The sequence below is a fragment of the Microbispora sp. NBRC 16548 genome (assembly GCF_030268985.1).
Classification (GTDB): domain Bacteria; phylum Actinomycetota; class Actinomycetes; order Streptosporangiales; family Streptosporangiaceae; genus Microbispora; species Microbispora catharanthi.
On the sequence record NZ_BSSF01000031.1, the window covers coordinates 1 to 50,032 of the forward strand.

At 70.0% G+C, this 50,032-nt stretch carries 49 protein-coding genes, 2 tRNA genes and 1 pseudogene; 28 read left to right on the plus strand and 24 right to left on the minus strand.

Translation table 11 applies throughout. From position 1 onward, the window contains the following. The coding region (locus tag QSK36_RS41440) for a non-reducing end alpha-L-arabinofuranosidase family hydrolase (RefSeq protein ID WP_285786221.1) at positions 1-227 on the plus strand (227 nt) is incomplete at its 5' end. A 272-nt stretch (positions 228-499) separates the two neighbouring features. Here QSK36_RS41440 and QSK36_RS41445 read toward each other — a convergent pair. Genes QSK36_RS41445 through QSK36_RS41475 form a run of 7 tightly spaced genes read right to left on the minus strand, consistent with a single transcriptional unit; the run spans position 500 to position 5,318 of the window. Next, positions 500-1,105 carry a response regulator transcription factor gene (locus QSK36_RS41445; protein ID WP_183542824.1) on the minus strand — a complete coding sequence of 202 codons (606 nt, stop codon included), beginning with the start codon at positions 1,103-1,105 and terminating at the stop codon, positions 500-502. After that, positions 1,102-2,205 carry a sensor histidine kinase gene (locus QSK36_RS41450; RefSeq protein WP_285786222.1) on the minus strand — a complete coding sequence of 368 codons (1,104 nt, stop codon included), beginning with the start codon at positions 2,203-2,205 and terminating at the stop codon, positions 1,102-1,104. Before QSK36_RS41450 ends, QSK36_RS41445 begins: the two co-directional genes overlap by 4 nt. Positions 2,206-2,215: 10 nt before the next feature. Then, positions 2,216-2,974, minus strand: coding sequence for an ABC transporter permease (locus QSK36_RS41455; RefSeq protein WP_285786223.1), 759 nt, complete (start codon positions 2,972-2,974; stop codon positions 2,216-2,218). After that, on the minus strand, positions 2,971-3,723 hold the full coding sequence (locus QSK36_RS41460) for an ABC transporter permease (protein WP_285786224.1): 753 nt from the start codon (positions 3,721-3,723) through the stop codon (positions 2,971-2,973). The genes QSK36_RS41455 and QSK36_RS41460 overlap by 4 nt, the downstream gene beginning before the upstream one ends. Then, on the minus strand, positions 3,716-4,666 hold the full coding sequence (locus QSK36_RS41465) for an ABC transporter ATP-binding protein (RefSeq protein WP_285786225.1): 951 nt from the start codon (positions 4,664-4,666) through the stop codon (positions 3,716-3,718). The genes QSK36_RS41460 and QSK36_RS41465 overlap by 8 nt, the downstream gene beginning before the upstream one ends. A 44-nt stretch (positions 4,667-4,710) precedes the next feature. After that, entirely contained in the window at positions 4,711-4,866 is a 156-nt protein-coding gene (locus QSK36_RS41470) for a hypothetical protein (RefSeq protein ID WP_285786226.1), read from the minus strand. A gap of 14 nt (positions 4,867-4,880) precedes the next feature. Continuing rightward, the gene (locus QSK36_RS41475) at positions 4,881-5,318 is read right to left on the minus strand and encodes a MarR family winged helix-turn-helix transcriptional regulator (RefSeq protein WP_183542815.1); all 438 of its coding nucleotides are present in this window, start codon (positions 5,316-5,318) and stop codon (positions 4,881-4,883) included. A 299-nt stretch (positions 5,319-5,617) separates the two neighbouring features. Here QSK36_RS41475 and QSK36_RS41480 point away from each other — a divergent pair, with 299 nt between their 5' ends. Further along, the gene (locus QSK36_RS41480; RefSeq protein ID WP_285786227.1) at positions 5,618-6,346 is read left to right on the plus strand and encodes a hypothetical protein; all 729 of its coding nucleotides are present in this window, start codon (positions 5,618-5,620) and stop codon (positions 6,344-6,346) included. Positions 6,347-6,680: 334 nt separating this feature from the next. Further along, positions 6,681-6,944 carry a CGNR zinc finger domain-containing protein gene (locus QSK36_RS41485; protein WP_183542811.1) on the plus strand — a complete coding sequence of 88 codons (264 nt, stop codon included), beginning with the start codon at positions 6,681-6,683 and terminating at the stop codon, positions 6,942-6,944. Between the two features lie 90 nt (positions 6,945-7,034). Here the strand turns inward: QSK36_RS41485 and QSK36_RS41490 are convergent, their stop codons facing one another. Further along, complete coding sequence (locus QSK36_RS41490) at positions 7,035-7,994, minus strand: cupin domain-containing protein (RefSeq protein WP_285786228.1); 960 nt, start codon at positions 7,992-7,994, stop codon at positions 7,035-7,037. Between the two features lie 120 nt (positions 7,995-8,114). On the opposite strand from QSK36_RS41490, the gene QSK36_RS41495 reads away from it, so the two are divergent. After that, positions 8,115-8,663 carry a TetR/AcrR family transcriptional regulator gene (locus QSK36_RS41495; RefSeq protein ID WP_183542807.1) on the plus strand — a complete coding sequence of 183 codons (549 nt, stop codon included), beginning with the start codon at positions 8,115-8,117 and terminating at the stop codon, positions 8,661-8,663. Positions 8,664-8,808: 145 nt separating this feature from the next. Here the strand turns inward: QSK36_RS41495 and QSK36_RS41500 are convergent, their stop codons facing one another. Beyond that, positions 8,809-9,717, minus strand: a complete 909-nt coding sequence (locus QSK36_RS41500; RefSeq protein ID WP_285786229.1) for a hypothetical protein — start codon at positions 9,715-9,717, stop codon at positions 8,809-8,811. A gap of 371 nt (positions 9,718-10,088) precedes the next feature. Between QSK36_RS41500 and QSK36_RS43650 the strand changes: the two genes are divergently transcribed. Continuing rightward, entirely contained in the window at positions 10,089-10,454 is a 366-nt protein-coding gene (locus tag QSK36_RS43650) for a GNAT family N-acetyltransferase (RefSeq protein ID WP_352241868.1), read from the plus strand. A 98-nt stretch (positions 10,455-10,552) separates the two neighbouring features. Here QSK36_RS43650 and QSK36_RS41505 read toward each other — a convergent pair whose 3' ends face one another. Continuing rightward, positions 10,553-11,005, minus strand: a complete 453-nt coding sequence (locus QSK36_RS41505) for a hypothetical protein (protein WP_221264378.1) — start codon at positions 11,003-11,005, stop codon at positions 10,553-10,555. 416 nt (positions 11,006-11,421) lie between these two features. Next, positions 11,422-11,494 (minus strand) — tRNA-Arg (locus QSK36_RS41510). 160 nt (positions 11,495-11,654) lie between these two features. On the opposite strand from QSK36_RS41510, the gene QSK36_RS41515 reads away from it, so the two are divergent. Together QSK36_RS41515 and QSK36_RS41520 are read left to right on the plus strand one after the other, a co-directional pair. Further along, on the plus strand, positions 11,655-12,242 hold the full coding sequence (locus QSK36_RS41515; protein ID WP_285786230.1) for a hypothetical protein: 588 nt from the start codon (positions 11,655-11,657) through the stop codon (positions 12,240-12,242). 129 nt (positions 12,243-12,371) lie between these two features. Next, positions 12,372-13,508 carry a D-alanyl-D-alanine carboxypeptidase family protein gene (locus tag QSK36_RS41520; protein WP_285786231.1) on the plus strand — a complete coding sequence of 379 codons (1,137 nt, stop codon included), beginning with the start codon at positions 12,372-12,374 and terminating at the stop codon, positions 13,506-13,508. A gap of 120 nt (positions 13,509-13,628) precedes the next feature. Here the strand turns inward: QSK36_RS41520 and QSK36_RS41525 are convergent, their stop codons facing one another. Continuing rightward, a complete protein-coding gene (locus tag QSK36_RS41525; RefSeq protein ID WP_183542800.1) occupies positions 13,629-14,354 on the minus strand; it encodes an SAF domain-containing protein in 726 nt (241 codons plus the stop codon). A 12-nt stretch (positions 14,355-14,366) separates the two neighbouring features. Then, positions 14,367-15,173 carry an S-methyl-5'-thioadenosine phosphorylase gene (locus tag QSK36_RS41530; RefSeq protein WP_183542798.1) on the minus strand — a complete coding sequence of 269 codons (807 nt, stop codon included), beginning with the start codon at positions 15,171-15,173 and terminating at the stop codon, positions 14,367-14,369. Between the two features lie 75 nt (positions 15,174-15,248). Between QSK36_RS41530 and QSK36_RS43800 the strand changes: the two genes are divergently transcribed. Next, positions 15,249-15,419, plus strand: coding sequence for a hypothetical protein (locus QSK36_RS43800; protein WP_502883462.1), 171 nt, complete (start codon positions 15,249-15,251; stop codon positions 15,417-15,419). A 62-nt stretch (positions 15,420-15,481) separates the two neighbouring features. Here QSK36_RS43800 and QSK36_RS43805 read toward each other — a convergent pair. The 3 genes and pseudogenes from QSK36_RS43805 to QSK36_RS41545 all read right to left on the minus strand — a co-directional run. Beyond that, a pseudogene (locus QSK36_RS43805) lies at positions 15,482-15,679 on the minus strand (FmdB family zinc ribbon protein); the annotation flags it as partial. A gap of 110 nt (positions 15,680-15,789) precedes the next feature. Next, entirely contained in the window at positions 15,790-17,295 is a 1,506-nt protein-coding gene (locus QSK36_RS41540; RefSeq protein WP_285786233.1) for a potassium/proton antiporter, read from the minus strand. Between the two features lie 33 nt (positions 17,296-17,328). Beyond that, positions 17,329-17,895, minus strand: coding sequence for a 5-formyltetrahydrofolate cyclo-ligase (locus QSK36_RS41545; RefSeq protein WP_183543139.1), 567 nt, complete (start codon positions 17,893-17,895; stop codon positions 17,329-17,331). Between the two features lie 33 nt (positions 17,896-17,928). On the opposite strand from QSK36_RS41545, the gene galU reads away from it, so the two are divergent. The 8 genes from galU (at position 17,929) to QSK36_RS41585 (ending at position 24,713) form a co-directional block, all read left to right on the plus strand. Further along, positions 17,929-18,834 (plus strand): UTP--glucose-1-phosphate uridylyltransferase GalU, encoded by a 906-nt coding sequence (gene galU / locus QSK36_RS41550; protein ID WP_183542792.1) that lies wholly within the window; start codon positions 17,929-17,931, stop codon positions 18,832-18,834. A 4-nt stretch (positions 18,835-18,838) separates the two neighbouring features. Further along, complete coding sequence (glp, locus tag QSK36_RS41555) at positions 18,839-20,041, plus strand: molybdotransferase-like divisome protein Glp (protein ID WP_183542790.1); 1,203 nt, start codon at positions 18,839-18,841, stop codon at positions 20,039-20,041. Continuing rightward, positions 20,038-20,529, plus strand: coding sequence for a cyclic pyranopterin monophosphate synthase MoaC (gene moaC / locus QSK36_RS41560; RefSeq protein ID WP_285786234.1), 492 nt, complete (start codon positions 20,038-20,040; stop codon positions 20,527-20,529). Before glp ends, moaC begins: the two co-directional genes overlap by 4 nt. Positions 20,530-20,533: 4 nt before the next feature. Then, the gene (locus QSK36_RS41565) at positions 20,534-21,010 is read left to right on the plus strand and encodes a MogA/MoaB family molybdenum cofactor biosynthesis protein (RefSeq protein ID WP_285786235.1); all 477 of its coding nucleotides are present in this window, start codon (positions 20,534-20,536) and stop codon (positions 21,008-21,010) included. A gap of 67 nt (positions 21,011-21,077) precedes the next feature. Then, positions 21,078-21,719, plus strand: a complete 642-nt coding sequence (locus QSK36_RS41570) for a GNAT family N-acetyltransferase (RefSeq protein ID WP_139577242.1) — start codon at positions 21,078-21,080, stop codon at positions 21,717-21,719. Between the two features lie 378 nt (positions 21,720-22,097). After that, positions 22,098-22,796, plus strand: a complete 699-nt coding sequence (sepX, locus tag QSK36_RS41575) for a divisome protein SepX/GlpR (RefSeq protein WP_285786236.1) — start codon at positions 22,098-22,100, stop codon at positions 22,794-22,796. Between the two features lie 50 nt (positions 22,797-22,846). Next, positions 22,847-22,923 (plus strand) — tRNA-Ala (locus QSK36_RS41580). Positions 22,924-23,270: 347 nt separating this feature from the next. Then, the gene (locus QSK36_RS41585) at positions 23,271-24,713 is read left to right on the plus strand and encodes a sensor histidine kinase (protein ID WP_285786237.1); all 1,443 of its coding nucleotides are present in this window, start codon (positions 23,271-23,273) and stop codon (positions 24,711-24,713) included. Between the two features lie 19 nt (positions 24,714-24,732). Here the strand turns inward: QSK36_RS41585 and QSK36_RS41590 are convergent, their stop codons facing one another. Both QSK36_RS41590 and QSK36_RS41595 read right to left on the minus strand, forming a co-directional pair. Next, positions 24,733-25,650, minus strand: a complete 918-nt coding sequence (locus tag QSK36_RS41590; RefSeq protein WP_285786238.1) for an amidohydrolase family protein — start codon at positions 25,648-25,650, stop codon at positions 24,733-24,735. 11 nt (positions 25,651-25,661) lie between these two features. Next, positions 25,662-26,618 carry a helix-turn-helix transcriptional regulator gene (locus QSK36_RS41595; protein WP_285786239.1) on the minus strand — a complete coding sequence of 319 codons (957 nt, stop codon included), beginning with the start codon at positions 26,616-26,618 and terminating at the stop codon, positions 25,662-25,664. A 91-nt stretch (positions 26,619-26,709) separates the two neighbouring features. Here QSK36_RS41595 and QSK36_RS41600 point away from each other — a divergent pair, with 91 nt between their 5' ends. Both QSK36_RS41600 and QSK36_RS41605 read left to right on the plus strand, forming a co-directional pair. After that, complete coding sequence (locus QSK36_RS41600) at positions 26,710-27,108, plus strand: VOC family protein (protein ID WP_502883460.1); 399 nt, start codon at positions 26,710-26,712, stop codon at positions 27,106-27,108. 127 nt (positions 27,109-27,235) lie between these two features. Beyond that, entirely contained in the window at positions 27,236-28,066 is an 831-nt protein-coding gene (locus QSK36_RS41605; protein WP_285786240.1) for a cellulose binding domain-containing protein, read from the plus strand. Positions 28,067-28,145: 79 nt separating this feature from the next. Here QSK36_RS41605 and QSK36_RS41610 read toward each other — a convergent pair whose 3' ends face one another. Together QSK36_RS41610 and QSK36_RS41615 are read right to left on the minus strand one after the other, a co-directional pair. Next, positions 28,146-29,519 (minus strand): hypothetical protein, encoded by a 1,374-nt coding sequence (locus QSK36_RS41610; protein ID WP_285786241.1) that lies wholly within the window; start codon positions 29,517-29,519, stop codon positions 28,146-28,148. Positions 29,520-29,635: 116 nt separating this feature from the next. Further along, positions 29,636-31,141, minus strand: coding sequence for a dolichyl-phosphate-mannose--protein mannosyltransferase (locus QSK36_RS41615; RefSeq protein ID WP_183543135.1), 1,506 nt, complete (start codon positions 31,139-31,141; stop codon positions 29,636-29,638). Between the two features lie 208 nt (positions 31,142-31,349). Here QSK36_RS41615 and rsmI point away from each other — a divergent pair, with 208 nt between their 5' ends. Beyond that, a complete protein-coding gene (rsmI, locus tag QSK36_RS41620) occupies positions 31,350-32,171 on the plus strand; it encodes a 16S rRNA (cytidine(1402)-2'-O)-methyltransferase (protein ID WP_139577252.1) in 822 nt (273 codons plus the stop codon). 80 nt (positions 32,172-32,251) lie between these two features. Here rsmI and QSK36_RS41625 read toward each other — a convergent pair whose 3' ends face one another. Then, the gene (locus QSK36_RS41625; RefSeq protein WP_285786242.1) at positions 32,252-33,751 is read right to left on the minus strand and encodes a hypothetical protein; all 1,500 of its coding nucleotides are present in this window, start codon (positions 33,749-33,751) and stop codon (positions 32,252-32,254) included. 395 nt (positions 33,752-34,146) lie between these two features. Here QSK36_RS41625 and QSK36_RS41630 point away from each other — a divergent pair, with 395 nt between their 5' ends. The 4 genes from QSK36_RS41630 to rsmA all read left to right on the plus strand — a co-directional run bounded on the left by QSK36_RS41630 (position 34,147) and on the right by rsmA (position 38,811). After that, positions 34,147-35,385 (plus strand): glycosyltransferase family 2 protein, encoded by a 1,239-nt coding sequence (locus tag QSK36_RS41630; protein WP_285786243.1) that lies wholly within the window; start codon positions 34,147-34,149, stop codon positions 35,383-35,385. Between the two features lie 72 nt (positions 35,386-35,457). Further along, positions 35,458-37,044, plus strand: coding sequence for a methionine--tRNA ligase (metG, locus tag QSK36_RS41635; protein WP_285786244.1), 1,587 nt, complete (start codon positions 35,458-35,460; stop codon positions 37,042-37,044). A 2-nt stretch (positions 37,045-37,046) separates the two neighbouring features. Next, the gene (locus QSK36_RS41640) at positions 37,047-37,904 is read left to right on the plus strand and encodes a TatD family hydrolase (protein ID WP_285786245.1); all 858 of its coding nucleotides are present in this window, start codon (positions 37,047-37,049) and stop codon (positions 37,902-37,904) included. A gap of 19 nt (positions 37,905-37,923) precedes the next feature. Continuing rightward, on the plus strand, positions 37,924-38,811 hold the full coding sequence (rsmA, locus tag QSK36_RS41645; RefSeq protein WP_183542765.1) for a 16S rRNA (adenine(1518)-N(6)/adenine(1519)-N(6))-dimethyltransferase RsmA: 888 nt from the start codon (positions 37,924-37,926) through the stop codon (positions 38,809-38,811). Here the strand turns inward: rsmA and QSK36_RS41650 are convergent. Next, positions 38,787-39,377 carry a TIGR03086 family metal-binding protein gene (locus tag QSK36_RS41650; RefSeq protein ID WP_285786246.1) on the minus strand — a complete coding sequence of 197 codons (591 nt, stop codon included), beginning with the start codon at positions 39,375-39,377 and terminating at the stop codon, positions 38,787-38,789. The two genes, rsmA and QSK36_RS41650, sit on opposite strands and share 25 nt — an antisense overlap. A gap of 96 nt (positions 39,378-39,473) precedes the next feature. On the opposite strand from QSK36_RS41650, the gene QSK36_RS41655 reads away from it, so the two are divergent. From QSK36_RS41655 to QSK36_RS41675, 5 genes are all read left to right on the plus strand, one after another. Further along, positions 39,474-40,142, plus strand: a complete 669-nt coding sequence (locus tag QSK36_RS41655; RefSeq protein ID WP_285786247.1) for a TetR/AcrR family transcriptional regulator — start codon at positions 39,474-39,476, stop codon at positions 40,140-40,142. A gap of 106 nt (positions 40,143-40,248) precedes the next feature. Further along, on the plus strand, positions 40,249-41,280 hold the full coding sequence (locus QSK36_RS41660) for a M4 family metallopeptidase (protein ID WP_285786248.1): 1,032 nt from the start codon (positions 40,249-40,251) through the stop codon (positions 41,278-41,280). Positions 41,281-41,670: 390 nt separating this feature from the next. Continuing rightward, the gene (locus tag QSK36_RS41665) at positions 41,671-43,176 is read left to right on the plus strand and encodes a trypsin-like serine peptidase (RefSeq protein ID WP_225898741.1); all 1,506 of its coding nucleotides are present in this window, start codon (positions 41,671-41,673) and stop codon (positions 43,174-43,176) included. Positions 43,177-43,419: 243 nt separating this feature from the next. Beyond that, positions 43,420-44,346: a 4-(cytidine 5'-diphospho)-2-C-methyl-D-erythritol kinase gene (locus QSK36_RS41670; RefSeq protein WP_285786249.1), complete on the plus strand. Its 927-nt coding sequence runs from the start codon at positions 43,420-43,422 to the stop codon at positions 44,344-44,346. A gap of 12 nt (positions 44,347-44,358) precedes the next feature. Beyond that, a complete protein-coding gene (locus QSK36_RS41675) occupies positions 44,359-46,167 on the plus strand; it encodes an ABC-F family ATP-binding cassette domain-containing protein (protein ID WP_285786250.1) in 1,809 nt (602 codons plus the stop codon). A 99-nt stretch (positions 46,168-46,266) separates the two neighbouring features. On the opposite strand, the gene QSK36_RS41680 is transcribed toward QSK36_RS41675, so the two are convergent. Together QSK36_RS41680 and QSK36_RS41685 are read right to left on the minus strand one after the other, a co-directional pair. Next, positions 46,267-47,721, minus strand: a complete 1,455-nt coding sequence (locus QSK36_RS41680; protein ID WP_225898740.1) for a trypsin-like serine peptidase — start codon at positions 47,719-47,721, stop codon at positions 46,267-46,269. Positions 47,722-48,156: 435 nt separating this feature from the next. Further along, positions 48,157-49,737, minus strand: coding sequence for a trypsin-like serine peptidase (locus QSK36_RS41685; RefSeq protein ID WP_225898739.1), 1,581 nt, complete (start codon positions 49,735-49,737; stop codon positions 48,157-48,159). Positions 49,738-50,032: the final 295 nt, after the last annotated feature.

Here is a 50,032-nt window from a genome sequence, read left to right on the forward strand (position 1 = left end):
CCCCGAACGCCGCGACCGAGAGCAACCCCTTCGCCGGCAAGGCCAACAGCGGCGCCACCTGGACCAACGACATCAGCCACGGCGACCTGGTCCGCAACAACCCCGACCAGACCAAGACCGTCGACCCCTGCAACCTGCAGCTGCTCTACCAGGGCCGCAGCCCCAGCTCCGGCGGCGACTACGGCCTCCTGCCCTACCGGCCGGGCCTGCTGACCCTGCAGCACTGACGGCACCACACGGGTCCACCCCGGGGTGTTCCTGACGCTCGCCAAGGCGCATGCCGAATCGGGTGAGCGCCATCACGACACACGATCAGGACCGGATGGACCTGGACCGGCGGGCTCGGCGCAAGGCCGAGCCCGCCACAGTCACGCGGACAGCCCAGATAATCCCGCTGTCCGAGTCGAACCGCCGACGGGCGACTGTGCCGCCTCGTCGCCCATCACTTCCGCGCGGCCAACGAGCTTGGCTGGGCTTTGTGTGGTGTCGTCACCGGGGGTCACAGCCAGCCCGCGTCCTCGGCGATGCGGACGGCGTCGATCTTGTTGCGGGCGCCGGTCTTGGTGATCGCGCCGGTGAGGTAGTTGCGTACGGTGCCCGCCGACAGGTGCAGCCGGGCGGCGATCTCCTCGGCGGAGGCCCCTCGGGCGGCTTCGCGCAGGACTGTGGTCTCGCGTGGGGTGAGAGGGCTCTCTCCGTGCTCCATCGCCGAGGCCACCAGCTCCGCGTCCAGCACCCGCAGCCCGGCCGCCGTGCGCCTGATCGCGTCGGCCAGGCGGTCGCCGGGCGCGTCCTTGACCAGGAAGGCCTCGATGCCCACCGACAATGCCCGCCGTACCTGACCCGGCCGGCCCATCGCGGTCAGCACCAGGATGCGGCAGGAGGGGAGCACCTCCCGCAGCTGCGCGGCGGCGGTGATGCCGTCCAGCACGGGCAGGTCGATGTCGACGATCGCCACGTCCGGCCGCACCCGCAGTGCGGCGGGGACGATCTCGTCCCCGCGCGTCACCTCGGCCACCACCTCCAGGTCGGACTCCAGGCGCAGCAGGGCGATGAGCGCGGCCCGGATCATGTGCATGTCCTCGGCCAGGAGGACGCGGATCACGTGGGCACCTCCATCGTCAACCGGAATCCGCCCTCGGACGTGCGCCCGGCCTCAACCGTGCCCCCCACCTGCGCAGCACGCTCCACCAGCCCAACCAGCCCGCCACCGAAAGGCCCGGCGGTTCGCGCGTCATCAGGGGAAAGGCCGTTGTTGACGATCTCCAGGTGGATGCGTCCCGCGCGGCTCGAGGTGGTGATCGAACAGGTGGTGGCGCGGCTGTGCCGCAGGATGTTCGTGACACCCTCGCGCACGGCCCAGGCGAGCGCCTCGTCCTGCTCGCGGGACGGGGTGATCTCGGAGAGGTTGACCTGGCAGCCGATTCCGGACGATTCCAGCAGCGCCGCGGCCCGGTGCACCTCACCGGCGAGCGACATCCGCCGGTAGCCGCGAGCCACCTGACGCACCTCCTGCGCGGCCTCCCTCGCCACCTGGACCAGCGTGCCGACCTCGGTCTTCGCGGCGGGCAGATCGCGGTCCATGAGCCGGGTGGCCAGGTCGCCCTTCAACACGATCGCGGTGAGGCTGTGGCCCAGCCCGTCGTGCAGGTCGCGGGAGATCCGCAACCGCTCCTTCAGCACCGCCGCCTCCGCCAGGTCGGCCCGCGCCTGCTCCAATTCGGTGGTGACCCGGACCAGCCGCACGATGACGTAGATCATGGCGCCGGTGATGACGATGGTGAGGGCGTAGAAGAACGAGCCGGTCACGTTGTGGAAGATGCCCTGAAGCCACCAGAACTCCATCGCCGCCATCATCATCACCAGGACGCCGCCCCAGCGCAGGGGGAGCAGCAGGAGCACCGGCCCGGCCAGGAGCGGCGCGGTCCCGGCCGACCAGCCGGTGAACCCGAGGGCCTCCGGCAGGTAGGCGGCGACCACCTGCACCGCCAGTGTCGCGGGGAACCACCGGGATCGGGTGCCCGTGAACGCCTGCCGTACATGAACGAAGTGCGGCCAGTAGAAAGCGGTCAGCACCACGAGCAGCCGGGCGTTGGGCGACGCGGAGGCGGTCGCGAGGGAGGCCACGAGGGGGATGATCGTGTAGCCGCCGGAGACCAGGACGATCAGCGCGATTCCGAGCCGCCGCGCGGAGGTGGAGTTCATGATCGGCCCATTATGACTTTCTGGACTCCCAGCGGAACCACCTCCTGATCGAGAGCAGCGCGACCCCCGCCCACACCGCCAGAACCAGAGCCGGTACGGCTGCCGCCGCCAGGTCGGAGCCGAGTGTTCCCGGCCCGTAGGAGGCGCGGACCGCGTCCACCACCGCGCTGGTGGGCAGGGCGGCGAAGAACGGGTGCAGCCAGGAGGGCAGCAGGTCCACGATCGAGCCCATCGCCCCGGACGCGAGGCCGGCCAGGAAGAAGAACGGCAGCGTCATGGGCGCCGCGAGCTCCCCGCGCGGGATCGCGGCCGTCCACGCCACCCCCAGCGTCGCCATCACCGCAGAACCCGCGACCGCGAACACCGCGAACAGCACCGGATTCCTCGGCAGCGGCACATCGGCCAGGAGGTGCACGGCCACGGCCGACACGATCATGAGGGCGACCGTCTGCGTGACGGTGTTCGCGACCTCGCCGAGGAGAATCTGCCGGTCGGTGAGCCGGGTGGTGCGCAGCCGTTTGAGCAGGAGCTGGTCGCGGCGCATGGTCAGGGCGACGGTGATGTTCAGGAACGCGGTCCCCGACAGGATGAGCGCGAGCGCCCCCACGAACATCTGCGCCGCGGCCGTGACGCCGTCGGCCTGAACGTTGCGCATCAGCGCCGGCATCCCGATCGCCAGCCCCAGCGGGGTGATCACGGAGGCGGGCAGCATGCCCTTGTCGCGCCAGAACAGCCGGGCGCTCAGCTTGTAGGTGGCCGTGAGGCTCATCGGCGTGGGTCCCATCGGAAGAGGAAGCGGACGGCGACCAGGCCGAGGAGGGCCCAGACGGTCAGGTTCAGGACGGGCACGGTCAGCGTCGCAGGCTCGCCGCCCCTGTAGGCGAGTCTGGCGATCTCGACCATCGCTCCGGTCGGCAGCAGGCCGAGTGTCCACTGGACCCAGCCGGGGAGGAGGCCGGTGACGAACGGCCCATATGCTCCGGCCCCGAGCGCGCTGGCCAGCATGAACGGGATCGTGGCGGGGGCGTTCAGGTCGGGGCGGCGGGTCACGGTCGAGAAGACGACGCCGACCAGCGCCAGCACCCCGGCCACCGCGACGACGCACGCCGCGAACAGCAGTGGCAGTTCGGGTGGCGGTAGGTAGGTGAGGGTGTAGAGGATCACCGAGACGAGGGCCGACAGGAGCGTGGCCTGCGTCACGATGTTGACCAGCTCGCCGCCGATGATGGCCCGCCCGCGCAGGCCCGAGGCGCGTAGCCGCTTGAGAACCAGCAACTCCCGCCTGGTCGACAGCGTCACGGCCGTCTGCGTGGTCGCGACGATGGTCAGGACCATGGCGAGCATGCCGAGATGCATGCCGAGCACCACCTCCACGTCGCGGCTCCTGAGCGAGGCGGCGATCAGCAACGGCAGGCCCGCGCCCAGGCAGACGCTGAGCACCGCGATGCCGCCGACGACCCGCCCGTCGCCCCAGAACAGCCGCCCGCCCAGCCGCGCCACGGCCAGCACCTCACGCACGTGCGTCACCACTGCGGGCAGGGCGGTCGCTTCGGGCGGGTGCGTCGTTTCGGGGTATCTCGGCGTTTTGGGCCAGTTCCAGGAACAGGTCTTCCAGTGAGGCCGTCCGGACCTCCAGGCCGCGCAGGCGCAGGCCGCGTTCGCTCGCCCAGCCCAGCAGCGTCTGGGCGGCCAGGTCGGGATCGGCGGCCTGGACCATGGCGAGCCTGCCCCGCACGGTCGCGGGCAGCGGCAGCTCCCCGGGTTGGATCACGGACGGCAGCTCGAACGAGACCCGCCCCACCCGCGCGGCCAGCGTCTCGGCCATGTCGCCGCCGACGGCGATCTCACCTCTGTCCATGATGGCCAGGTTCGTCGCCAGTTGCTGGGCCTCCTCCAGGTAGTGGGTGGTCAGCAGTACGGTCGTGCCCCGGGCGGCGAGGTCGCGGACGACCTCCCAGGTGTTGCGGCGGGCCTCGGGGTCCATGCCGGTTGTCGGCTCGTCCAGGAACAGCACGTCGGGCCGGCCCAGCAGGGCCAGCGCCAGGTCCAGGCGGCGTTTCTCGCCGCCGGACAGCTGCCGCACCTTCGTCTTCGCCTTCGCCGTCAGGCCCGCCAACTCCAGCGCCTCGCTCGCGGGGCGCGCGGCGGGGGTGAAGTCACGCCAGATCTCGACCGTCTGCCCGGCCGTCAGGTCGGGGAAGAATCCGGCCTCCTGCAGCATGATGCCGACGTTTCCACGCACCTGGGCGCGGTCCCTGATCGGGTCGAGGCCCAGCACCCTGACCGAACCGGTGTCCGGCTTCTGGAACCCGGTGAGCAGCTCGAACGTCGTGGTCTTGCCCGCACCGTTGCGGCCGAGCAAGGCGAAGACCGTTCCCGCCTCGACCTCGAACGAAATGTCGTTGACCGCCTGGAATCTGCCGTAGCTCTTGCTGACGTGGTTCACCTGGATCGCTGTCACGCCTTGATCCTTCGCCAGGGGCGGTGGCGGAAACAGTGAGCAATTCACAACTTCGCGAGCAGGCCGAGCAGGCGGTCGGCCACCGCCTGTGCGTTCTCGATCTGGTGAAGATGGTGCCCCCGGCGCGGTCGTCCCTCCGACAGTGGGATCACCGGGCGGGCGTTCATCGCCGACTTCGTGGCCTGCGTAGGCTTCGGCAACTCCGCGGCGATCGTCAGCGTTCTCGCAGTTTGTGGATCTCGTCGTCGAGGGCATCCTCCACTCGCCCGAGGAACTCGGCGATGACGCGGAGGTCGCGTTCGTCGTAGTCGGTCATCAGATCCCTCCAGCTGCGCAGCAACGGCAGGAACACTCCCGCGATACTGGGCCCGGCCTTTTCCGGCTGGAATTCGACGACGACCCGGCGGCGGTCGGCGGGATCGCGGGTGCGTGCGACGAATCCCGCCGCTTCCAGCCGATCGATCACTGTGGTCACCGAGGCAGTCGTCAGGCCGGTGCGCCGGGCCAGCTCTCCGGCGGTCAGCGGCTCATATTGGAGCATCTGGATGCAGGCCATGTCGGTGCTGTTGACACCGATCACGCGTGCGGCCGCGTTCGCCATCTCTGCGCCGCGCTGGTTGGTGCGCCTGATCCGATTGGTGATCTCCGTCATGAGCTCAGCCCGTGCGCTTGACATGGCTCCCCTCATCTCGATTTTCTAATATCTCGAAAATCTAGTAATCTGCCGTCGGCCTGCCGGTGTCGTGCCGAAGGCGCCGGCCATCACCAGAAGGAAATGACATGTTCCAGTCGACACGGCGACGCGCACTGCTGGCCTTACCAGTGCTTGCCGCCACAGCGATCGTAACCGTGCCCGGCCCGGCGCAGGCGCACGCGAAGCCGGCACAGCCGACCGGCGGGATCGCGAAGTACCTGGGTAAATGGAACTACGACCAGCCTGACCGTACGACGATGACGAACATCGCTGTGATAAGGCCGGGCACGATGGAGGCACCCCAGGTCGGCGACATCGTTTTCACCGCGCGTGACCACGACACCGTGGTGGGCCGCACCGACGTCGGGTGCACGTGGACGTTCAAGGCGGGGCCCGCCGGCCTTCACCTGGATCCGGCGACGCAGACCTGCCACAACCCGACCAGCAACGCGTGGTACACGATCAGCACGTGGACCGTCACGGTGAACGGCGACCACGAGAAGGAAACGATCAAGGCCGTGAGTCCCAATCCGGCCGGAAACTACGACTGGCAGCTGGACAGGGGCGCTCGTACGAAGGCCAAGGAATACGACCCGCGAAGCGCCGCGCGGTTCCCCGGCACGTGGCGATACGACGCAGCGGACCCGGCGACCAGGGCGAATATCCGCGTCACCCGATCCACCGGCTCAGACGGGAAACCGGTTGTGACGCAGACCCCCGAACAGGGACTCCTCGCGATCACTGGCGAGTATGACAACCGGATCACCGCTCGTACCGCCGATGGCTGCACCTGGACCCTGCTGACCCGGGGCAACACCGCACACCTCGATCCAGCCGTCCAGACCTGCATGACGTCGGCGAGCGCCGTCGTGACGCTCCGATACTGGTCCATCGCGAGTGACGGACGCCACCTGGCGACCATAATCGCCGGTACGGACGCCAACGACGGCGAGTTCTACCTCAACGCGGGTCTGTCGCCCGCATGATGATCACCACGTGGGCGGCACCGGCCGGCTTCCTCGGTTGAAGGCGTACCCGACAGGCGTCTTCCCGCTGCGTGCACCCGAAGCCGTCCTCCTTGGGGAAACCCTTCTCGTGCCACGCGCCCTACTCGAACGGGCCGCACGCCGGCACGGCGCTTCGGAGACCTTGTCCGGTACCCGTGCCGACGTCACGCGTTACGCGTCACGCGTCAGTACAAGGGGTGTATCGCGGGCTGATCCATATCTTCGGGCGGAGTGCCAGCACCGAGAGAGGCGCGTCTCAACGTTCAACTCGATCTCGGTCGGCACCGTTCGAAGGTTCGCCACGCCGGCCCGGATGTCCCTGACCCCTTCAGGCGTCGTACGTGTCGGCGACGCGGCGGCCATCGCCTCCGATGCGGCCCGCTCGGCGGTGCGGCCGCTCGGGGTCATCGACGAGCTGCGGATCCGTGAGTGCGGCCGCGAGGAGTGCACGCGCATCCTCGTCGGCCGCTCCCGCTCCGGCAATCGCCACTGGTGCGGACCAGAGGAGTGCGGCAACCGCGTCAAGGCGGCGTACTACCGCTTCCGCAAGAAGAGCAGGACGTCCTCGGCGGGGTGATCCGGCCTGGTCAGGAACCGGCCGAGGTGCTGCGGTCTGCGTGAGCACCCGCGCCCCCTCGGGCCCCTTGTGCAGGGACGGCGGCGCGGGTCACTCGTTCTCCTCGTAGACGACGTGGTATCGGCGGGTGTAGCGGTTGAGTGCCGCCGGGTTGAAGCGGCCGCCTTGGCTCACCTCGGCGCGATGCTCGATGAGGGCCTCCACCACGCACTCCCAGCCGCCCGGCGAGGAGATCTGGATGACCTTGGGCGGCGGGGTGGAACCTGGGCGGATCGCGTGCGGGACACCGTGCGGCAGCAGGACGAACTGCCCCTTGCCGGCCCGGTGCGTCACACCGTCGAAGTCGATCTCCAGGACACCGTCGACCACGTAGATGCACTCGTCGGCGACATGGTGAGTGTGGCGCGGGACGGGCTGGGCGACGGTCACCTCCAGCAGGGAGATCAGGCTATCGGTGTCCTCGCTGCGCGCCTTGATGCCGAACGCGGGCGGCACCGCGATGCGCCCTGGCCTCACCTGCCCCTGTCGCAGCAGGTAGAACCGGCTCTTGTCGCCCCATTCTGCGGGGTCGTCCTGCCCGAGGTGGTAGCGCATGCCGTACGGCTTGCCCAGCTCGTTGATCTTCTGCCAGTCGCGCCGTCCGTTGGGGAGCATCAGCGCGTCGGCCTCGCCCGCCTCGCACACGTCCTCGACGTAGCGCTCCCAGCCGCCCGGCGCGGACAACTGCAGGGCGTGCACGGCGGAGCCGTCCGGCCCGAGGTTTCGCATGGCGTGCGTGACGCCGCGCGGGACCAGCGCGAACATCCCGGCAGTGAGGTGGTGGCCGGCTCCGTCGAACTCGATGCCCAGGTCGCCGTCCAGCACATACACCAGTTCGTCGAAGGTGTCGTGGACGTGGGCGGGGATGTGGCCGTCACCGCGGTTCTCAATCAGGGAGAACCGCCCCTCGGTATCGGCGGCCCCGGCCTTCACGCTCATCGACGGCGGCAGGGGCACGCGGGTGGGACGGGAGGCGCCCGCGTCCAGCAGAAAGAAGCGGTCCTTGAACATGAGAGATCCTTTGGAATCTGATTCGGAGTCCGTTTCCGTTTTAAGCTAGGCGAGCGTCGGAAGCCCTGTCAACGCGGACTAGGGTGTGATCCGGAATCCGATTCCGCGAAAGGGGAGCACATGCCCAGGCCCCGCAGCGACGCCGAGCGCAACCGCGCCCGCCTCCTGGATGTCGCTGTCGACCTGTTCGCCGAGCACGGCGACCAGGTGCAGATGGGGGAGGTGGCAAGGGCCGCGCAGGTCGGCGTCGGCACCCTCTACCGGCACTTCCCGACCCGTCAGGCCCTGGTCGAGGCGGTCGCCGAGCAGCGCTTCAGTGAGATCCTCGCCTTCGCCGAGAGCGAGTGCCTGCCCAACCCCGACACCCGGGCGGCGCTGACCTGCTTCCTGACCCATGTGGCCGAGATGCATCAGACGGGCCGCGGCCTTTCCGGGGCGATCGAGGCGACGTTCGGCTCCACCGCCCCGCGCGGGCCTCTGGCGACCGAGTTGCTTGCCATCGGGGACACGCTGATCAGGCGCGGACACGCTGACGGCACCGTCCGCGCCGACATCACAGTGGACGATCTCTACATGCTGGTCGGCGCGCTGGCGATGATCAGCCGAGGCGATGTCGGCGACTGGCGGCGGTTCATCGACATCACCCTGGACGGCATCGCACCACGCTGAGGCGACTCAGCGCCGTCAGCTTCTCCGATCAGGTCGGCTGCCGGCGCTGGTCACGGTCACGCCGTCGGCGATGTGGTGGCGCAGCAGCGTACAGCTCGCGATCACCGAGTCGTCACGTCGTTTTCGAGGGCGGACGGGACGGGCGTCATCCGTTCCTGGCATGGCAGGTGTTCTGCGCACGTTGACAGAGGACGGGGAGCCTGCTCATTTCGTCCAGCACCACGCGATCGCCCAGCGGCTCGTTGAGCCTGATGACGTCCTGGCCGGACGCGCCGACGCCTGCGCAGATGCCGTAGCCCCGATAGGGCATCTCGAGTCCCAGGACCACCACATCTGGCCTCTCGCTGGCTCGTACGGTGACGTCGAACGGTTCCTCACCGACGCAGACGCCGTATTCGTAGTTCACCAGCAGTGTGCGTTCGTCGAGCACCTCGAAGTCCGAGACGTCGCCCGGCAGATGGTCGCCGACCGCGTCTTCGATGGTCCCGATCGCCTTCTGATCGACCGCGACGTAGTCAATGGGACCAGGGAGGTTGGAGAAGTGCAGCCGCCAGGCAGGTACGATCGCCATGCCGCGTGAGGTCTTCAACCGCATGGTGGTGAAGGTGGCGCCGGTCAGCTTGTACTGCTTGTTGTCGGGGAAGGTCATGTTCTCGGGCCAAGGGGACAGTGCCATCAGCGCCTCGCGCGGTGCGATCACGGGGACCCGCATCGCGGACCCATCGTCCCAGCGGACCTGCGCCTCGGCGGGTGGAGTGGGGAGCGCGCCGGCGACGACCCAGCCGTGCCACTCATAATCGATGTGCTCGCTCACCATCCGGGACATCTTCCTCAGGTCCTCGAGCGGAACGAACCCCTCGTGCCAGATCTCCGCGGCGCCGCTGGTCCGCCAGGTCGAGACGGCTTGTACGGCGTTTTCCTCGGACGTCGGTCCCAACAGGCCAGAGCTGTCGCTGAGGAGTAGCACCGCTGCCAGAAGTATCGCGGCTAATCGCACCATGTGATGATCTTGGCAGAGTGCCGTTTCCGACACCGGCGGCTTCGCGCCCAGCACCGGGAGTCGGATGCTGCTCGAAGGATGCGGCTCTGAAGAACCTTGCGAATCGCGGCAGGATGAACCGGTTGTCCCTTCGCGGCTGGGCAGGCATGATCGCGTGGGGTTCTGGACTGCAGGGAGCGCGACGGGACATGCGGCTGCTGAGGCACAGACGGAAGTCGCAGGATGTCTGCCATGGACGAATGCATATCATCCAGGCTGAAAGGATGCAGTTCCGGAGTCCTACCGAGAATGAGCTGTTAGTGGGACTCGCCTCGGCGAGCGACTATGAGGCGCAATACCGGCTCGGTTGGAACGCGACGGACATCGTCTACGAGCCACGGCGTTCGCAACTCCTGGCCACCGCGCCGCGCCGGGGAGGCGGCATCATGCAGTTCAAAGATGCCTGGTACCTATACGCGGTCGACAGTCACACCGGTCGGCATGCGGGAATGGTTTCTGTAGGGTGCCAGCCGCATGGTTACGAGATCGGCGGGTGGCTAGCCCCCGCATTTCGTCGCCTTCACTTGGGTAGCGAGCTGTTCGGGGCGGCGCTGACACTGGCTCACGAGCACCTTGGCATCGCTACGGTCGTAGCGGGAACGGAGAACACCAACATAGCCTGTAGGTGTGCTCTGGAGACGGCCGGATTCGTCGCCATACAGAGGGCCCCCGTTCATATTCTTCCGAACGGCCGAATAACCAACGCCTTGTGGTATGCACACACAGCGAGCACCCCAAGACAGTGCAGCTAGATCTAGTGCGTCAACCGTGAGCGACAGGACTCAACAAACGTCCAGATCTGCCGCTGCGTGCGATCACGCCGAACTGAGTGATGTCGGGTGAACGGGCATCAGGTGTCGTACTCGCCGCTGTCCCATGGTTCAGTGAAGGCCATGTAGTTGCCGGGCTCGAGAATGACCCACCATGTGTCGTCGTCTTCCTCCGGCTCTCTGGGGATCAGGCCGAAAGTTGTTCCGAACCGATCGATCGCGAAGGATTCGACCTCGATGCGGGTGAACGTGACCTCTCCAAGTTCCTTCAGCCGGGCCTCGTATGCAGCCCGTCGCGCCGCGCGGTCCATCTGGGCTCTGGGGCCGAAAGCATTGATCCTGGCCTCCAGGAACCGGCCGTCGGCGTCGAAGAGGTACAGGGCGACGAACTCCTGACCGTCGTCCTCCCCGCGGATGCCCGGTTCGAAGGGCGTGGTGAGGAAGAACTGCCTGCCATCGGCTGTGCGCCCCACATGCTCCGCGTGGTAATTATCATGATTGATGGCAAGACGGCTCGGCGGTCCGATCCTCATCAAACTCATCCCCTCCGCGCCCCGATGGTGCGAGCCGTCGTGATCGCTGCGCCAGCATTATGCCGTCCGGATGCGAGAGGGGTCTCGGTTCGTCGTATCCGACAGTCCGGCCCAGTAGAACTTCGCCGGGCGCTGGGATCGGGCGCCTCGATGGCTGCTCCCACCACATGCCCTGCTTTCGAGGCCGCATGATCGCCGTGCTGGGGGCGGCAGAGTTACAGGGTGCTGTGGCTTGGGGCGTCTATCCTCGCGCCCTTCGATGACTGGTCCGACTTGGCCAAACCGCCATCAGATCACTTCGCGCATATTCCGCGATCACCGACATGCGGCTGCCTATGGCTGCAAGCCGCTGCACATGATCGCCGGGCGGCTACAGAGAAACCCCAGGTGAGGGGCTGTTAGGCCTGATCAAAGAGTGCCCCCGGCAGGATTCGAACCTGCGGCACCCGCTTTAGGAGAGCGGTGCTCTATCCCCTGAGCTACGGAGGCGCACGATGTGCACCAGTAAGCCTAGCGAAAGGTTGGGCCCGCTCGCGCCTCCCCTGGGGGTGTCGTTTCGAGGTCGCCGGTCATCAGCGGGCTGACCTGCGGTAAAGGCATGGCAAGTGGTCGTACGCCGACCAGGGGAGGGTGGTTACCGTCGCTGGCCGTGACCGTAACGCGACGTGGATCCGCGCGCGGGCTGCGATCGGTGGTGCTCGTCGCGGCGCTGCTCGTGCCGGCGATCCTTGCCTCGGGCATGCTCATGGCCCACTTCGCCGGCTACGGGGAACGGGCGCGGAGCGACTTCTCACGCACTGCGGCCGTACGTGCGACACCGGCGGGGACGGCGGACGAGAAAGGCGCCGGAGCACCCGGCGGGACCACGAGAGACCGGGCTCCCGCCGGAACGCCCGGTACGCGCCCGACCGTGCTGCCGAATCTCGCGGATGGCCAGGAGGCCCGGAGGATCGACGTGGTTCCGATGGCGGGGACGGCGCGGAAGCCCCTGCTGAACCCGACCCCGGTGCCCGAGCCGTCCGGTCCCGCGCGTCTCTACGAGGGGCTCGTACGGATCCTGCCGATCGCCCAACCCGTCCATGAGGTCGTCCACGGGGACGCGCCGAAGGTGAGCCGGCCGGTGGACAAGCCGGAACCTCGCGAGAAGACGACCTTCACGTGCGCGCCGGAGTGGCGGGACACGTGGCTGTGGGAGCTCTGCCGCGAGCGTGAGGGCCAACCCGAAGGCGGGCGATGAGCTGGAAGCGCGCAAATGCGACGTGACCGGTCGATAGCACTTATGCGAACCGGGGCTCGGGCACAGAGGGCGCTGTAGTAACGTGCGTCCCTGACCCAGGTCACGAGTTCGCAAACGGGGGAGTCGATCGTGCCATCTCCTCGATCAGCCAAGCTGATCGCGGTCGTCACGGTGATGACTTCGCTGGCCGTCTCCGCGCCGTACGGCACGGCCGCGGCGGCCTTGGCCGGCACCACGACCGCGGAGGGCTCCGCGAGCACTCGCACGGAGGCCACCGGGGAAAGCGCCCGGGCCGGCGTGCTCGACAAGGAGCCCACCACGCTGACCGAGCTGCGGCGAGAGGCCCAGAAGGCGTACAAGTCCATCGAGGACGCGAACAGGGTGCTGGTGGCGCGCCAGAAGAAGTTCGGCGCCGTCGAGAAGGAGCTGGCGACCAAGCTGCAGGGTCTCCAGCAGGCCACGGCGGAGCTCAACAAACTGCGCAAGCCGCTGTCCGACCTCGCCTCGTCCATGTACCAGGACCCCTCGCTCGACGGACTCAGCCCGTTCTTCAGGGCGGGAAACGGCACGGAGACGCTCCGGAGGATCGCCGACCTCGATCACCTGGTCGCCGGGCGGAACAACGTGCTCGGCGACGCGGTGAAGCTGCTGGAACGGCAGCAGCAGCTCGCGCAGGAGGCGCAGGAGCTCCGTGCGGCCAGCCTCCTGCAGGAGGCGCAGCTGAGCGCGCAGGTCACCGCGCTGCGCAAACGCTCCACCACGCTGGTCCGGTCGCTGACCAAGGCGCTGATCAAGCTCGGCGTGAAGATCGGCGATGGAAGGGCGGGCGGCTGTGACCCGACCCGGATCGGTCAGGCGGAGCAGTACCCGAACGGCCTGCTGCCCAAGAACATCCTGTGCCCCCTGCCGCAGACCGGAGAGGAGCTGCGGGCGGACGCGGCGATCGCCTTCGCCGATCTCAACATCGCCTACAAGAAGCGCTTCGGCGCCTCGATGTGCATCTCCGACAGCTATCGCAACCTGGGTGAGCAGCAGTCGATCTACTATCGGCGGCCCGGTTTCGCGGCCACTCCAGGGAAGAGCAACCACGGTCTGGGGCTCGCCGTCGACCTGTGCGGCGGAGTGCAGAGCTTCCGTTCTGTGCAGTTCAACTGGCTGGAGGCCAACAGCAAGCGGTATGGCTGGATCCACCCCGACTGGTCGTATCACAGCCCCTTCGAGCCCTGGCACTGGGAGTACGACCCCAAGCTCGGCGCACAGCTCTGACGGGTGCGCTACGCAGGGTTCAAGGAGATGCTCCAGCAAGTGACGCGTGACCAGCGGGCCTGGCGGCAGGCCGGGGCGAGCACCGCCTGATCGGCGTCATCCGCCGCCGGACAAGGCCGATCAGTGCGGGTGAATGGTCATCGAAAGCCTGCCCTGTGCCTGGGCCTGGGCGAGCTGGGCCGCCTGCCCGGGGGTCGTGGCCAGCACGAGCAGCGCGCCGCCGTCCGTACGGCCCGGTGGCCGGGCGATCACCCGCACCTCCTGGGCGACGGTCCGGGCCTGGAACGGGCCGTCCTCGAAGGCCGCCAGGATGTCGATCACGTCTCCCGGCGACAGCAGACGGGCGGCGTCGGGGTCGGCGATCCTGACCGGCGTCGCGACCATCCCCGGCTCCGCGGATGAAGCCCCCGCTTGCGCGGTCGAAGTCCCTGGCGCCGCTGCCGGACCACCGCCAGCCGACCCGTCGGGCACCTGACCGTCGGAGCCCTCCCCACTCGGCTCATGCCAGCCGGACGCCTGCCCGGCCAGGGTCTGGCGGAACAGGCCCGGGCCAAGCAGCCGTGCGTCGGTGAGGAGTTCGCCTCGGCGCAACGGACCGGCGAGCACGCGGCCCGAGACCGGGGCGCCGGGCGCGTACGCCCCGGCGGGCACCGTGTCGGGCGGAAGCCGTACGACCACCACGTCGGAGGCGGCCAGCCGCCCCCCGGTGAGGTCGCGCGCGGCGGCGAGGACCTCCACCCCGTCAGGGGAACGGACGGCGAGCAGCACGCAGGCCACCGCCAGACCGGCGAGGACGGCGGCGATCGGACGGCGACGGCGCGCCGTCAGCCGTCTCAGATCACGCATGACCATCTCGCGTCAGGGGAGCTCGATCGGCAGCTTGATCCCGTCGAGGGCGTTGCCGCAGGGGCAGAGGCGCTCCTCCGGAAGGGCCTCGACGACCTGTGCGACCAGAGTGCGCATCCGCTCCACGTTGGCGGCGAAGAAGGCCAGCACCTCTTCGTGGGTGACCCCCTCACCGGCCTCCACGCCGGCGTCGTGGTCGGTCACGAGGGCGAGCGTCGTGTAGCAGAGGGCGAGTTCGCGGGCGAGCACGGCCTCGGGGTGCCCGGTCATGCCGATGATCGACCAGCCCGCGTCCGCGAACCACTTCGACTCGGCCCGGGTGGAGAAGCGGGGCCCTTCGACCACGACCAGAGTGCCGCCGTCGACCGTGTCCCAGCCCGTCTCGCGCGCCGTGGCCACGGAGGCCGCCCGGCCGGAGGGGCAGTAGGGGTCGGAGAACGACACGTGAACGGCCCCGCCCGTGTCGTAGTAGGTCTGCTCGCGGTTCTGTGTGCGGTCCACGAGCTGGTCGGGGATCACGAGGGCGCCCGGCCCGATCTCCGGGCGCAGGGACCCGACCGCACTGGGCGCGAGCACCTGGCGGACACCGAGGGACCGCAGGGCCCACATGTTCGCCCGATAGGGGATGCGGTGGGGAGGAAAGGTGTGGCCGCGGCCGTGCCGTGGGACGAACGCGACGGTCCGCTCGCCGATGCGGCCCACGGTGATCGAGTCACTCGGCGGGCCGTACGGCGTCGTCACGTCGATCTCTTCGGCGTCCTCCAGCAGCGAGTAGAACCCCGAGCCGCCGATGACCCCGATATCTGCGCGATTGACCATGGGCCGACACTAGCGAACGGCGCCGCACACCCGCCGTGTCCCGCCGGCCCCTGTGGATAACCTCAGGCGGCGGCGGTGGAGCCGGACGACGACGTGCTCGACGACGTGCTCGACGAGGAGGTGCTCGACGAGCTCGTGGAGGTCGCGGGCTCCTTCTTGCCCGAGTCGCCGGACGACTTCGAGGACGACGTCGTCGCGGTGGACGTGGTCGTCGACGAGCTCGACGAACGGCTGTCGGTCCGGTAGAAGCCGGAGCCCTTGAACACGATGCCAACGGCGGAGAAGACCTTGCGCAGCTTGCCCTGGCAGGCCGGGCACTCCGTGAGCGGGTCGTCAGAGAACTTCTGGACGGCCTCCAGCTGCTCACCGCAAGCGGTACAGGCGTACTGGTAGGTAGGCACTCGCTCCTCCTGAGACTGGCACTCGACCGGGTCGATTGCTAATGGTAAGCAGTCAACAAGCCCAAACGCCACTCCAGCCCGGTTTATTGCCCCGCGCCGTCCCATTCGCTCCCCCCGAGATCCGCCCGCGAACCGCCCATGATCCGCCCGCGAACCGCTCGCGAACCGCTCGTGATCCGCCCGCGAAACCTCCGGACAACCCCGGGCGACGGCGGTCAGCCGCCGCGTTCGCCGTACCAGCCGGCGAGCTTGCCGCGGCGGCTGACGGCGCGCAGGCGGCGTTCGACCGTCTCCCGCTGGGCGGCCGTGGTGACCACGAGAAGCTGGTCGCCCGCCAGCAGCCGGGTCGTCTGCGTGGGCACGAACGACTGCCCCTTCCGCACGACGAGCGTGACCATGGTGTTCGCGGGCAGCCGGAGCTCGAAGATCTCCACGCCGTGCATGAGCGAGCCGGGCGGAATGCGGACCTGCAGCAGGTCGGCGTTCAACTCTCCCAGCGGCGCGGCCTCCACGTCGAGGTCGCGGGCCTCGCCCTCGGCCGCCAGGCCGAGCAGCCGGGCGAGGTACGGCAAAGTGGGCCCCTGCAGGATCGTGAACACGATGACGATGATGAAGACGTCGTTGAACAGGCCCTTCGCCCCCGGCAGGCCGGCGGCCCAGGGGATCGCGGCCAGCACGATGGGCACCGCGCCGCGCAGCCCGGCCCACGACAGGAACACCTGCTCGCGCCACGACAGCGAGCCGAGCCGCAGGAGCCGCACCACCGCGCCGGACACCAGGACCGACGCCGGGCGGGCGAGCAGGACGAGCAGCAGGCCCGACACCAGGGCCGGGACGATCACACCGGGCAGTTCGCGCGGATCGGCCAGCATGCCGAGCATGACGAACAGCCCGATCTGGGCGAGCCAGGCGGCGCCCTCCGCGAAGCCGCGCGTGGCGGCGCGGTGGGGGAGCCGGGCGTTGCCCAGGATCAGCGTCGTCAGGTACACCGCGAGGAACCCGCTGCCGTGCAGCAGCGTCGCCCCGCTGTAGGTCACGAACGCCAGCGCCAGCACCGCGATCGGGTAGAGGCCGGAGGCGGGCAGCGCGACACGGCGCAGCGCGTACACCCCCGCCGGGCCCACGGCGAGGCCGACGGCCGCGCCGATGACCAGTTCGACGGCGGTGTCCAGCAGGACGTGCGGCAGCGAGAGGGTCAGCGACGAGCCCGCGCTCAGCATTATCACGAGGATGACGGTCGGGGCGTCGTTGAAGCCCGACTCCGCCTCCAGGATCCCGGCGAGCCGGGGCGGCAGCGGCAGCCGTCTCAGCACGGAGAACACGGCCGCCGCGTCGGTCGACGCCAGGAACGCGCCGAGCAGCAGCGCCATCCGCCACTCCATGCCGAGGAGGGCGGCGACGGTCACCGCGAGCACGACGACGCTGACCGCGATCCCGACCGTGGCGAGCACGAGCGCGGTCGGCACGGCGTCGCGTACGTGGTTCCAGTTGGTGGTGAGACCGCCCTCGGCGAGGATCACGGCGAGGGCGATCATGCCGAGCTGCTGGGCCGTCTGGGCGTTGTCGAAGTTGATGCCGACGATGCCGCCCTCACCGAGCAGCAGGCCGATGCCGAGGAAGATGAGCAGCGTGGGAAGGCCGGTGCGGTGCGCGATCCGTACGGACGCGATGGCCGCGATGACGACGGCGGCGGACAGCAGCAGCCAGATGTTCAGACCCACCCGCTCCCTTCGCCGTCCCTTAGGCCAATCTTGTCACATCTGTACCAATCGGGCGATTCCGCCCGGGAGGGCGGCGAAGCGTACACGCTGGTCGTGGGGCTCGGTGGGAACCCCTTCGATCAGCTCGCCCTCGTGCAGGAGCGCCACCGTCGGCACGTTCGGCCCCACGCGGGCGAGCGCCCGGTCGTAGAAGCCGCCGCCGCGGCCGAGCCGTACGCCGGTGACCCGGTCCACGGCCAGGGCCGGCACGATGACCAGCGCGGCGGTGCGGATCGCGTCGACGCCGCGCCGGACGTCCACCGGCTCCATGATCCCGTTCGGGCCGGGCGCCAGCGAGTCGGGACCGTCGTACACCGCCCAGTCGAGGTCGCCGTCCGCGCGCTGCACCGGCAGCATCACCGTGGCGCCGTGTTTCCACAGGGCCAGGATCAGCCCCTGGGTGGCCGGCTCGGTGCCGGTCGACCAGTAGCAGGCCACCAGCCCCGCCATCTGCACCCACGGCTGGTCGAGGAGTAACTCCCTGATGGCCGCCGACGACTCGCGCAGCGTCCCGGGATCGAGTTCCGACCGGCCGCGCAGGATACGCCGACGCAGGTTCATCTTGTCCAAAGACTGCTCCGTTAGTGTCTACTCATGGCTGACTTCGATCCCGTGACCAAAGCCGTCGTGCCCGCCGCGGGTCTCGGCACCCGCTTCCTTCCCGCGACGAAGGCGACTCCCAAGGAGATGCTGCCCATCGTCGACAAGCCGGCCATCCAGTACGTGGTGGAGGAGGCCGTCTCCGCCGGGCTGCTCGACGTCCTCATGGTGACCGGCCGCAACAAGCGCTCGATCGAGGACCACTTCGACGTAGCGTACGAGTTGGAGGACGCTCTTCGCGCCAAGGGCGACGAGGAGCGGCTCAACCAGGTGAAGGAGCCTGTCGACCTCGCCACCATGCACTACGTGCGGCAGGGTGAGCCCAAGGGCCTCGGCCACGCCGTCCTGTGCGCCAAGCAGCACGTCGGCCACGAGCCGTTCGCCTGCCTGCTCGGCGACGACATCATCGACCCCCGCGACCCGCTGCTCAAGCGCATGATCGAGGTGCGCGCGACCTACGGCGGCAGCGTCGTCGCGCTGATGGAGGTGCCGCGCGAGCATGTCTCCCTGTACGGCGCCGCCGCCATCCTGCCGACCGACGAGGACGACGTCGTCCGCGTCACCGACCTCGTGGAGAAGCCGCCGGCCGACGAGGCGCCCTCGAACTGGGCCATCATCGGGCGGTATGTGATCGATCCCGCCGTGTTCGACGTGCTGGAGCGCACCCCGCCAGGGCGCGGCGGCGAGATCCAGCTCACCGACGCCCTGCGCACCCTGGCCTCGATGGGCCCGGAGGAGGGCGGTCCGGTGCACGGCGTGCTGTTCCGCGGCCGTCGGTACGACACCGGCAACAAGCTGGAGTATCTGCAGACCGTGGTGCAGTTCGCCGCGAACCGGGACGACCTCGCCCCCGAGTTCCTGCCGTGGCTGCGGGAGTTCCTCGACAAGTCCGGACAGTGAGCCGATGAAGCCCGTCGACCGCCATCTCGCCGGCATCCTCGCGACGGTGCGCCCGCTCGCACCGCTCGAGGTCGAGATCGAGGCCGCCCTCGGCGCCGTGCTGGCCGAGGACGTCGCCTCGCCCGTCGCGCTGCCGCCGTTCGACAACTCGGCGATGGACGGCTACGCCGTACGGGCCGAGGACGTGGCCGCCACGCCCGTCACACTGCCCGTGATCGGGGACGTGGCGGCGGGGGACGGCGGGCTGAACGCCCTCGGCCCCGGCCTGGTCACCCGCATCATGACCGGGGCGCCGATGCCCGCCGGCGCCGACGCCGTCGTGCCGGTGGAGTGGACCGACGGGGGCACCGCCCGCGTACGGATCGACAGGCCGGCGCCGGTCGGCAACGCGATCCGGCGGGCGGGTGAGGACGTGCGGGCGGGCGACGTGGTGCTCCGTGAGGGCGCCAGGATCGGGCCCGCCCAGATCGGCATCCTCGCCGGGGTCGGCCGGCGCCGGGTGCTGGTGCGGCCCCGGCCGAGGGTGGTCGTGCTGTCCACGGGTGCCGAGCTCGCCGAGCCCGGCACCCCGCTGGGCGCAGGGCGCATCTGGGAGTCCAACAGCTTCATGCTCGCCGCGGCCGTACGCGAGGCCGGGGCGGAGGGGTTCCGGGCCGGTTCGGTGACCGACGACCCCAAGGAGTTCATGGACACGCTGGACGCCCAGCTCCTGCGGGCCGACGCCGTGATCACCAGCGGCGGCGTCTCGATGGGGGCGTACGAACCGGTCAAGGAGGCCCTGTCCCCGCTGGGCACGGTGACCTTCGAGAAGGTCGCCATGCAGCCGGGCATGCCGCAGGGCTTCGGCGTCGTGGGGCCCGACCGCGTGCCGATCTTCACGCTGCCGGGCAATCCGGTCTCGTCGTTCGTGTCGTTCGTGCTCTTCGTCAAGCCCGCTCTGCGGGCGATGCAGGGTCTCCCGGCAGGGCCGCCCCCGACCGTACGGGCAACGGTGACCGCGCCGCTGCGGTCTCCCGAGGGGAAGCGGTCATACCTGCGGGCCGTGCTGAGCAGAGACCCCGGGGAGACGGGGGAGACCGTGGCGCCGGTGACCCGGCAGGGCTCGCACCAGCTCGCAGCGCTGGCCGGGGCGAACGCGCTGATCGTGGTGCCGGAGGACGTGACCTCGCTGCCCGAGGGCGCCGAGGTGGAGGTGATACCCCTATGAATGACGGCACAGCGAAGCTGACTCACGTGGACGAGTCGGGCGCCGCCCGGATGGTGGACGTCTCCGAGAAGGACGTCAGCGCGCGTACCTCCGTCGCGACGGGCCGGGTGCTGCTGTCGCCGGAGGCGGTGGCCGTGCTCCGCGCGGGAGACGTGCCCAAGGGCGACGCGCTCGGCGTCGCGCGCATCGCCGGGATCATGGGCGCCAAGCGCACCCCCGACCTCGTGCCGCTGTGCCACCCGATCGCCCTGACCGGCGTGAAGGTCGACCTGGCCGTCGTGGACGAGGGGGTGGAGATCACCGCCCGGGTCCGTACGGCCGACAGGACCGGCGTCGAGATGGAGGCGCTCACGGCCGTCACCGTCGCGGCGCTCGCGCTGGTGGACATGGTCAAGGCGGTGGACCCGGCGGCGGTGATCAGCGATGTCCGGGTCGAGGAGAAGACGGGCGGCAAGACGGGCCACTGGACCCGGTCCGGACAGGAGTGAGGGCGTGCGCGCGTTGGTGGTGACGGTGTCCAACAGGGCGTCCGCGGGCGTCTACGAGGACCGCTCCGGGCCGCTGCTGGCCTCCCTCCTCAAGGAGGCGGGCTGCGACCGGGTGGACGGGCCCCGCGTGGTCCCCGACGGGGACGCCGTCGAGGCCGCGCTGCGCGAGGGCGTCGCCGAGGGCTACGACGTGATCGTCACCACGGGCGGCACCGGGGTGACGCCGCTCGACCTCACCCCGGAGATGACCCGCCGGGTGCTGGACCGGGAGATCCCCGGCATCGCCGAGGCCATACGCCAGGTCAACCGGGAGAAGGTGCCGACGTCGATCCTGTCCCGCGGTCTCGCCGGGCAGGCCGGCAGGACGCTGGTGGTCAACCTGCCCGGGTCCTCCGGCGGCGTACGGGACGGCATGGCCGTGCTGACCCCGATCCTGGGTCACGTGGTCGACCAGATCCACGGCGGCGACCATGCCCGCTGAGGAGCCCGCCGAGACCGGGGCGCGTCCCGCGTGGCGCGTTGACCGTGTTCCGGTGGATGATTGACGAATGGATCGACTTCGCGGCTGGCCGGCATCCATGGCCGAGGGGCCCGTCGGGCTGCGGCCGCTGCGCCTGCGTGACGTGCGGGACTGGCGCGACACCCGGTTGCGCAACGCCGAATGGCTCCGGCCCTGGGAGCCGAGCAACCCGGAGACCCCGCTGTTCCGCACCGGTCTCGGGCCGTACGTCTCGATGGTCGGCACGCTGCGCCGCGAGGCCCGCCAGGGGCTCGCCATGCCCTGGGTCGTCACGTACGAGGGACGCTTCGCGGGGCAGCTCACCGTGGGGGCGATCGTGTGGGGGTCGGCCCGCTCCGCGCAGGTGGGCTACTGGGTCGACGGCGCGCTCGCCGGGCGGGGCATCATCCCGACCGCGCTCGCCATGGCGGTGGACCACTGCTTCTTCACGACCGGTTTACACCGGCTTGAGGCCAACATCCGGCCGGAGAACCACGCCAGCCGCAGAGTCGTGGAGAAGCTCGGGTTCCGCGAGGAGGGCATCCGCCGGCGTCAACTGCACATCGACGGCGCCTGGCGCGACCACATCTGCTACGCGCTGACCGTCGAGGACGTGCCGCGCGGACTGCTCGTCCAGTGGCGCCGCACCATGAACTCGGCCGCCCGCCGCAGCGAGTCCAGCCCCGGTTAGGAGACGGCGCCCGGCCGGCTGCAATCGAAGGGCAAACCGATCACTAGCGGGCGCTGTGATGCTCCGTGGCGGTAACCGAAACCGCGTCACGGGAGGCACCCACATGAGGAAGCGGACTCCGTCCATCGCACCCCCGCCACCGCTGGCCCACCGGTAGCAGGTCTTCATCGCGAGCGACGGGCGTGGCCTGTGGGAACCACGCTCTCGCACGGGATCGAATTACATGAAGAGCTTTGACGATCTCGCGACACACCGGACTGAATGCTCGTCATTCAGTGACACACAGTCCTACGGTGCGTGACGTGAACACCTCTCCGCCGACACAGGGCCACGGACGTGTTCACCATGCCCATCGCCCGAGGGCGTGGGGGTGGCCGCATGGGTAGCGCCCTGCTCTACCTCGCCATCGTCGTCATGTGGCTCAGCGTCCTGCTGCCCATGTGGCTGCGCCGGGACCGGCACACCGACGAGGAGCTGTTCGAGGAGCAGGCGGAGGCGTTCACGCTGTCCGAGCCGCCCGCCGTGGACGACTCCGCTGAGGCCGCCAGTTCCAACGACGCTTCCGACGACTCCTCCGGCGACTCCGACGGCACCGGTGACGCGGACGGCGGCGACGCCGACACGGTCGTCACCCCGCCGGCCGTGTCCGCGGGCTCCGCCGAGGCCGTCACCCCGGACCAGATCGCGGCGGAGCGGCACGCACGGGCCCGCCGTGTCGCCGCCCACCGCCGCGCCCGGATCCTCGCCCGGCGCCGGCGGCGGCTTCTGTGGAGCATCCTGCTCGTGCTGGCCTCCGTGGTCACCGCGGCGGTCCGCGTGATGCCCTGGTGGGCCGTCGCGCCCTCGGGCGTGCTCCTCGTCGGCTATTTCGCCGTGCTGCGCGTGGCCGTACGCGCGGACAGGGAGCAGCGGGAGAAGGCCGCCCGGGCGCGGGCCGAGCACCTGCGCCGCCGGCGGGAACGCCGCCGTGCCCTGGCGGCGGCGGCCCGCGAGGCGGAGATCATCAAGTTCGAGGCGCGCAAGCGCGTCCAGGTCTTCGACCAGTACGCCGACGGGCGCCGCGCGGCCGGAGACTGAGTCGGTGGCGCGAACACCCCGCAGAGTTTGCTAATCTAGTCGAGGTCGTTGGGGCTATAGCGCAGTCCGGTAGCGCACTTCGTTCGCATCGAAGGGGTCTGGGGTTCAAATCCCCATAGCTCCACCACGACGAAGGCCCGTCAGGTGATCCACCTGGCGGGCCTTTTCGCTGCTCGGAGCCGGATGCACCTTCGGGGGCCGCCACGTCAAGGCCCCCGAAGGTGAGTGGGAAGCCTTGGTTTCTCGCGCCTTGGTCGGCCGGCGCCGGCCGTTACAGGTCCTTTTGCGACCTGATGGAGGCCGAGGAGGGCAGGGGCCCGTGGTCAGCGGCTGTCTCCCGTGGAGGAGACGTGGAAGAACCCCTGGCGTTCCACAGGAGATGCGGGCAGGGTCTTGACGCTCCGTGGGGATTGAGGGATCGCCTCTTTCCCGGCCCTTTCCGCCCCGTGTGGTCCACTGGCCGGAGGGGACAGGATGAACCTGCAGGGCCGTTTCTCCATCACCAGCCGCATCACCCTGTTCACCGGGGTGGTGGCCACCCTGCTGTGCGCGCTGCTGGCCCTGCTCCTCATGACGGCCGTGCACCACTACGCCAGCGACACCGTCACCAGGGAGGTCGCGGCGGCGGGCGGCCGCGTGGCCGTCCAGATGGAGCGGGGACAGCTGGCCTATCCCCTTGCCGGGCGCGAGTTCCGCCACCTTCAGGTGGTCGACCCATCCGGCCGCGTGGTCGCTTCGACCCCCGATGTGCGGGGCATGCCGAGGATGGCGCGCTTCATCCCGCGGGACAGCAGGAACAGCGCGACCTGCGTCGTGTGCGGCGGCGTCTTCCCGGCTGCCGACTGCAACATCGTCGTGGCGCAGTGGGCGCACCGCGCGGGCCAGAGGTGGATGGTCTACAGCGCCTCCCCGGAGGTGCCCCCGTGGGTCGACCCCCGCTTGGCCGGGCTGGTGGGAGTGGGCGCGGCGGCGCTGGCCGCGGCCATCACCTACCTCGGCTACCGGAACGTACGGGCATCGCTCAGGCCGGTGAACGCCATCCGGGCGGAGCTCGACGAGATCAACGGGGACTGCCCCGGTCGCCGTGTGCCGGTGCCGGCCACGGACGACGAGATCCAGGGGATGGCCGAGAGCGTGAACCACACGCTCGGCCGGCTGGACACCGCGCTGCGGCAGGTGCAGAGCGCGCTGCGGCAACAGCGTGAGTTCGTCTCCAACGCCTCCCACGACCTGCGCACTCCGATAGCGGCCATGCGCGCGGAGGTGGAGGACGGGCTTCTCGCGCCGCAGGAGACCAGCGTGCCCGAGCTGGGTTCGGTCCTCCTGCCCAGCCTCGACCGGCTACAGGCGATCGTGCACGACCTGCTCACCCTCGAACGACTCGACCACGGCATGCGCGGCGAGCAGCACCGGCTCGATCTGGCCGAGGTCGTGGCCGCTGAGCTGCGCAACCGCCGTCACCCGGCCAAGCGGATCGATTCCGCCCTCCAGCCCGGGGCGCTCGTGCTCGGCGACAGGGTGGGTCTGGCCCGCCTGCTGACCAACCTCCTCGACAACGCCGAACGGCACGCCTCCTCGACGATCACCGTGTCCGTACGGCACGAGCCCGGCGGCGACTGCGGCGATCGCCGCTTTACGCAGGGTGCGGCGGTGCTGGAAGTCGTCGACGACGGGCCGGGCATCGAACGGGACAAGCGCGAGATGGTGTTCGACCGGTTCACCCGGTTGGACGCGGCTCGAAGCAGGGACGCCGGGGGCGCGGGGCTGGGGCTGCCGATCGCCAGGCAGATCGCGCAGACCCACGGCGGCAGCCTGACGATCGAGGACAGCCCCGTCGGCGCCCGCTTCGTCCTGTGCCTCCCGTCCGCTCCCGCCGAGGTGACGACGGCACCGGCCGACGACAGCCTGTCTTCCTGAACCCCCCGCTCCGCGAGGATCACCTTCGGCCGTTCGCCTCGTACAGACCGAAGATCCTGGCGGCGTTGTCGTGACAGACGGCGCGCAGCCACCCGTCCCCCAGGCCCAGACCGGCCAGGGCCGACAGCGCCTCCGCGTACGGGTAGGGGATGTTGGGGAAGTCGGTGCCGAGCAGGACGCGGTCCTGAAGCTCCAGCAGCAGCGGGACGGCATCCCGGGGGAAGGGCGCGGTCTCCTCGGTGAAGCCGGTGAAGGCCATCGTCGTGTCCAGGCAGACCGCCGGATGACGCAGGGCCAGGGCGAGGAACTCGGCGTACTCGGGAGTGCCCATGTGGGCGATCACGAGCGGCAGCCGGGGATGCCGGGCGAGCAGGGCCGCGATCGGCTCCGGCCCGGTGTGCGGGCCGGGGGCCGGGCCTGATCCGCAGTGGGTCACCACCGGGATGCCGTGGTCCTCCAGCAGCCCCCAGACCTCGTCGAGCAGCGGGTCGTTGGGGTCGTACCCGCCGACCTGGAGGTGTGCCTTGAACACGCGGGCGCCCGCCTCGACCGCCCGCGCGACGTATCGCGCGGCGCCGGATTCGGGGAAGAACGTCGCCGTGTGCAGGCAGCCGGGCACGCGGGCGGCGAAGCCGGCGGCCCAGTCGTTCAGCCACTCCGCCATGCCGGGCTTGTGGGGGTAGAGCATGGAGGTGAACGCCCGCACGCCGAACGCCCTGAGCCGTTCGACGCGGTCGTCCTCGGGCAGCCGGTAGGTGATCGGCCAGGTCCGGCCGACGAGCGGCCCGGCGGAGTCGAAGTACGCCCACACCTTGGTCAGGACGCGTTCCGGCATGAAATGGGTGTGGACGTCGATCAGACCGGGCAGGCCCAGCCTCCGCCAGAACGCGTTCACGTGTCGGATGTCGTCGTCCGCGGCATGTGTCTCGTCCGGCATGACCTCACACGCTACCCGCCCCCCGCCGCCCGGTAGCGCTCGGCGAGCGCACGCAGGTGGGCGCGCAGCTCGGGCGGGTCGAGCACGGTGAAGGGCACGTCGAGTGCGGTGAGGAAGGCCGTCAGATTGTGGAGTGAGTCGCCGCCTGTCTCCAGCACGCAGGCGTCCGCGCCGTCGGCGCGCAGCAGGCCGGCCGCGGCGGTGAGCCTCGCGCCCATGACCTCGACGGGCGCGTGCAGCCTCACGACGGCCGGGTGTCTCCAGGCGGCCGAGCCCGCCCCGCGTACGACGTGGGCGGCGGCGTCGCCCTCGGGTGGTTCGCGCGGGGTGAAGCGGGGGCCGTTGGGGGTGCGGAGCCGCACGCGGTCGGCGCGGAAGGTCCGCCAGTCGCGCCGGTCGACGTCCCAGGCCAGCAGATACCAGCGCCGCCCGGTGAACACGAGCCGGTGCGGCTCGGCCGTGCGGCGCCCCTCGTCGCCCCGGTGGTCGAGGTAGTCGAAGCGCAGGGTCTCGCGGTCGCGGACGGCCGCGGCGATCGATGTCAGCGTCTCGGGATCCACGGTGGGGCCGCGGCCCGGCACCGCGACCGTGGCGGCGCGTACGGCCTCGATCCGGTGCCGCAGCCGCGACGGCAGCATGCGCTGGAGCTTGGTGAGCGCGCGCAGCGAGGTCTCCTCGATGCCGGTCACGGTGCTGCCCGCGGCGGCCTGCAGGCTGACGACCACCGCGACGACCTCCTCGTCGTCCAGCAGCAGCGGGGGCAGGGCGGACCCCGCGCCCAGCCGGTAACCGCCGGCCGTGCCGGTCGTCGAGTGGATCTCGTAGCCCATGATCCGCAGCCGCTCGACGTCGTTGCGCACGGTCCTGGTGGTCACCGCGAGGCGGTCCGCCAGCTCGGCGCCGGACCAGCCGGGCCGCGCCTGGAGCAGCGCCAGCAACCGCAACAGCCGTACGGAGGTTTCCAGCATGGGCACAGTCTCCCGCGCATTGCGGAACCATACGTTCCTCAAGGCCTCCTAGCGTTCATCTCCAACGAAGGGAGCACGAATGTTGCGCGGAATGACGACCGTGAGTTTCTGGGCGGACGACGTCGAGCAGGCGAAGAGGTGGTACGCGGAGCTGCTTGGCGTGGAGGCGTACTTCGAGCGCCGGGGACCGGACGGGCGGCTCGCCTACGCCGAGTTCCGCCTCGGTGATTACCAGCACGAACTGGGACTGATCGACCGCCGCTACGCGCCGCACGACGCGGGCGGGCCGGGCGGGGCCATCGTCTACTGGCACGTCGACGACGTGACGGCGAGCCTGGCCAGGCTGCTGTCGATGGGCGCCGCCCAGCACGAGGCGCCGACGGAGCGCGGCCCCGGGTTCGTCACCGCCTCGGTCGTCGACCCGTTCGGCAACCTCCTGGGGATCATGTACAACGCCCACTACCTGGAGGTTCTCGACGGCCGCGCCTGAAAGTTGCAGCACCGTGCGCCGCCCACCAGGCGCGTACGGCCGTGCGAGCCGCCGCCCGTTGACCGGCCGTCGCCCGGCGCTCACGATCGCCGTCACCGAGCCGTTGACCACACGAGGAGTGCGGACGATGAGATCGAAGACGGGGATGGGCGCCTGGGTGACGGCGGTGCTGCTGGCGGTCGCCGCGCTCGTCGTGCCGGCGGCGGCCAGGACCGAGGCGGGGGCCGCGGTCGTCGCCCTGACGACGGCGCCGCCGCCGCCCACGCCCATCCCCTGCGAGCCGGGCACGCCGTCGGCGGGCACGCCGCCGACCGCTCCGGGGACGCCGGAGATCGTCCATGTGCTCCTGAACGCGGTCAGCCTGCGCTGGGCGCCCGCCACCGACGAGGACGGCATCGCCTGTTACCGGGTGCAGGAGACGCGCGACGGCGTCACGTCCGTCAAGGCGACCTTCGGGCCCAACGCCACCGGTGGCGACCTCACCCTGCGCTGGCCGCCCAGCGGTGTCGCTTTCGAGGACCACGAGCTGCACGTCGTGGCCGTGGACACAGAGGGAGCCGTCTCGCCCGCGTCGGGGTCCGTGACCGTGAGGATCTACAACGACGTCATCACCACGCCGTCGCCGTCCCCACGGCCGATCACCTGCCGGGTGACCTACCGATCGTTCGGCTTCAACGGCACCATGAGCTCGAACATCTCGATCACCAACACCGGCGCCGCACCCGTACACGACTGGCGGCTCACGTTCCTCTTCACCGACTCGGGGCAGATGGTGTTGTCGGGGTGGTCGGCCACCTGGTCCCAGACCGGCTCCGAGGTGACGGCGGCGGCCCCGTCCTGGGGCAGCGACATCGCTCCCGGTCAGACGGTGTACATCGGCTTCAACGGGTACTACTCCGGGGTCAACTCCAACCCCGTGCAGTGGCGTCTCAACGGCGCGCCCTGCACCCCCGCCTGAGGTCGCCCTCACCCGCTTCGCGGGCACCCCGTGGAGCCCGCGGGGTGCACGCGGGGAGCGCGGGGGGTGCCCGCCGGGTTCAGCCGAGGCCGGCGTACTGGCGGGGGCGCAGGGCCTGGGCGCGCAGCGCGGCGAGCGCGGCGCGCCGCCCGGCGTCCGTGAGCCGCCACGGCACGGCGTCCGCCGCACGCCTCGCGCTCTCGGACGCTCGGCCCGCCGCCGTCTCCGGCGCTGGGCCCGTCGCCTCCGGCGTCTGGGCCGCGGCATCCAGCCCGAGGGCGTCGAGGCGGTGCCGGAGCCGGGCGAGCGGGCCGGTGAGGTCGGCGCCGCCGACCCGGCCGCCGTCCGTGGCGCGCCAGCCCTCGCCGTTGACCACCTCGGCGACCCGGTCGCGCAGCTCGCCGTCCCGCACCACGTCGCGGTCCACCAGGATCATCAGCGCCGACTCGCGGATGGAGACCTCGAAGTCGTGCTCCCCGGGGGCGGGGACGAGCAGCGTGGGCGCGGCCGCCTCCCACATCGCGGCGCGGTCGTCCAGCAGGTTCCTGCCCGTGGTGGTGAGCACCAGCCTCCGGCCGCTGCGCCGCAGCGCCCCGAGGTCGTGTACGGCGATCTGCCGCAGCTCGGTGAGAGCGGGCACGTCGGCCTCGCCGCGCACCACCCCGGACCTGGTCCGATTGCCCCAGCCGAACCGGTCGGCCGCCTCGGCGGCCACGGCACGCCCGACGTTGAGCCGCTCGGTCAGGCGTACCCCGGTGCGGGCCAGGCCGAGCAGCCAGCGCAGCGGTTCCAGGTGCGGCTCGTCCGGAGCCGCGATGGGGGCGTGCAGCCGCACCTCGAAGGGCTGGGCGAGCTCGCGGCGGGCGGTGCCGCGTCCGAGCACCCAGCGGTTCAGCCGCTCGCCGTGGACCCGGTGCAGCCAGCAGTCGCCGCCCAGCTCGGCGCGGGGCGCGGTGAGCCAGCGGCGGGTCAGCTCCTCACGGTCCACCGGGTCGCCGGTGACGATGGCCAGCTCCAGGGCGGCCGCGCACGCGACGTGCGCCCCGAGCTCCTCCGGCCCCATGATCGAGCTCCACGACAGCTCGGCGATGTCGGGGGGCAGCACCCCGGTGGCCTCGAGCTCACGGTGGTAGGCGGCGGCCCCGGCCTCCTCGCCCTCCCTGGCGTACGTCAGCAGGATCCGGGCGGTGGCCGGGGAGTCGCACAGGGCGGCGTAACGCTCCATGCCCGCGAGCCTGAGCAGCCGGCCGAGGGCCCTGGCGATGGTCGCCTGGTCGCCCGGCACCTTGATCGGCAGCGTGTACCAGAGGAACTCGCACACGTCGAACTGGCTGATGGTCTCCAGCGCCTCGCCGCCGGCGAGCCACTCGACCGCGACGCGGGCGGGCTCGGCGACGTCCGGCTCGGAGCGCTCCAGTTGGGCGAGGAGCGCGGCGACGTCAGGTGCGGGCATGACCCGCAGTCTGCCGTATCGACCCCATCGTTGACGACGACCGGGCATCACTCGCGACCACCCCCCCTCTGGGTGCACCTTAGGGCGCGACGTACGCGCCCAACCATACGGGGGTGTCAGATCCACGAGTCGAACAGCATCCTCGCGTGCCAGGAGTCGTACGGGATGGACTCGGCGGCGATCACGGGATAGAGCCACCCGAAGTTCACCAGAGCCAGGAGCACGAACGCGCCGACCACGGCCGTGCCGGTCACACGCCGGTTGGGCCGGGCCGGATTCTCGCTGCCGATGATCAGCCCGCAGGCCAGCACGAGTGCCAGGATCATGAACGGCACCATCGGCATCGCGTAGAACATGAACATCGTCCGGTTGTCCGCGATGGCGAAGTAGAACCACGGCAGCCATCCGGCGGCGTAGCCGAGCAGCACCGCGCCCGCCCGCCAGTCGCGGGTCGCGACGTACCAGGCGATCATGCCGATCAGCGCGAGCACACCGGCGAACCAGATGACCGGCGTTCCGGTGCCGAGGACCGCCCAGGAGCAGGAGGCGGCGCCGCAGTTCTTCGGCGACTCGTAGAAGAACGCCACCGGGCGCAGCAGCAGCGGCCACTGCCACGGCTCGGACTGGTACGGGTGGCTCGTTTCCAGACCGGTGTGGAAGGTGAGCACCTGCTTCTGGTAGTCGAACCACGAGCGGAGCGAGTCGATGACGAAGTAGACCGGGCCGCTCGATGTGGCCTGGTCCCAGTTGCGGCCGTATCCCTTGTCGGTGACGAACCACCCCGTGAACGACAGGACGTAGGTGACGATCGGGACGACCGCCATCCACGCCGCGGCGAGCGGCAGGTCGCGACGGACGACCACGCCGTACGGCCGGGGCGTTCCGACGGCCCGCCGGGCGCCGGCGTCCCACAGCAGCGACATGATCGCGAAGGCGGCGATGTAGAAGCCGCCGGTCCACTTGGTGGCCATGGCCAGGCCGAGGCACACCCCGGCGGCCAGGCGCCAGGGCCGCAGGCCCAGCCGCGGACCGTCCGCGGGCGACCCCGCCTCGTGCCAGTCCGCGAGCCGGCCGCGGGACCAGTCCCGGTCGGCCACGAGGCAGGCGAAGCCGGCGAGCACCCAGAACATCAGGAAGATGTCCAGCAGCGCCGTACGGGACAGCACGAAGTGGAGGGCGTCGAGGGACAGCAGCAGGCCTGCCGCGCAGCCGAGCAGCGTCGAGCGGGTCATCCTGCGGGCCGTGCGGGCGAGGATCAGGATGGACAGCGTGCCGAGCAGCGCGGCGGTGAAGCGCCAGCCGAACGGGTTCGCTCCGAAGATCATCTCGCCGAAGCCGATCAGCCACTTGCCGACCGGCGGGTGCACCACGTAGGAGGCGCACTCGCCCACCGAGCCGCACTGCTTGAAGATGTGCTCGTTGCCGGCGAGCAGGAGCTTGTCCGCGCCGTCCACGAACTGCCGTTCGACGCCGTACTTGACGGTGGCGAAGGCGTCCTTGGCGTAGTACGTCTCGTCGAAGACGACCGAATGCGGTGTGCCCAGCCGGTAGAACCGGAGGAACCCGCCGAAGAGGGCGACCAGGATGGGGCCGAGCCAGCCCCACATGGCGCTGCCGGGCATGGGCGGCACGAGCCGGTCGCGCAGGGAAACCGCGGGAGCGTTGTCCTGTGGTCCCTCTTCCGGCTGCTCGAACGCCTTGTGAGAATAGTCGGTCACGGCCACGCCGACAGATTACTGGTGAGTCCCCGCCAAGGACACGGGTCGCGCGTGGATTGGGCCAACCGGCCGCTCGTCGATGAATGTTTCACGCCCGCCATAGGGTGGACGCGTGCTCGTTCTCGCCGCAGCCCCGATCGGCCAGCCCAAAGACGCGTCCCCACGGCTGCGCGAGGTGCTCGCCGCGGCCGACGTGATCGCCGCGGAGGACACCCGCCGGCTGCGGCGGCTCGCGGCCGACCTGGAGATCGCCATCGGGGGCCGCGTGGTGTCCTACTACGACGCCAACGAGAGTGCCAGGGCCGCCGAGTTGCTGGAGGCGCTGCGCGAGGGGCGCACCGTCGTCGTGATCACCGACGCGGGGATGCCGGGCGTCTCCGACCCCGGCTATCGGCTCACTCGCCTCGCGGTCGAGGCCGGTCTGCCCGTGACGGCGCTGCCCGGCCCGTCGGCTGTGACGACCGCCCTCGCCGTCTCCGGCCTGCCGAGCGACCGGTTCTGTTTCGAGGGGTTCCCTCCGCGAAAGCCGGGGGAGCGGGCCAGGCGGCTGGCGGCGCTGGCGGCCGAGGAGCGCACGATGGTGTTCTTCGAGGCGCCGCACCGCCTGCACGCGACCTTGGAGGCGATGGCGGAGGCCTTCGGCGCGCAGCGGCCCGCCGCCGTCTGCAGGGAGCTCACCAAGACCTACGAGGAGGTGCGGCGCGGCGGCCTCGGCGAGCTGGCCGAATGGGCCGCGGGCGAGGTCAGGGGCGAGATCACGCTGGTGGTGGCGGGACGGACCGCCGAGGAGGCCGCGCCGGGCATCGAGGAACTGGTCGAGGAGGTGGCCAGGCGCGAGGGCGCGGGCGTGCCGCGCAAGCAGGCCATCGTCGAGGTGGCCAAGTCGGCCGGCGTCCCCAAGCGCGACCTCTACAACGCCGTCCACGGCGTCTGACCCCGGGAGAACGCCCGACCCCGGGAAACGCGATCCGCGGCGCCTGACCCCCGGGCGGGGACCGGGCGCCGCGTGCCGGGTCAGCGGAGCGAGGGGCGGCGCCGCGACCGCAGCGACGGGCGCAGCGGCGACAGGCGCAGGGAGGACAACCGCGGCGAGGGACGGCCCAGCAGACCGGCGGCGGTGATGCCGGCGGCGAGACAGGCGAGCGGCACCGCGGGCAGCAGGTAGCGGTAGTCGAACTCGGCAGTCGCCGCCGGGGCCAGGATCAGTCCCACCGCCCCCAGCCAGGGCAGCAGCTCGGGCCCGCCGAGGTCGCGCCAGCGTCGCGCCACGCCGTACAGGCCGAACAGCAGCAGCAGGCCCAGCACGATGCCCGGCAGCCGTACGACCTTCTGGTAGCCGATCATGATGTCCGACCACGGCGAGACCACGTTCGTCGCGGCCGGGCCGTTCTCGTACGCCTCGGCGTCCTTGTCCGTGGTGCTGTGGTAGGAGCTCCACTTGGGCAGCTTGCGGGTGTACTCGTTGTCGAACTCGTACTGCAGGAAGGTCTTGGCGTCGGGGAACCGCGGGCGGCCCCACTGGAAGGCGCGGAAGAAGTCCTTGGACACCGCGGCCAGGTAGTCGCCCGGCTGGGACAGGATCGCCTTCTTCGCGAACGCGCTGGCGTTCGCGTTGATCTCCGGGGTGAACTTCATGCCCGAGCCGAAGACGTGGAGCTGGTTCTGGTCGTCCCACCACAGGTACGCCTGCGCGGACAGGCCGCGGTCCTTGGGCGCGACGTTGATGCACAGCAGCGCCAGCTCGAGCTCGCGGCGCTCGTCGATGTTCATCTTGTGGCAGTCGGCGAACAGCGACGTCCTCATGTAGAGGATCACCCCGTCGCTGTTGGTCATCGCGAACTGGCCGTTCACCGCCTTGAACCAGCCCATGTAGGCGAGCACGGGCAGCGCGCACGCGGCGATCATGGCGGCGATCGGCTTCCAGCCCGCCCGCTTGATCACCAGATAGGCCACGACCAGGGCGAGGATGGGCAGGCCGATGCTCCGGGTCAGCGCCGTCAGCGCGAGCAGCAGGCCGACCACGGTCCCGCCCTGCCAGGTCATCCGCTCCCGCCACAGCACGAGCGTCACCACGCCCACGACGAGCAGGATGAACATGGTGTCCGACATGATCAGCTGTTCGAGCTGGATCTGGTAGGCGTCGAACATCACGGGGGCGGCGGCCAGCGTCGCCCCCCAGCCTGGCATCCCAAATCTTCTGGTCAGCAGCGCATAGATAAGGAACGCCGCCGCCAGGCCCATGAGGTGCTGGGTCAGCACCACGAGCGAGAAACTGTGGAACGGCTTGAGCAGCAGCAGCCAGAAGCTGTACCCGTCCGGGCGGATCGGGTGCGGACGCGGGCGCAGCGCCACGGACACGTAGTCGTAGGAGTCGTTGAACCACATGGCCGGGCCGAAGCCCAGCATCGTGACGATCCGCAGCACGAAGGCGACGCCGAGCGTGACCGCGAAGACCCGGTGGCGGCGCAGCAGGGCGAGCGGACGGCCCCAGCCGCCGACCGGGGAGGCGTTCACCGACGGAGGATCCGCGATCGCGACCATCAAAGTCGCGCGGAGCCGACCGCCTGCTTCAGCCGGCGGGTGCGTCCGCGCTTCCTCCCCTCGAATTTCGCCGGTTCCTTCGAATGGACACCCGCGGGCATGTGGCGGAAAACCGCGCCACCCGGCCGGAGTTCCGGCACTTCACCTGCGGGCATACCGCGCACGCCGACGTGGCCGGCGCGCTGAGAATTCTCCGGGCCGGGCTCGTCCTCTGCGACGCCGCTTGGCCGGCGACGCGGGGAGCCCGCCGCTCCAGCGGTGGGTGGAGTCACGGTTACAGAATGCCAGCCGTTTCGCGGACTTGACTCGGACGCTACTGGGAAGCGGGCATCATTGGTGTCCTGCCGTCATATGCGAGGAGTTGCGACGTGGAACTTACCGTTGTCATGCCATGCCTCAATGAGGCCGAGACCGTTGAGATCTGTGTTCGCAAGGCTCTCACCAGCATGCGCGAGAACGGAATCGACGGCGAGGTGGTCATCGCCGACAACGGCAGCACCGACGGCTCGCAACAGCTGGCCCGTGACGCGGGCGCTCGGGTTGTCCATATTGACGAGAAGGGCTACGGCAACGCCCTGATCGGCGGCATCCGCGCCGCCCGAGGCAAGTACGTCATCATGGGCGACGCCGACGACTCCTACGACTTCACCAGCCTGATGCCCTTCGTCGAGCAGCTCCGGGACGGCGCCGAGCTGGTCATGGGCAACCGGTTCCGCGGCGGCATCGCCCCGGGCGCCATGCCCCCGCTCCACCGCTACCTGGGCAACCCGGTCCTGTCGTTCATCGGCCGGCTGTTCTTCCCCAGCGCGATCGGCGACTTCCACTGCGGACTGCGCGGCTTCCGCCGCGACTCGATCCTGCGGCTGGGACTCCAGACCGGTGGCATGGAGTTCGCCTCCGAGATGGTCGTGAAGGCGACCCTGCAGGGGCTCGACGTCCGCGAGGTGCCCACCACGCTGTCGCCCGACGGCCGCTCCCGCCCGCCGCACCTGCGCTCCTGGCGGGACGGCTGGCGCCACCTGCGCTTCCTGCTGCTCTACAGCCCGCGCTGGCTGTTCTTCATCCCGGGCCTGGTGCTCATGAGCCTCGGTCTCGTCGCCGGGGCCGCGCTGACGTTCGGCCCGGTCTACATCGGCAAGCTCGCCTTCGACGTCGACACGCTGGTCGGCGCGTCCGCGATGGTGGTCAGCGGTTTCCAGGCCGTGCTGTTCGCGTTGTTCACGAAGGTGTACGCGGCCGAGGAGGGCTTCCTCCCCGAGGACCGGCGCATCCGCAGGCTGGTGGACGTCGTCACGCTGGAGAAGGGCCTGCTCGCGGGTGGCGCCCTGGCCGTGGCCGGTCTCGTCGGCCTGGTGGCCTCGCTCGCCCACTGGGGCGGCCGCGGCTTCGGCGAACTGATCCCGGCCGAGTCGCTGCGCCTCGTCGTGCCCTCGGCGACCGCGTTCGTCATGAGCTTCCAGACGATCTTCGCGTCGCTGTTCATCAGCATCCTCGGCATCCGCCGTACGCGGGAGAACCCGGTCGACATCGCGGCGTCCGCCGCCGAGGAGGCCGCCGAGGCCGTCAGCCGCGAGTCCGAGACCGCCGGTCGCGGGCCCGTTGCCTAGGTCGCGTCCCTGACGACGCCACCGGCGTTTTAACCCGGGGAGTCATCTCCCCGGGGCCGATAGGATTCGCACATGGCGGCTACAGGAACGACTGCATCCGGGGAGTCGGCGTTCTACGTGACGACGCCGATCTACTACGTCAACGACGCCCCGCACCTGGGCCACGCCTACACGACCGTCGCGGGCGACGTGCTCACCCGCTGGCACCGCCAGCGCGGCGAGAAGGTGTGGTACCTCACGGGCACGGACGAGCACGGTCAGAAGATCATGCGCACGGCCGAGGCGAACGGCGTGTCGCCCCAGGAGTGGTGCGACAAGCTCGTCGAGGACGCCTGGAAGCCGCTCTGGGAGCACCTCCAGATCGCCAACGACGACTTCATCCGCACCACCGAGCCGCGTCACACCGACCGCGTCCAGGAGTTCGTGCAGGACCTGTACGACAAGGGCGAGATCTACAAGGGCGGCTACGAGGGGCCCTACTGCGTCGGCTGCGAGGAGTACAAGTCCCCCGGCGACCTGCTGGAGGGCGACCTGTGCCCGATCCACAAGCGCCCGGTGGAGTGGCTGAAGGAGGAGAACTACTTCTTCAGGCTCTCGGCGTACGGCCCGCGCCTGCTGGAGTTCTACGAGCAGAACCCCGACTTCGTCCAGCCCGCCTCGGCGCGCAACGAGGTCGTGCAGTTCGTGAAGCAGGGCCTGCAGGACCTGTCGATCTCGCGGTCGACCTTCGACTGGGGCGTCCCGATCCCCTGGGACCCCAAGCACGTCATCTACGTGTGGATCGACGCGCTGCTCAACTACGCCACGGCCGTCGGATACGGCTCCGACCAGGCGAAGTTCGACGCCACCTGGCCGGCGAACGTGCACCTGGTCGGCAAGGACATCCTCCGGTTCCACGCGATCATCTGGCCCGCCATGCTCATGGCGAACGGCCTGCCGCTGCCGGGGCGCGTGTTCGCCAACGGCTGGCTCATGGTCGGCGGCGAGAAGATGAGCAAGTCCAACCTCACCGGCATCTCGCCCCGCGATCTGACGAGCCACTTCGGTGTGGACGCCTACCGTTACTACTTCCTGCGGGCGATCCCGTTCGGCCAGGACGGCTCGTTCTCCTGGGAGGACTTCTCCGCCCGCTACACCTCCGAACTCGCCAACGACTTCGGCAACCTGGCGTCCCGGGTCGCGGCGATGATCGGCAAGTACTTCGACGGAACACTTCCCGAGGCGGCGGACGCCGGCCCCGCCGAGAAGGCGATCGCGGACGGCCTGGCCGCGGCGGCGGCCCAGGCGGACACCATGATCGGTGACAACCTGGACTTCGCCGGCGGCATCGGCGCCGTCTTCGACTTCGTCAAGCAGGTCAACGGTTACCTGAGCGACCAGGCGCCGTGGAAGGTGGCAAAGGACGACTCGCCCGAGGGGCAGGCGCGGCTCGCCACGATCCTCTACACGGCGGCCGAGTCGCTGCGCGCGATCGCAGTTCTGCTCCACCCGATCATGCCGTCCACGAGCGCCAAGCTGTGGGCGTCCCTCGGGGCGGAGCCGCACCTGGGCGCGCTCGCCGACCAGCGGATCGCCGACGTCGCCACCTGGGGCAGGCTGCCCGCCGGGGCGCAGGTCGTCAAGGGCGAGATCCTCTTCCCGCGGCTGGAGAACGCCTGACCATGTCGCGTGAGCGTCCCGCGCCGCCCGAGGCGCTGCCGGCGGAGGTGTTCGACAGCCACTGCCACCTGGACATCATGGTCGGCAACCGGCAGGCGTCCTCCGGTGATCCCGTCGCGCTGGCGGCCCAGGCGGCCGGGGCGAGCGTCGCGTCGATCCTCGCCGAGGCGAAGTCGGTCGGCGTGACGCGCCTGGTGACGGTGGGATACGACCTGCCCTCCTCGCGGTGGAACGCCGCGGTGGCCGGCGAGCACCGGGACGTCTACGCGGCCGTGGCCATCCACCCGAACGAGGCGCACGCCTCCACGCCCGAGGTCCTCGCCGAGATCGAGGACCTCGCGCGGCGGCCGCACGTGCGGGCGGTGGGGGAGACCGGACTCGACTACTTCCGCGACTGGGCGTCGAAGGACGACCAGCACGCCAGCTTCCGCGCGCACATCGAGATCGCCAAGCGGACCGGCAGGGCCCTGGTCATCCACGACCGCGACGCGCACGACGACGTGCTCGCCGTGCTCGCCGACCAGGGCGCCCCCGACGTGGTGGTCTTCCACAGCTTCTCCGGCGACGCCGAGATGGCCAAGCGGTGTGTGGACGCCGGTTACTTCATGTCGTTCTCCGGCCCGGTGACGTACAAGAACGCCGGATATCTGCGCGAGGCGGCGGCGGTGGCCCCGCCCGAGCTGATGCTGGTCGAGACCGACGCGCCCTACCTGCCGCCGACGCCGCACCGGGGCAAGCCGAACGCGCCCTACCTGATCCCGCTCACGCTCCGCTGTCTCGCGGAGGTCAAGGGCATGGACGTCGCCGACCTCGCCGCCCGGATCACGGCCAACGGCGAGACCGTCTTCGGCGCCTGGTAGCGCGGGGGACACTGGAGGCATGAGTCTGCTCGGGCCGGTCGAAGTGCGTGCACTCGCGGAGAAGCTGAACATCCGGCCGACGAAGAAGCTGGGGCAGAACTTCGTGATCGACGGCGGCACCGTCCGCCGGATCGTCCGGCTCGCCGAGGTGACGCCGCACGACGTGGCGATCGAGGTCGGGCCGGGGCTCGGCTCGCTCACCCTCGCCCTGCTCCCGGAGGTCGCCGAGGTCGTCGCCGTGGAGATCGACCCGGTGCTGGCGGAGCAGCTGCCGCTGACGGTCGCCGAGCGGGCCCCCGAGGTGGCCGGCCGGCTGACCGTGGTGCACGCCGACGCGCTCAAGGTCGGGCCCGCCGAGCTCGGGACCGAGCCGACCGCGCTGGTCGCCAACCTGCCGTACAACGTGTCCGTGCCGGTCGTGCTGCACCTGCTGGAGGTGCTGCCGTCGCTGCGGCGCGGGCTGGTGATGGTGCAGTCGGAGGTCGCCGACCGGCTCGCCGCGGCTCCGGGGTCGCGCATCTACGGCGTTCCCTCGGTGAAGGCCGCCTGGTATGCCGACGTGCGCCGGGTCGGTCCGGTCGGGCGCAACGTCTTCTGGCCCGCGCCGAACGTCGACTCCGGCCTGGTCTCGCTCGTACGGCGGGAGCCGCCGGCGACGACGGCGACCCGCGAGGAGGTGTTCGCCGCCGTCGACGCGGCGTTCGCCCAGCGCCGCAAGACGCTGCGCGCCGCGCTCGCTTCCTGGGCCGGAACGGCGGCCGCCGCGGAGAAGGCCCTGCTCGGGGCCGGGATCGACCCCTCGGCGCGCGGAGAGCAGCTGAGGGTCGAGGACTTCGCCCGCATCGCCGAACAGCGGGTCGCGGCGGCGGCGCACCAGCCGGATCAGATCGGCCGGCGGCCGAGGTAGGCCAGCAGCACGGCCACTTCGCCGGCGTCGTCGCCGGCTTCCAACGCGGGAGCGTACGCGCCGTAGGCCCGCAGCGGTTCGACGATCCGGGTGGCGACCTCCATCAGCGGCAGGGCCGTCTCCGGGGTGAGCGGCGAGGGCTGCCCCGTGGCCACGGCGATGTCCCAGGCGTGCACCGCCGCGTCGAGCGCGCACGCGCCGGCCGCGAGCCATGCGGGCATGGGGCCCTGGGGGAGCGGCACCGGCACCTGCTCGGCGTCGTCGTCCACCGTCGCCCAGGCGCGGGCCGAAGCGTCCAGCCCCGCGGCCAGGTGCGCTCGGGGGTCGCTCTCGATGCGGCCGGAGGGCGAGAACGGGTCCTCGGAGGGCCACGCCCCACCGGTGATCGCTGCGGCGAAGGCGATCTGGTCCCCGGTCGCGTGCTGCAGCACCTGGGTGACCGACCACTTCTCGCACGGAGTGGCGGAGTCCCACGCCTCGTCGCCGACGCCCGCGACGGCGTCGCGCAACGCGTCGTGCGCCTGGGTCAGCAGGGTCCGCCAGCTCGCCGTCGTGGTCTCGTTCATCGGTGTTCCCTCTCCTCGTTCAGACCGGAATGTTCCGTTCCGCTACTGAGAACTATAGCAGAACGGAATGTTCTGTTCCACTGCTACTGTGAGCGCATGCCGAAGCAGACGGACGACCACGGTTCCAGCGGCCTCGCCGGACGGCGGGGCCAGGCGGCGCGCAACGACGCCGCCATCCTCGACGCCGCCAGGGAGGTCTTCCTCGCCGACCCGAAGGCGCCCGTCGCGGCCGTCGCGGAGCGGGCCGGGGTCGGAATGAGTGCGCTCTACCGGAGATATCCCGGCAAGGAGGACCTGCTGCGCAGGTTGTGCCACGACGGCCTGCGCCGCTGGATCGAGGAGGCGGAGGCCGTCGAGACCGAGCCGGATGCCTGGAAGGCCCTCGTCGTCTTCCTCGAACGGATCGTCGACGCCGACGTGCACTCGCTCACGGTCCACCTCGCCGGCACCTTCACGCCGACCGAGGAGATGGGACGCGACGCGCGGCGGGCCGGGGAGATGATGGGCCGGCTGGTGGAGCGGGCCCACGCGACCGGACGGTTGCGCCGTGACGTCGTCGCCGATGACTTCGGTCTCGTGCTGGAGGGGTGCGCCGCCGTCCGCCTGCCCGACCCGGAGCGTACGCGGGAGCTGCGGCGGCGCTTCCTGTCGATGGTGCTCGACGGTGTCACCGGAGCCGATGCGGCCGGGGACGACGCGGCGGCTCTCCCCGGCCCGGCTCCGCAGCCGGGCGAGCTGAACTGGCGATGGCGGCGGTCGGGTTAGTCAGATCTGACCGAAATTGATCATTGCGGACGTGTATCGGCTCTTGCGGCCGATCTGGGGTGAGACGACGATCTCCGGTACTTGTGCACTTTTCTCCGGAGGACTCATGCTCCCCAAACGTTCCGCCGCCCTGGCCGCCGCCCTCGCCACCGCCGTCGTGAGCGCGGCCGTCACGCCCGCCGCCGCGCGGAGCGGTGCGTACACGGCGACCGCGACGGCGACCGTTTTCGCCCCCAACCCCGTGCAGCAGCTCGGCCTGCAGGACCTCGCCGACGCCAAGGACGCCGACCTGCCCGCGCTGGGGCCGGCGTACACGAAGGTCACGCTGACCGACCTCGACGGCTCCGGCACGCTCACCGGCCGGTACGTCGTCGTGAAGAGCTCGACCGGCGGCGCCGCCAAGGCCGCCGGCGGCGCCTTCCCGGCGTACCACCGTGACGTGGACCAGTTCGAGCAGGTCATGGGCTACCACTGGGTGACCACCGCGCAGCACTACATCCAGTCGCTCGGCTTCGGCAGCACGCTGCGGCCGGTGAACCAGCGGCAGATCGAGTTGCGCATCAACCAGTACGGCGGCGACAACTCCTTCTTCCGCGAGGACAAGGCCAACATCACCCTCGGCAAGGGCGGCATCGACGACGGCGAGGACGCCGAGGTGATCGTCCACGAGTACGGCCACAGCGTCCAGGACGGCCAGGTGCCCGGTTTCGGCACCACGCTGGAGTCCGGCGCGATCGGCGAGGCCTTCGGCGACTATCTGGCCGTGGCCGTGAGCAGCTGGGCGACCGGTGTTCCGGCCAGGACGGACGAGGCCTGCGTGGCCGATTGGGACTCGGTGAGCTACTCGAGTGCCCCGCACTGCCTGCGCCGCCTGGACGGGACCAAGCACTACCCCGAAGACGTCAGGGGCGAGGTCCACGCCGACGGCGAGATCTGGTCCCGCGCCCTGTGGGACATCCGCCGGGCGCTCGGCGACCGCAAGGCGAGCACCCTGATCATCGAGGCGCAGTTCGACTTCGCCCCCGGCACCACGTTCAAGGCGGCCGCCGAGGCGACCGTCGCCGCTGCTCGGCGTCTGTACGGCGCGAGCGCGGCGAGCGCCGTCACCGGTGCGTTCGCCGACCGCGGCATCCTCTGAGCGCCGTGCCCCGCCCGGTCGGGTATTTCGGGCGGGGCACGCCCCGGGGCCCTTCCGACGGGGGTGCGGGCGCTCCGACGGAGCGAGTTTGACGTGATCAACTAGCCTTCCCGTTCCGTCGGATCAGTGTGATTTACATCACACTGGAACCCTGGCTGGATCAGTGACGATCAGTGACGGGTCTGCGACGGCGGCATCTGTGATCAGCGAAAACGTGACAGTGCTGTGAGGGATTCGGGCGGCGACGGAAGTCGCGATCTTGACCGGCCGACCAGACTGAAACGACTTAAGGCGGTCACAAGCCACAAATCCTCAGATAGCTTCTTACTCGTCCTTTACTGACGGATGGGGCGCAAGTGGCGCCCGACGATCAGACCAGGGAGTAGTAAGTTGAAGCGCACCCTCACCCTCGGCGGCATCGCGGTCGGCATGCTGGCCGCCGCCGCTGTCGCCACCCCCGCTGCACAGGCCGACACCGACGTCGCCCCCCCCATCAACCTGGCCAACACGAACTACGCCGCCAAGCAGGTGGCGGCGTTCTGGTACGGCCAGAACAAGGCCAACCTCGTCAACGCCACCCCGTACAACGTCGAGACGACGCTGCCCACCAAGCACGTCTCGACCGGTGGCGCCTCCGCGGACAGCAAGGCCGGCGTCGTCGGCTCCAGCGGTGACAAGAAGGCCACCAGCGGCACGTCGAAGAACGTCAACCTGCCGAAGACCACCGGCAAGGTGTTCTTCATCGGCGCCGACCACAAGCCGCACTGGTGCTCGGCCACCGCCGTGCAGAGCCAGTACAAGAACCTGGTCGCGACCGCGGGTCACTGTGTCTACGACACGGTGAGCAACAAGGACACCCTCGACAAGTGGGTGTTCATCCCGGGTTACTACCAGGGCAAGACCCCGTGGGGCATCTACGTGGGTAAGACCGCGTACACCCACTACGACTTCGACGTGTACGAGGACGGCGACCGCGACTACGCGTTCGTCACCGTGTACAACGGCGTCCTGCCCACCAGCGTCTCGACCGACAAGGTCAAGAACTGGGTGGACAACCGCACGTTCGAGACCAAGGCGGAGGCCGAGAAGGCTCAGAAGGAGCTGGAGCTCAAGAGCACCGGCTTCGCGGGCAAGATCGTGCCGGTGGTGGACTACACCAAGCGGGTCCCCCTCCGCACGCCGGACTCGACGAAGGCGCCCGCCACTCGCGACCAGCTCGGCGGCAACACCGACGCGAACCGGACCACCCTGGAGAACCAGGCCAAGGACCACGGCACCTCCACGTACCAGGACAGGACGTGGGGCACGGTCGTCAGCCGGGTCTCCAAGGGCGAGTTCGGCAACGGCGGCTGGTCGTCCGACGGCAAGGCCTTCTACTTCGCCAAGGACAACGCCTGGTACAAGGCGACCTACTGGGGCAACTTCGACGTCGACTACAAGCTGCGCGGCAGGCTGGTCGACATCGCCCTCAAGGACGTCGGCACCCTCGGCAGCAACGTCGGTGGTCAGGGCCTGGCCTACAACCAGAAGATCGGCACGTCCGTCTTCGTGTTCGGCTACCCGAGCGGGTCGCACCCGGACGGCAACTACGCCTTCACCGGCAAGACCCTCAAGTGGAGCTACGGCAAGACCTTCAAGGCGGCCGCGCCGTCCATGAAGGCCGAGGAGCTCGTCGGGATCAAGTCCTCCTTCACCGGTGAGGGCTCGATCGGCTCGTCCTGGCTGTACCGCTACAGCAGCACCAAGCGTCTTGGTTACCTGAACGGTGTGACCATCGCGGTCTCCGACACCGACGGCAACAAGCGCATCGACACCAGCGTCTCCCCGTACTTCGACGGTGAGACCCTGGCTGTCTACCAGTACGCCGCGAAGTTCGCTTCCGGCAAGATCGTCTGAGACTAGCTCTCTGACGCTCTGACTGGACCGTAAAGGGAAGGGCCCGGCCTCCGGCCGGGCCCTTTTCGCCTGCGCGGGCACGGTTGATCAGCGGAAACTCGCGAGATGTCCCGAGGGGCGTGTGACGCTAAGCTCGGATCTCATGGTCAGGCACAGACGACGTGGCCCCGCCCGTCGCCCAAAACCAGGACGACACGCACCAGGACGACACGCGCGAGGACGGCACGAGCCGGTGAACGGGCGATGAGCGCGATCACCGTGCGCGTGCCGGCGAAGGTCAACCTCCAGCTCGCGGTCGGCCCGCTGCGCGATGACGGCTACCACGACCTGGTGAACGTCTTCCACGCGGTCTCGCTGTTCGACGAGGTCACCGCCGCCGAGCCACTCGACGGGGACCTCTCCGCCGCCCCGCTGGGGGTCAGGGTCGAGGGGGACCTCGCCGGAGAGGTTCCGGTGAGCGACGACAACCTCGCCGTCCGGGCCGCCAGGGCGCTGGCCGACCGGGCGGGCCGTTCCTACCGGGCCGATCTGCTGATCCGCAAGTCGATCCCGGTGGCGGGCGGCATGGCCGGGGGGAGCGCCGACGCCGCCGCGGCGTTGGTGGCCTGCAACGAGCTGTGGGGCCTCGGCCTGCCCGTCGAGGACCTGATGGAGATCGCCGCCGACATCGGCAGCGACGTGCCGTTCGCGCTGCTCGGCGGCACCGCCGTGGGCACCGGACGCGGCGAGCGGCTCGCTCCGCTGGAGACCGCCGGGGTCTTCCACTGGGTCTTCGCGCTCGCCGACGGCGGTCTGTCCACCCCGAGGGTGTACGGCGAGTGCGACCGGCTGCGCGAGGAGGCGGGGGTGGCCGCGCCCACGCCCGCGGTGAGCGAGGCCCTGCTCGCCGCCCTGCGCGAGGGCGACGCGAAGTCGCTCGGGCAGGCGCTGTCCAACGACCTCCAGCCCGCCGCCCTGGCGCTGCGTCCCTCGCTCGCGGGCACGCTCGCCCTGGGGCGTGAGCACGGGGCGCTCGGCGCGATCGTCTCCGGGTCCGGTCCCACCTGCGCCTTCCTGGCCGAGTCGGCCGAGCGGGCGCACGAGCTGGCCGCCCTGATCAAGGACGCGGACGGCTGCCGCGCCGTCGTCACCGCCCACGGGCCCGTCCCCGGGGCCACCGCGGCCGGATAAGCTTGACGGGCGATGAATCTGGTCAATCTGGAGTCCGTCTCCCACGCCTTCGGGCCCAAGCCCCTGCTCGCCGACGTCTCTCTCGGGCTGGAGGAAGGCGACCGGATCGGCGTCGTCGGCCGCAACGGCGGCGGCAAGACCACGCTCATCTCGATCATCGCCGGGGCGCTGAAGCCCGACAGCGGCCGGGTCACGCATACCCGCGGCCTGCGCGTCGGCACGCTCTCCCAGCGTGACCAGTTCGACCCGGACACCGCGGTGAAGGACATCGTCCTGGCCGGCCGGGCCGAGCACGAGTGGGCCGGCGACGCCGCGATCAGGGAGATCCTCGCCAACCTGCTCGCCGACATCGACCTCGCGGCTCCCGCGGGCGCGCTGTCGGGCGGTGAGCGTCGCCGTACGGCCCTGGCGCGGCTGCTGATCGAGGAGCACGACCTGCTGATCCTCGACGAGCCCACCAACCACCTCGACATCGAGGCCATCGCCTGGCTCGCCGGGCATCTCGTCCAGCGCAAGTCCGCGCTGCTCGTCGTCACCCACGACCGGTGGTTCCTCGACGCGGTCTCCACCCGCACGTGGGAGGTCGTCGACGGCTCCGTCGAGCGATACGAGGGCGGCTACGCGGCGTACGTGCTGGCCAAGGCCGAGCGTGCGCGGATCGCGCAGGCCGCGGAGGAGCGCCGGCAGAACCTCATGCGCAAGGAGATCGCCTGGCTGCGGCGCGGACCGCCGGCCCGGACCTCCAAGCCCAAGTTCAGGATCAACGCGGCCGAGGCGCTGATCGCGAACGAGCCGCCGCCGCGGGAGACCGTCGAGCTGCTGAACTTCGCCTCGGCGCGGCTCGGCAAGACCGTCGCGGACCTGGAGGACGTGACGCTCCACGCGGGCGGCCCGGCATCGGGTCCGCTGGTGCTCGACCACTGCACCTACCAGTTCGGCCCGGGGGACCGGATCGGCCTGATCGGGGTGAACGGCTCGGGCAAGTCGTCGGTGCTGCGCCTGCTGTCCGGCACGGTCGAGCCCGACTCCGGCCGCATGGTGCGCGGCAAGACGGTGCGGCTCGCGCACCTGTCGCAGGAGCTGGCCGAGCTGGACCCCACGCGGCGGGTGCTGGAGACGGTCGAGGAGATCCGCAAGTACGTCCAGGTGGGCAAGAAGGAGTGGTCGGCCTCCCAGCTGCTCGAACGCCTCGGCTTCCGGGGCGAGGCTCAGTGGAAGGTCGTCGGCGACCTGTCGGGCGGCGAGCGGCGGCGACTTCAGCTCCTCAGGCTGATCATGGACGAGCCGAACGTCCTGCTGCTCGACGAGCCGACCAACGACCTCGACATCGAGACGCTCACCGAGCTGGAGGACCTCCTCGACGCCTGGCCGGGCACGCTCGTGGTGGTCAGCCACGACAGGTACTTCCTGGAGAGGGTGGCCGACCGCTGCGTCGCGCTCCTGGGGGACGGCAGGCTCTCGATGCTGCCGGGCGGCGTGGACGAATACCTGGAACGCCGTGCGGCGGGCGCGGCCCTGTCGGCCCGGGCGGCCTCCGCCGCGAGCGTTCCCGAGCGGGCCGGCCAGGACGACCAGCAGGCGCCCGCGGGCGGGCTGTCCGCCAAGGAGCTGCGGGAGCTGCAGAAGGAGCTCAACCGGCTGGAACGGCAGATCGACAAGTTCGGCGAGCGTGAGGCGAAGCTGCACGCCGAGATGGCCGAGGCGGCGAGCGACTTCGAACGTCTGGCCAAGCTCGACGCCGAGCTGCGGGAGATCGCCGCGCAGAAGGAGTCGGCCGAACTCGAGTGGATGACGGCGGCCGAGCGCCTCGAAGGGCAGTAGGGGCCGTCGACCGGCCGCGGCCCCGACGCCGCCGGTGTGATGAGGAACGGAAAAGGGGCCCGGCGCGGTGCCGGGCCCCTTCGCGTGCGCGGTGGCGGATCAGACGATCTTGCCGGACCAGTTGTTCGCGGCGACCTTGTACACGCCGTAGGTCTCGCCGTCGAAGTACGGGGAGACGCTGGTGTCGTAGCGCTGGTTGCCGTCGCGGTCGGCGACGCCGATGGTCACGCCGTTGAGGTAGCCGAGCCGCTTGGTGTTGCTGTAGCGGTACAGCCACGCCGAGCCGAGCGCGCCCTCACCGGTGAACGACGACTTGATCCCCACGAGCTCCTGGGCGTTGATGGTGGGGGAGCTGGCCTTGAAGGTCTTGCCGTACGACCACTTGAGCGTGTTGCCGGAGAAGGCGTGGTTGCCGTCCGGGTGCGAGCCGCTCGGGTAGCCGAAGACGAAGGTGCCGCTGCCGATCTTCTGGTTGTAGGCCAGGCCCTGGCCACCGACGTTGGAGCCGAGGGTGCCGACGTCCTTGAGACCGATCGACAGGGTCCGGCCGGTCAGGCGGTAGTCGACGTCGTAGTTGATCCAGTAGGTGCGGACGACGTACTTGTCGCCCTTCTTGAGGTAGAAGGCCTTGCCGTCGGCCGACGCCTTGCCCTCGTCCCAGCCGTCGGGCTTGGAGGTGTACTCCTTGTCCGTGACGCCGGTGCCCTCCTTGAACGGCCCGTTCGCCGGAGTGCCCTCGGGGTTGAGCTTCTTCCACTCGTCCCGCTTGACGTAGACCTTCTCTGACTCGCGGGTGCCCTCCTTGACCACGTGGTCGGTGTCGAGGACGGGCCGGATACGCAGGTGGGAGTAGGCGTTGTCCCTGTCGAGCCTGGCCTTGGCCCCGCGGGCCTGACGGTAGGTCTCGAAGGTGCGGGCGTAGTGCTTGCTGGAACCGCCGGTGGGCAGGACGCCGTTGTACACGGTGACGAACGCGTAGTCGCGGTCGCCGTCCTCGTAGACGTCGTAGTCGTAGTGGGTGTACGCGGTCTTACCCACGTAGATGCCCCACGGGGTCTTGCCCTGGTAGTAGCCGGGGACGAAGACCCACTTGTCGAGGGTCGCCTTGTTGCTCTTGGTGTCGTACACGCAATGGCCGGCGGTCGCCACCAGGTTCTTGTAGTGCGACTGGACCGCGGTCGCAGTGCACCAGTGCGGTCTGTGGTCGGCGCCGATGAAGAACACCTTGCCCGTGGTGCGGGGCAGGTTGACGTTCTTCGTGCTGGTGGTCGCCTTCTTGTCGCCGCTGGACCCGACGACGCCGGGCTTGCTGTCCGCGGACGCTCCGCCGGTCGACACGTGCTTGGCCGAGACTCGCGTCTCCACGTTGTACGGCTTGGCGTTGCGGAGGTTGGCCATACGCTCGCCGAACCAGAAGGCGGCGACCTGCTTGGCGGCGAAGTTGGAGCTGGCCAGGGTGTCGTGCGGTACGGAGTCCGCGTGTGCGGGGGCGGCGACGACCGCGGAGGCCAGCAGGCCCGCGGCTACGCCGCCGAATGCGAGGGTGCGCTTCAAGGGGTGTTCTCCTCGGTCTGTCGGGGGCACAAAGTTCGCCCACACGTCAGTAAAGGGACGGTAAGCAAGCTATCGGAGGAGTCAGGCGGAAAGTAGCGCTGAAAACCGCTCCGTCGGCGCACCGGAGAGGATCGAGGTCGGATCCGAACCTGAAAGGTTCCTGTGTTTCCGCTGATGAGATGCTGATTTCGAGAGGTCGCGATCACGTTGCGTCACTGATCGTCGAAGGCGAGAATGTGATGTAAATCACATTTGCCGGATGGAACCGTGGGGCGATGTGATCACGTCTGATTTCACCCGTGCGCGCGCCGGCAGCGATCCCGGCGGGGCGCAGAGCATAGGGAGAGCGCGGGGGCGGCCCGGAGGGCGCCGGAGAGCCGGAAAACGAGAGAAGGGCCCGGCAGACTGCCGGGCCCTTCGCGTGAGGTCGAGCGCTTAGACGATCTTGCCGGATGCGGCGGTCGCGGCGACCTTGTAGACGCCCAGGGTCTCGCCGTCGAAGTACGGCGAGATGCTGGTGTCGTACCGGTCGTTGCCGTCGGTGTCCGAGACGCCGATGGTCACGCCGTTGAGGTAGCCGAACCGCTTGCTGTTGTCGTACTTGAACAGCCAGCCGGAGCCGAGCGCGCCCTCACCGGTGAAGGAGGACTTGATGCCCTGGAGCGCCTCGCCCTTGATGGACGGCGCCACGGCGGGGAAGGTCTTGCCGTAGCTGTACTTGAGGGTCTTGCCGGTGAAGGCGTAGTTGCCGTCCGGGTGCGACCCGCTCGGGTAGCCGAACACGTAGGTGGGCTGGCCGACCTTCTGGTTGTACGCGAGGCCCTGGCCGGGGACGTTGTCGCCGAGGCGGCCGACGTCCTTCAGCGTGATGTCCACGATCTTGCCGACCAGCTTGTAGTCCAGGTCGAACTTGGCCCAGAAGTTGACCTTGTAGTAGCCGTGGTCGTAGATGAAGTAGACGCTCTTCCCGTCCTCGGAGACGCGGAACACGAGGTCGCCGAGCTTCACCTCGTCCTTGGCCGAGTCGTACTCGGTGAGCGAGACGCGGGTGACCTTGATCCCGGTGCCGGGCGCGGTCTTGAAGTCGGTCGTCTCCCCGCGGCCCTTGTTCAGGATGTCCACCGCGTCCTTGGTCGCGGGGGCCTTGTTCTCAGCCGTCAGAGCCGCCGCCTGGAGGTTCTGCCAGTGCGCCCAGGTGCAGACGTCGACCCACGCCTGCTGGTATTCCTTGTTCTTCTTGTCCCTGACGACAGTCTCGGGCTTGGACACGAACGGCACGATCTTGCCGGCCCAGCCCGTCTCCTTGATCTCGACGTCCTTCTGCGCCTTCTCGGCCTCGGCCAGGGTCTTGAAGACCCGCTTGTCGACCCAGTTCTTGACGCTGTCGGTCTTCACGTCGGTGACCTGGACGCCGTTGTAGACGGCCACGAACGCGTAGTCGAAGTCGCCGTCCCCGTAGACCTCGTAGTCGAAGTGGGTGAAGGCCGTCTTGCCGACGTAGATGCCCCACGGGGTCTTGCCCTGGTAGTAGCCGGGCACGAAGACCCACTTGCTCATCGTGTCCCTCTCCTTCACTGTGCTGAAGACACAGTGACCGGCGGTGGCCACGAGGTTCTTGTGCCCGCTCTGAATGGCGGTGGCGGTGCACCAGTGCGGCTTGTTGTCGGCGCCGACGAAGAAGACCTTGCCGGAGGACCGGGGCAGGTTGACGTTCTTCGAGGTGCCGGTGGGCTTCTGGTCGCCGCTGGACCCGACGACGCCCGGCTTGACGGAGGTGGGCTCCTTCGGCAGGTGGGCGACGACCTTGGACGAGACCTTGGTCTCGACGTTGTACGGCGTGGCGTTGATCAGGTTGGCCATCTTCTCGCCGTACCAGAACGCGGCCACCTGCTTGGCGGCGAAGTTGGTCTCGGCCAGGGGCTTGGCCGGAACCTTCTCCGCCTGGGCGGGGGAGGCGACGACGGCGGAAGCCAGCAGGCCGGCCGCCACGCCGCCAAGAGCGAGGGTGCGCTTCACTTTTTCTCCCAGGTCTGGCGTGGGGCGTGACTATTGCCCCATGCGTCAGTAAAGGATGGGAATAAAGTTATCGGAGGAGATCATTGGGGCGTAAGGGCTGTTACTGGAGCGATGCGTGACAGCCACCCGCGATATAGGAAAAGGGCCCGGCTGGAGGCCGGGCCCTTCCCTTTACGGTCCAGTCAGAGCGTCAGAGAGCTAGTCTCAGACGATCTTGCCGGAAGCGAACTTCGCGGCGTACTGGTAGACGGCCAGGGTCTCACCGTCGAAGTACGGGGAGACGCTGGTGTCGATG

Excerpts from the sequence above, each read along its gene's own strand:
- QSK36_RS43650 (WP_352241868.1), top strand. The coding sequence starts at position 10,089 with ATGCAGTTCAAAGATGCCTGGTACCTATACGCGGTCGACAGTCACACC.
- QSK36_RS41570 (WP_139577242.1), top strand. The coding sequence starts at position 21,078 with ATGGATCGACTTCGCGGCTGGCCGGCATCCATGGCCGAGGGGCCCGTC.
- galU (WP_183542792.1), top strand. The coding sequence starts at position 17,929 with ATGGCTGACTTCGATCCCGTGACCAAAGCCGTCGTGCCCGCCGCGGGT.
- QSK36_RS41525 (WP_183542800.1), bottom strand. The coding sequence starts at position 14,354 with ATGCGTGATCTGAGACGGCTGACGGCGCGCCGTCGCCGTCCGATCGCC.
- glp (WP_183542790.1), top strand. The coding sequence starts at position 18,839 with ATGAAGCCCGTCGACCGCCATCTCGCCGGCATCCTCGCGACGGTGCGC.
- QSK36_RS41605 (WP_285786240.1), top strand. The coding sequence starts at position 27,236 with ATGAGATCGAAGACGGGGATGGGCGCCTGGGTGACGGCGGTGCTGCTG.
- metG (WP_285786244.1), top strand. The coding sequence starts at position 35,458 with ATGGCGGCTACAGGAACGACTGCATCCGGGGAGTCGGCGTTCTACGTG.
- QSK36_RS41585 (WP_285786237.1), top strand. The coding sequence starts at position 23,271 with ATGAACCTGCAGGGCCGTTTCTCCATCACCAGCCGCATCACCCTGTTC.
- moaC (WP_285786234.1), top strand. The coding sequence starts at position 20,038 with ATGAATGACGGCACAGCGAAGCTGACTCACGTGGACGAGTCGGGCGCC.
- QSK36_RS41610 (WP_285786241.1), bottom strand. The coding sequence starts at position 29,519 with ATGCCCGCACCTGACGTCGCCGCGCTCCTCGCCCAACTGGAGCGCTCC.
- sepX (WP_285786236.1), top strand. The coding sequence starts at position 22,098 with ATGGGTAGCGCCCTGCTCTACCTCGCCATCGTCGTCATGTGGCTCAGC.
- rsmA (WP_183542765.1), top strand. The coding sequence starts at position 37,924 with ATGAGTCTGCTCGGGCCGGTCGAAGTGCGTGCACTCGCGGAGAAGCTG.
- QSK36_RS41670 (WP_285786249.1), top strand. The coding sequence starts at position 43,420 with ATGAGCGCGATCACCGTGCGCGTGCCGGCGAAGGTCAACCTCCAGCTC.
- QSK36_RS41490 (WP_285786228.1), bottom strand. The coding sequence starts at position 7,994 with ATGTTCAAGGACCGCTTCTTTCTGCTGGACGCGGGCGCCTCCCGTCCC.
- QSK36_RS41600 (WP_502883460.1), top strand. The coding sequence starts at position 26,710 with ATGACGACCGTGAGTTTCTGGGCGGACGACGTCGAGCAGGCGAAGAGG.
- QSK36_RS41450 (WP_285786222.1), bottom strand. The coding sequence starts at position 2,205 with ATGAACTCCACCTCCGCGCGGCGGCTCGGAATCGCGCTGATCGTCCTG.
- QSK36_RS41595 (WP_285786239.1), bottom strand. The coding sequence starts at position 26,618 with ATGCTGGAAACCTCCGTACGGCTGTTGCGGTTGCTGGCGCTGCTCCAG.
- QSK36_RS41480 (WP_285786227.1), top strand. The coding sequence starts at position 5,618 with ATGACGAACATCGCTGTGATAAGGCCGGGCACGATGGAGGCACCCCAG.
- QSK36_RS41650 (WP_285786246.1), bottom strand. The coding sequence starts at position 39,377 with ATGAACGAGACCACGACGGCGAGCTGGCGGACCCTGCTGACCCAGGCG.
- QSK36_RS41675 (WP_285786250.1), top strand. The coding sequence starts at position 44,359 with ATGAATCTGGTCAATCTGGAGTCCGTCTCCCACGCCTTCGGGCCCAAG.
- QSK36_RS41475 (WP_183542815.1), bottom strand. The coding sequence starts at position 5,318 with ATGACGGAGATCACCAATCGGATCAGGCGCACCAACCAGCGCGGCGCA.
- QSK36_RS41495 (WP_183542807.1), top strand. The coding sequence starts at position 8,115 with ATGCCCAGGCCCCGCAGCGACGCCGAGCGCAACCGCGCCCGCCTCCTG.
- QSK36_RS41640 (WP_285786245.1), top strand. The coding sequence starts at position 37,047 with ATGTCGCGTGAGCGTCCCGCGCCGCCCGAGGCGCTGCCGGCGGAGGTG.
- QSK36_RS41660 (WP_285786248.1), top strand. The coding sequence starts at position 40,249 with ATGCTCCCCAAACGTTCCGCCGCCCTGGCCGCCGCCCTCGCCACCGCC.
- QSK36_RS41530 (WP_183542798.1), bottom strand. The coding sequence starts at position 15,173 with ATGGTCAATCGCGCAGATATCGGGGTCATCGGCGGCTCGGGGTTCTAC.
- QSK36_RS41615 (WP_183543135.1), bottom strand. The coding sequence starts at position 31,141 with ATGCCCGGCAGCGCCATGTGGGGCTGGCTCGGCCCCATCCTGGTCGCC.
- QSK36_RS41545 (WP_183543139.1), bottom strand. The coding sequence starts at position 17,895 with ATGAACCTGCGTCGGCGTATCCTGCGCGGCCGGTCGGAACTCGATCCC.
- QSK36_RS41455 (WP_285786223.1), bottom strand. The coding sequence starts at position 2,974 with ATGAGCCTCACGGCCACCTACAAGCTGAGCGCCCGGCTGTTCTGGCGC.
- QSK36_RS41590 (WP_285786238.1), bottom strand. The coding sequence starts at position 25,650 with ATGCCGGACGAGACACATGCCGCGGACGACGACATCCGACACGTGAAC.
- QSK36_RS41505 (WP_221264378.1), bottom strand. The coding sequence starts at position 11,005 with ATGAGGATCGGACCGCCGAGCCGTCTTGCCATCAATCATGATAATTAC.
- QSK36_RS41655 (WP_285786247.1), top strand. The coding sequence starts at position 39,474 with ATGCCGAAGCAGACGGACGACCACGGTTCCAGCGGCCTCGCCGGACGG.
- QSK36_RS41485 (WP_183542811.1), top strand. The coding sequence starts at position 6,681 with ATGTCCCTGACCCCTTCAGGCGTCGTACGTGTCGGCGACGCGGCGGCC.